Raw genomic sequence first — 57,671 nt, 5'->3', positions numbered from 1 at the left:
CGGAATACCGCCACCCTTACATGATTGCAAGAGAGCCAAAGCGTATCGGTATCATTGTGGTTGCAACCGACCGCGGTCTTTGTGGTGGATTAAACGTTAATAACTTTCGGCATTTGATTGGTCAATTGCAAGATTGGCAACAAGAAGGCAAGGAAGTGTCGCTATGTGCCATGGGCACCAAATCAGAAGTGTTTTTGCGACGTCTTGGCCTGAAGATGTTAGCTTCTGCAAGCCACTTGGGCGATACCCCATCGGTTTCAGATGTGATTGGTCCTGTAAGCGTTATGCTGAATGCTTATAACGACGGCTTACTTGATGCGCTTTATATTAGCTATAACCGTTTTGTAAACACGATGAGCCAGCAACCAGTTGTCGAGAAGTTATTGCCGATTAAGCAAGATGAAATTGGGGGCGATGAGCCACTTCCAAAGCGTGGGGATTATATCTACGAGCCTGATGCTAAAGAATTATTAGATCTATTACTAACGCGATACATTGAATCACAAGTGTATCACGGTGTTGTTGAGAATTTTGCCTGTGAACAAGCTGCGCGAATGCTTGCGATGAGAAGTGCATCGGATAACGCAGGAGAATTAATTGATAGTTTGCAGTTAGCGTATAACAAAGCAAGACAAGCTTCTATTACGCGTGAATTGGCGGAAATTGTGGGGGGAGCTGCCGCAGTGTAGCTTCTTTTTTAGAGAATATAGGGTAATAAAGTTATGAGTACAACGAGCGCTCAATCGGTTAAACAAGCATCTGGTAAAGTCGTTGAGATTATTGGTGCAGTTGTTGACGTGGAATTTCCACGAGGTGCTGTTCCTAAGGTATATGATGCGTTGTTGGTTGAGGGTGGAGAAATTACCCTTGAAGTTCAACAACAGCTAGGTGATGGTATCGTTCGTTCGATTGCGATGGGAACAACCGAAGGGTTGCGTCGTGGTTTGCAAGTTACCAATACTGGTGAAGCAATCCAGGTGCCAGTTGGTACAAAAACATTAGGGCGCATCATGGACGTTTTGGGACGTCCTATCGATGAAAAAGGCCCGATTGGTGAAGAAGCGCGTTTACCTATTCACCGAGCTGCTCCTTCTTTTAAAGAACAAGCAGCAAGCCAAGAATTGCTTGAAACCGGTATTAAAGTTATTGACTTGATTTGCCCCTTCGCAAAAGGTGGTAAAGTCGGTTTGTTCGGTGGTGCGGGTGTTGGTAAAACCGTAAACATGATGGAACTCATTCGTAATATTGCGATTGAGCATAGTGGTTATTCTGTATTTGCGGGCGTTGGTGAACGTACTCGTGAAGGTAATGACTTCTACCATGAAATGAAAGACTCCAATGTATTAGATAAAGTATCCCTGGTTTATGGTCAGATGAACGAACCCCCAGGAAACCGTCTACGCGTTGCTTTAACCGGATTAACGATTGCAGAAAGTTTTAGAGATGAAGGCCGAGATGTCTTGTTATTCGTTGATAATATTTATCGTTATACCTTGGCAGGGGTAGAAGTATCCGCATTATTAGGACGGATGCCTTCAGCTGTAGGTTACCAACCAACCTTGGCAGAAGAAATGGGACGTTTGCAAGAACGTATTACCTCCACTAAGACAGGATCGATCACCTCGATTCAAGCGGTTTACGTACCAGCGGACGATTTAACCGATCCGTCACCTGCAACCACCTTCTCGCACTTAGACGCAACGGTCGTATTGTCACGTCAAATTGCGGAGCTTGGTATTTATCCTGCAGTTGATCCGCTCGATTCAACCAGCCGCCAGTTGGATCCATTAGTGGTTGGTCAAGAACATTATGATGTTGCCAGAAAAGTACAAGGTACCCTGCAACGTTATAAAGAATTGAAAGATATTATTGCTATTTTGGGTATGGACGAACTTTCTGAAGAAGATAAGTTAATCGTTGCTAGAGCCCGAAAAATTCAACGCTTCTTATCGCAACCTTTCTTCGTTGCTGAAGTCTTTACCGGATCACCTGGTAAGTATGTTTCCTTAAAAGATACCATCAAAGGCTTTAAAGGCATTATCGAAGGTGAGTATGACGATTTGCCTGAACAAGCATTCTACATGGTAGGTGGCATTGAAGAAGCAATTGAAAAAGCTAAGACAATGCAAGGTTAAGCAAAGTAAGAGTAAGAGAGTAAAATAATGGCTGTGGCTACACTGCATTTAGATATTGTTAGCGCTGAAGCGGAAATTTTCTCAGGGGAAGCGTTGCGTGTGTATGCGACAGGTACAATGGGTGAACTTGAAGTAGCACCAGGGCATACGCCTTTACTAACGGGATTATTACCGGGCTTTATTCGTATTCGCGATAAAGAAGATAAAGAAGATGTTGTGTATGTGACAGGTGGTATTTTAGAGGTTCAGCCTTTTGTGGTGACTATTCTGGCAGATACGGTTGTCAGAGCGCGTGACTTTAATGAAGCAGAAGCTATCAAGGCACAGCAGCAAGCAGAGCGCGCCCTCAAAGATCATCGTTCAAATGTTGATTTTGCAAAAGCGAGAGCAGAACTTGCCAGAGCAGCTGGTATGTTGCGGGCTATTCGTGAAGCGAAGAAGAAAACGCATATTAAGTAATACCAAGCTGTGCTGTCGACATTGATCCGAAAGGTATAAGGGTGGCGAGAGCCACCCTTTTTGTTAAAAAGGTTAGATAAAAAATGAGTGAGCATAGCGACAGCCCACTTTGCGTTCTCATACTGGCTGCCGGTAAAGGCACCAGAATGAAGTCATCTTTAGCGAAGGTTTTGCATCCTTTGGGAGCCAAGCCGCTATTATGGCATGTGATAGAAAGTGCAAAAACACTTAACCCTGCGCAAATCATTGTTGTTTATGGACATGAAGGGCAAGCGTTACAAGCGGCTTTCAATAATGAAAACATTACTTGGGTTCATCAAGTAGCTCAACAAGGCACGGGTGATGCCGTAAAAAGCGCATTACCTTTTATTAAAGACGAACATCAGGTTTGCATTTTGTACGGTGATGTTCCTTTAATCCAGCCGCAAACACTTGCAAGACTCATTGCAAAAACCTCACAAAATACCATGGGCCTATTAACAGCCAACGTAGATAACCCTAAAGGTTTGGGGCGTATCATCAGAAATGCCAAGCAACAAGTTTTGCGGATAGTCGAAGAAAAAGATGCGGATGAACTGGAAAGAGCAATTACAGAAATTAATACCGGCATTTTCCTGTTGCAGGCAACTTCATTAAAACGCTGGATTGCAAAATTAACCAATCATAATGCGCAGCAAGAATATTATTTGACCGATATCGTTCAATTTGCGGTCGAAGAAAACGTCATTGTAAACACGATTTATCCACAAGATCTTCATGAAATAATGGGGATTAATGATAAGTCCCAGCTTGCACAATTAGAAAGATATTATCAACGTCAACAAGCTGAAAAGTTAATGCAAGCAGGCGTGACCATGGCTGACCCAAACCGCTTTGATTTACGTGGTTCTTTGCAGATTGAGCGTGATGTCTTTATCGACGTTAATAGCGTTTTTGAAGGCGAGAATCAATTGGGTGAAGGGTGTCATATTGGTCCTAATTGTATGTTGATCAATTGCAAATTGGGCAAAGGCGTTGTGATATTAGCGAATAGCCATTTAGAAGACGCTGTTGTGGGAGATTTCTCAAGAATAGGTCCTTTTGCTCGTTTAAGACCTGGCGCACAGTTAGGTCAAAATACCCACATTGGAAACTATGTCGAAATTAAGAACGCAACAATCGGCGAAGGCTCTAAGATTAACCATTTGAGTTATATTGGCGACACCTTAATGGGTAAAGATGTCAATATAGGGGCTGGTACGATTACTTGTAATTATGATGGTGCGAATAAACATCAAACCATTATTGAAGATGAAGTACATATAGGGTCAGACACCCAATTGATCGCTCCTATTCGTGTTGGTAAAGGAGCAACCATTGGCGCAGGCTCTACCTTGAATAAAGATGTACCATCATATCAATTAACGTTAACACATCGTTTAGAGCCAAGAAGTAGTGATTGGCAGAGGCCACGAAAGCATAAACCATTAGAGGATGGAAAATAACATGTGTGGGATAACTGCGGGAATTGCGCAAAGAGATATTGCTCCCATTTTGCTTGAGGGATTAAAGAAGCTGGAATATCGGGGTTATGATTCAGCGGGATTGGCCATTTTAAATGAAGGTGGACAATTAGAACGTTTACGAGTGTGCGGTAAAGTTAATCAATTATTACAAGCCCATGATAAAGAGCCGCTCTTAGGCAAAGTGGGGATTGCGCATACTCGTTGGGCAACGCATGGCAAACCCAGTGAGACGAATGCCCATCCTCATTTATTTGAGAATCAAATTGCCTTGGTTCACAACGGTATTATTGAAAACTATTTGACGCTGCGCCAGGCTTTAGAAGCGAAAAAGATTCGTTTTAGCTCTGAAACAGATTCTGAAGTGATTGTGCAATGGATTGGTGAAGAATTTAAAAAATCAAACAATTTGTTACAAGCCGTGCAAGCCACCGTCAAAGAACTAGAAGGCGCTTATGCTCTGGCGGTTGTCTCACAAAGCGCTCCCGATAGAATTATTGCAACACGCCATGGTAGCCCTCTTGTCATAGGGATTGGGATTGGCGAGCATTTCATTGCTTCTGATAGCTTGGCGTTGTTATCGTTCACACAAGATTTCGTTATTTTAGAAGACGGTGATGTTGCAGAAATTTTTCGCGATCATTTCGTTATTTACGATCGCTCAGGAAACCCTGTCGAGCGCAAGGTGAGAAAGGTTGCATTAACAGCACAAAGCACCGATCGCGGCAAATATCGCCACTATATGCAAAAAGAAATATTTGAGCAGCCCGAAGCCATTCGCTCTGCTTTTTCTGGGAGGTTGAATAGTAATGATGTGCCAGATGGTATTTTTGGAGCAAATGCCACTGACATTTTTAATCAAACCAAGGCGATTCAAATCGTTGCCTGTGGAACGAGTTATCATGCAGGACTCGTTGCCAAGCATTGGCTTGAGGGAATTGCCAATATTCCTTGCCAGGTAGAAGTGGCCAGTGAAGCACGTTACAGACCGCAAGTTGTATTACCAGGAACGCTTTTTGTCAGTTTGTCGCAATCAGGCGAAACAGCAGATACCTTAGCGGCTATGCGTAATCTGAAAAATAGCAACTATTGCGGCAAGTTAACGATTTGTAATGTGCCAGAAAGTTCCATGGTGCGAGAATCAGAACTCGTGTTGTTAACACACGCAGGGCCAGAAATCGGAGTGGCCTCGACTAAAGCTTTTACCACACAATTGGTTGCCATGTTGATGTTAACTCAGTGCTTAGGGCGGCGTAATAACGCAAAACTCACTGAACAAAAGCAAATTGCCGAAGCGATTCGTGCTTTGCCGCAAATAGTAGAGCAGCTTTTACAACTGGATGATGAGATTGCCAAATTAGCACATCGCTTTGATGACAAAGATAACGCATTGTTTGTTGGGCGTGGTATTTACTACCCGATTGTGCAAGAGGGCTCCTTAAAGTTAAAGGAAATTTCTTATATTCATGCGACAGCGCACCCAGCCGGTGAATTAAAACATGGACCTTTAGCACTGGTCGATAAATATATGCCTGTTGTTGCATTAGCAGCTCATGATCATCTGTTAGATAAGCTCGTTTCTAATTTACAAGAAATTCGTGCCCGTCAAGGAGAACTGATCATTTTTGCTGAAAGAGGAACAGGGTTAGTCAATAGCAAAGAGATGACAGTCATTGAGATCCCACAAGTAGGCGAGTTAATTGCACCTTTGGCCTTTACCGTACTGCTACAATTGTTGGCTTATCATGTTGCTGTGCTGAAAGGGACTGATGTTGATCAGCCACGAAATTTAGCTAAATCCGTTACAGTTGAATAACCCATCTTTATCCATGCAATGCAAGGCATCTTCGTGTCTTGCATTGCAAATCTGCTATTTAACCTTTTAAAAAGAGTAATACCATGTGCGGGCGATTTGCATTAAATGCTACCGAGCAAGAAATTGTTTCTCATTTTCAACTCAAGCGCGGCTTTTATATGCGACCGCGTTATAACATTGCACCCACTCAACAAATTCCTGTCATCCTGAATCAAGGACAACAAGTTGATTTTTGTCGTTGGGGATTCATTCCTGCATGGCAAAACAAGCAAGAAGAGATCCCGGCGGGCCATATCAATGCCAGATTTGAATCACTTGCAGAAAAACCAACATTCAAGAAAGCATTTTTTACACAGCGCTGCTTAATTCCTGCCTCTGGATATTATGAGTGGAAGACGATTAATGCGAAAAAGCAACCTTTTTTGGTGCAACAGTTGGCAAAACCCTTATTTGCATTTGCAGGGCTGTGGTCCGCTTGGATCTCGGCGAAAGGCGAAATGATAATGAGTTGCGCTATCATTACCATTCCTGCGCCGTCGTTTTTAAGCAAATTACATGAGCGTATGCCACTGATTATTTCGCCTGAAAAATATTCTTTTTGGTTAGCAAAAGAAAACATACCAGATCAGTATTTGTCGCTGAATTCTGAAATTTCTCCTGAAAATTTCAGAATATTTCCAGTATCGTCTCGCATGAATCATCCACAATTTGAAGGGAGAGAGTGCATTCAGTCTCTGTAAGTAATTTAAAGTTTAAGGGATAGGGGTTTACTTGCCGAAGTGCCGTTGGCATAATCGCCTGCGCGCTGTTAAATTAGCTTATATTTTGGGGTAGTTTAGGCGCAATCAATTAAAAAAATAATGGAGAATTAAATGGCATTAACAAGGCAAAATACGAAAATCCCTTCTGGCCGTAAGAAAGCTGAAGAAAATGCGGAATCTAAGTTGCTATCTTCTCGCACTAGAGCAATTAAAGAGAAGCAAACTCGTATTGAAATTTTTCAAACCATCTCTGATGAAACAGGTTTGAAACGAGTAGATGTGGAAAAAGTATTCGCTGAGATGGCTAAATTGGTCAAGGCCCATATGAAAAAACAAGGATCAGGCGAAATTATGATCCCTAAAATGGGCATCAAGATCCGTAAGGTTCGTCGTAAACCAACGAAGAAGCGCGTTATGGTAAGTCCTTTAACCGGTAAAGAAGTTGTTATTCCTCCTAAACCCGCTCGTGACGATATCAAATTGGTTGCATTAAAAGGCTTAAAAGAATCTCTTTTAGGTTAATTTCTATGTGCCTCTCCCGTTTGGGAGAGGCTACTCGATCATTCTTCTTTATTTCACCGTTCGTTTGCATTAAATAAAATAGGGATCTCCTGCCAGCAATCGTGATAATTAGATTGTAGAAGGTTGGGGTCAAATGCGAACGCAGTCGTTGCCCACGGTAGGCAACTTTCGAGCATAAAAGCGAGTGTATTCGTTTGTTTTTGCGGTATGAGTTTTGCATTTATCGCTTGTAGTGTCGTCTCTTTATCAGGGCCATGACCTGACATCATATTATGTAAGCTACCGCCGCCTGGAACAAAACCATCCGCTTTTGCATCATAATGACCTTGAATCAGACCCATGAATTCACTCATGACATTGCGATGATAATAGGGAGGTCTGAAAGTATGTTCGGCGACCATCCAGCGTTCTGGAAAAATCACAAAATCAATGTTAGCAACACCTGGATAAGCGCTTTGAGAGGTTAAGACGGTAAAAATAGAAGGATCGCAATGATCATAGCTGACCGTATTGATGGTATTAAAGTGGGAGAGATTATATTTATAGGGTGCATAATTACCATGCCAAGCAACAACGTTCAAAGGAGAGTAGTTGAGATAGGCTTGCCACAGCTGATGATTAAATTTTCCCAGCAATACATAGTCACCTTGTTTTTCTTCATAAGCAGCATGGGGAATTAAAAAATCTTTTGGATTGGCAAGCCCATTGCTGCCAATAGGGCCAAGATCGGGTAGCGTCAAAGGGGAGCCAAAATTTTCGCAAATATAGCCTTTGATAGTTGGGCTTAAGAGGTTGACTTGAAAGCGCACTCCGCGAGGGATCACCGCAATTTCACCAACCGAAAGTGTCAGCTTGCCAAATTCGGTACTTAACTCACAATCACCTTCATAAGGCACGATCAGCCATTCGCCATCTGCACTATAAAAATAACGGTTCCCCATATCGGTATTGGCTGCATATAAATGGATTGCAGCTCCTTGATGTTGAGAAGGTGCACCATTAAATAACAGTGTTTTTAAGCCATCGATAAAATCCGTTGGTTTGTGGGGGGAAGCCATAGCATGCCAGCGCATTTGAGTGGGTCTAGGTGCGTTTTGGGTTTCTAACGTGATCCCTTCATGTGCAATTGCCTGAAAGGGAGAATGCACAACCGAAGGTAATATGCGGTAAAGCCAGCTACGGTAATTAAGATGGCGAGCACGAGTAAAGGCGCTGCCGCTTAATTGCTCAGCATATAATCCAAACGGGGGTTTTTGTGGGGAATTTTGTCCTTGTGGGAGTGCGCCCGGTAATGCTTCACTTTGCCAGTAGCTGCCAAAACCGGTTTGGTATGTGTATTCCTTAGTCATTCGATTATCCTAAAATTTACCAGCTATTTTAAATGATACTCTCAACCTCATATATTGCTATCCCCTCTCAACTTGGATTAGACTCAGGCCAAACAATGAAAATGAGACGGTTATCCTACTTCTTAATTTAGCGAGAAAAGAGCAGTTTATGGCCCATCATCGTATGAATCCGGTCGTGCTACCGGTCATTATGTTTAGCGTAGCAACGATATTCTACTTATATGAGTTCTTGCTACGAGTATCACCCAATGTTTTAGAAAAAGAACTTTCATTAGCCTTTATTATGGACGCTAATGCCTTCGGTTTTTTCTCTTCCTGTTGGTATTGGGCTTATGCCCCCCTACAGCTGCCTGTTGGTGCATTAACAGATAAATATGGCCCTCGTCGTTTGCTGACGGGTGCTATTTTGTTATGTGGCTTAAGTACCTTAGCCTTGGCTCATACGCAAAGTTTTTATGTAGGATGCCTGATGCGTGCCTTAATTGGTACTGGTTCTGCTTTTGCTTTTATTAGTTGCTTGAAGATCGTCAATATTTGGTTTGAACCGCGCTGGTTCCCATTTATGACCGGTATTACGCTGACGATTGGAACCTTGGGAGCTGCGGTGGGTGGAACGCCCTTATCGATAGGCCTTAATTACCTGTCTTGGCGAGAATTGATGATTTATTTAGGGCTATTTGGTTTGTTTCTAACCATTTTTGCCTGGATTTTTATTCGTGATCATAATCCGGATCATCCAGAGTTTGAGTTACAAACAAAAAATTCACCACCTTTTTGGCGTTGCTTAAAAGAGGTGGTAAGACAACCTCAGAGCTGGATTGTGGGAATTTATGCCTTTTTCGTTACAGCACCAACGGATGCTTTTGGTGGCGCTTGGGGGGTGAAGTTTCTGGTTGATGCACATGGGATCTCTCGTGATGCAGCTTCCATGCCTGCAGTCACTATGACATTTATTGGTATGGCTGTTGGTAGTCCGTTATTAGGATGGATCTCAGGGGTTTTTAATAATCGTAAAATACCCATGGCGATATCAGGATTGATTGCAGCACTTGCCCTCACCATTATTGTTTATTGGCCACAATTAACAGAGTTTTGGGCTTGTATTCTCTTTTTTAGCTTTGGCGCATCGGGCACCTACGTTTTGGCATTTGTGATGACGCGGCGTTTTAGCTCGTCGCTTTATGTCGCAACGGCGGTTGGGTTTGTTAATATGGTTTCTATGTTTGGTAGCGCTATCCTCACTTATTTAATTGGTTGGATTTTAGATAAAGTACGTTCTGGGGAAATATTGCCAAATGGTGAGCCCGTTTACACCGTGGCCGATTATCATTTTAGCTTGGTGTTACTACCCATATTTTATGCAATAAGCGCACTGCTTATTGTTCCTCTTATTCGTGATAAACGGGATTAACGTTGGACGCTATTTTAGATGAATTAAATAACGCGCAATATCAGGCGGTTAGTTCAAAGGCAAAACATTTATTGGTTTTAGCGGGTGCCGGTAGTGGTAAAACACGAGTACTGGTGCACCGCATTGCATGGCTGATGTCCCAAGGTCATGTCTCAGCACAGCGAATTCTAGCGGTGACGTTTACTAATAAAGCGGCTCAAGAAATGCGCAACCGTATCGAGAAAATGATTGGGGTGCCAACGTCTCACTTATGGGTCGGCACTTTTCATGGCTTGTGTCATCGTATGCTCAGGCAGCATTATCAAGAAGCCAATTTACCTAATAATTTTCAAATCATTGACGCTGATGATCAATTAAGACTTATTAAGCGATTAATTCGTGAAAGAGGGTGGGATGAACAAGATTGCGATCCCAAACGCGCAGTAGGATTTATTAATCGTCAGAAAGATGAAGGGAAAAGAGCAACTCAGGTGATCCCTTCTACTATCCATGAAATTACCTTATTCACAGAGCTATATCGTCTCTATGAGCAACATTGTCAACGCTTTGCCATTATTGATTTTGCAGAAATCTTATTACGAGCGTATGAACTGTGGAGAGACAATCGGGATATTTTGGCGCACTATCAACAGCGATTTAGTCATGTACTAGTTGATGAGTTTCAAGATACTAATACGATTCAATATGCATGGTTAAAGCTCATTTTTTCTCCTGAAACCAACATGATGATAGTGGGTGATGATGATCAATCCATTTATGGATGGCGTGGTGCGAAGATTGAAAATATTCATCGCTTGAATAAAGATTTTAAAGACATTGTCACGATTCGTTTAGAACAAAATTATCGTTCAACTAGCACCATTTTAGCCGCAGCAAATGCCTTGATTGCTCATAATGAATCTCGTTTAGGTAAAGAATTATGGACACAAGGCATTCAAGGCGAGCGGATTACGCTATATGGTGCTTTTAATGAAATTGATGAAGCTCGGTTTATGGTTGAACGGATTCGTCAGTGGATACGTGGGGGCGGCAACTATGAAGATGTTGCCGTGCTATATCGCTCAAATGCGCAATCTCGAGTGATTGAACAAGCCTTGCGACAAATGAATATGCCGTATCGCATTTATGGTGGATTACGATTCTTTGATCGCGCCGAAATCAAAGATGTTTTGGCTTATTTACGCATGTTAGCCAATCATAACGATGATACTGCCTTTGAGCGAGTTGTTAATCTACCCCCCAGAGGTATTGGCGAACGTACCCTAGAAAATATTCGAGAATTAGCAAAAGCCCAGCAAAGTTCATTATGGGAGGCTGCAAAGGCTTATCTTCCCAGTCTGCCTTCGGGGCGCATCAGCAATGGGTTAAGGCAGTTCATCGAGTGTATAGAAGAACTATTGACCCAACTTGCCTATCTTGATTTGGGGCAATTAGTACAAACCACGTTGCAACGAAGTGGTTTATTACAATATGTGAAAACCAAGCCCGGCGAGCGTACGCAAGCACAAGTTGAAAACTTGCATGAGCTTGTGCAGGCGACCAAGCAGTTTCATCAAAGTTATGAAGAACAAGAAACGCAAGAACAAGTCTATGCCATTCAAAGTTTACCGGATTTTCTGTCTGAAGTGGCTTTAGATGCTGGAGAGAGAGAGCAAGACCAAGAGGCTACTATCAAATTGATGACTTTGCATTCAGCAAAGGGTCTAGAATTTCCGCTGGTTTTTTTATCGGGTCTAGAAGAGGGGTTGTTTCCACATCATCGCAGTTTGCAAGAAAGGACATTGCTAGAAGAAGAGCGACGACTCTGTTATGTCGGCGTTACCCGAGCCATGCGTAAACTCTACCTCACTTATGCGCAAAAGCGTGCTTTTGCTGGACTTTCAGGGATGAATAGGCCATCGCGCTTTATTGAAGAGATCCCAGGATCTCTGTTGGAAACCGCCAACCTGAATACCAAAGTTGAGACAGCTAGCACCGTATCGATGAGCAAGATTCCTAGCAAAGACTTTCCTTTTGCATTAGGGCAGCGAGTGCGTCATCAGCGATTTGGTGAGGGTGTCATCGTCAATGGGGACGGCCAAGGAGAAACGGCACGGGTTCAAGTGAACTTTGTTCATGAAGGAAAAAAATGGTTAGTGCTAACCTATGCTAAACTTGAAGTCGTTGACAATTAAAATAGTCGTTCAATGAAGAACTGTATAAACAAATAGGGCTTATTTAGCTGATTGCACCTTTGTAAAAATATTTGTCATACTGTCTTCGTTTTATTTTTATTGAATGTAGTATTTTTTGAAGTTACTGACTTTTGTTCATCATAAAGGAGAGCTCTCATGAAGAAAGTAGGTGCGATTTTAGCTGCTGCGGTCGGTGTTATGTTTTCTGCTGCTAGCTTTGCCGATACTACGGCGGGTGCGGCCGAAGGCACAGTGAAATGTGCAGGTGCGAACTCCTGTAAAGGAACCAGCGCGTGCAAAACAGCAACGAACGCTTGTAAAGGCCAAAATAGCTGCAAAGGTTCTGGCTACATCATGACCAAAGACGAAAAAGAATGCACAGATAAAGGCGGTAAAGTCGAAAAAGAAGAAAAGAAATAATTTCTTCTGAATAACGACTGGCCCTCTATTCATATGGGGGGCCGCCCCTCTCAAGACTCAATCAACTAACTAATAATTCACTCTAGACAGCCCATAAAGACGAGCGTAATGTGTCGCTTCGCGTTATTAAGCTTGTTTATCAGAATGAATCAATCTTCTAAAGAATCCTTAAAATTACTTGGCAAAGTAACAAAAATTGTCTTTAATCGGCCAGACAATGGTTATACGGTGATGCAAGTCGAAAGGCAGGATACTCATAAGAATAAGGTGACCGTTGTTGGGTATTTTCAAGCTGTAATGCTGGGAGAGCGAGTTCATTTTGAGGGCATCTGGCAAGAACACCCCACCCATGGTCAACAATTTTTTGCCAAATCCTTTACTAAAGAGCAAGAGAATACAACAGAAGAAAAATTCTTTATCCATCATATTGATGGCGTTGGCCCAAGTTTTGCGCAGAAATTACAACAGACTTTTGGTGATGATCTTAAAGAGATCCTCAATAAATCACCTCAGCGTTTAAAAGAGGTTTCCGGTATCGGTCAAGAGCGCTACAAGCGCATTATGGAAAGTTGGGGAAAGCATCAAGCATCACATGATACGTTATTATTTTTAACTAACTGTGAAATAGGATTTTCAACGGCAAATAAAATCTATAAGCATTATGCAGAGCACACGTTAGAAAAAATCAGTTCAAACCCTTATCGTTTATTAGATGAAATAGAGGGGGTTGGATTTCATACGGCAGAGTTATTAGCAAAGCATTTACAGATTGCCAATGATGATCCAAGACGTTTACGAGCAGGACTCATGCACGTGATGCAACAAGAAACGCGTTTTGGTCATTGTGGTATGGCTTATGAGAAGTGTTTAACGCAAACAGCGAATCTATTAAAAATTGCCAAAGCCGAGCTCGTTAACGAAGTCGATTTCTTAGTTAACGAAAAAAAGTTGATGCCAGAGACACTTAAAGAACAACTTTGTTTGTTTATGCCAACGTTGTGGTTGCAAGAGCAGCTTATTTCTCAAAAAATAAAAAATTTGTTAGCAGGAAAAGGCAGTGAAGATACGCAAGATCTTATTTTAACTTTAAAAGAACTTGAGAAATCGCTCACCTTATCGCAGGAGCAATATCATGCTTTAGAACAAGCACTTCAATCCCCGGTTTTTGTTTTGACAGGGGGGCCTGGGGTGGGGAAAACAACGTCGGTTAATACGTTGGTTGAAATTTTCAAGATAAATCATTTAAAAATTGCATTGGCAGCGCCAACCGGACGAGCTGCAAAACGCCTGCAAGAAGCAACAAAATCACCCGCCAAAACCATTCACCGGTTGCTAGAATTTGATTCATTTACAGAAAAATTTAATTTTGGAAAATATCACCCATTGCCGATTGATGTATTAATTGTCGATGAAGCATCAATGCTTGATGTGCCACTTTGTGCTCAACTGTTAGAAGCGCTCCCGGCCCATGCAAGGTTAATTTTTGTTGGAGATGTTGATCAGCTTTCTTCCGTGGGTCCTGGAGAAGTATTACGTTCATTGATAGTTTCGGGCCAAGTCCCTTATTTTGCATTAAAAACCATTTTTCGTCAGGAACATACAAGCCAAATTGTTATTAATGCGCATCGTGTTAATCAAGGGATGCTACCTGATATCAATAACGAAGCGGGTGTTGATTTTTACCAAGTCAAAGCAAATGAACCAGCAGATTTTTTAAGAAAAATTGCTATTATTGTCGGTGAAAGATTACCTGCGCGCTTTAGCTTTTCTTCAGAAGAAATTCAAGTTATCTCTCCCATGAATATTGGTCCATTGGGAGTGAATAATTTAAATAAAATATTACAAGAAACCCTCAATCCTGGAACGGCTCATAAAGCCAAGATCAAGCAATATGATGGATTTTTGCGCGAAGGTGACAAAGTAATTCAAGTTGTAAACAATTATGAAAAAAATGTTTTTAATGGTGATATTGGGAAAATTATTAGCATTGATGAAGAGCACGCTAAAGTAAAAGTCGAATTTGAGCAGCATAATATTATTGAATATCTAGCCAAAGAGTTAGATCAATTGCAATTGGCTTATGCAATCACGGTGCACAAATCACAAGGTTCTGAATATCCTGCGGTAGTTGTGGTCTTGTCAATGGCGCAAAAAACAATGTTAAAGAGAAATTTATTGTATACCGCAATAACCCGTGGTAAAAAATGCGTTGTATTGTTGTGCGAAGAACAAGCTTTACGCTTGGCAGTGAATACCCATGAAGTGGCGACAAGAATTAATAAATTAGAGGAATGGTTGCATGAATATTGATGACAAGAAAAATAAAAAATTGGTATTGGTAGATGGGTCATCATATTTATTCAGAGCATATCATGCCTTGCCACCCTTAACCAATAGCAAGGGGATGCCAACAGGCGCCGTGTATGGTGTGCTCAATATGTTGCGTCGTTTAATGCAAGATGAAAAACCAGATTTTGTTGCGGTTATTTTTGATACCAAAGCGAAAAATTTCCGTCATCAATTATATGAAGCGTATAAAGCAAATCGAACCGTTATGCCGGATGAATTGCAAGTACAAATCGCCCCCTTACATAAAGCCATTCGTGCAATGGGGTTACCTTTAATTGCGATTGAAGGCTATGAAGCAGATGATATTATCGGCACATTAGCGCTGCATGCCACTAATGCAAAGTGGCGCACGGTTATTTCAACGGGCGATAAAGACATGGCCCAGCTTGTCAATGAATCTGTTGTTCTGGTTAACACGATGACATCCAGTGTGTTAGATGAAAAAAATGTATTAGCAAAATTTGGTGTTGCTCCCAAACAGATAGTCGACTATTTAACCTTGGTGGGAGATCCTGTCGATAATGTGCCAGGGATCCCAAAAGTTGGTCCCAAAACCGCTGCAAAATGGCTACAGGAATATGAAACGCTCGATAATTTGGTCAATCGTGCGCAAGAGATAAAAGGTAAAGTGGGTGAATATTTGCGGGAAAATTTAAGCACCTTACCGTTATCAAAACAGCTTGTCACTATTGTTTGTGATGTACCACTTGATGTCACCATTGAGTCTTTGGTTGCCAAGCAACCAGAGAAGTCGCAATTGCGTGAAGTATTCGAAGAGTTAGAGCTTAAATCTTGGTTGAAAGAATTAGATAAAGAAGGTGAAGGGACCGCAAAATCAGCCGAAACAGAAAATAAAGTGATTAAACAAAAATCGCAATATCAATGTGTAACGCAAACAGAAGTCTTTTTAGAATGGATAGACTTATTAGCAAAAGCTGCTCACTTTGTTATTGATACTGAAACGACCAGCTTAGATCCCATGCAAGCAGAACTCGTTGGTATCGCTTTAGCAATTAACGAAGGACAAGCAATCTATATTCCTTTGGCACATGATTTTCCAGAAGAAGAGCAGCTTTCTCGAGATTGGGTATTAAACCAATTAAAGCCTATTTTAGAGAACCCAGCTATTGGCAAGATAGGCCAACATTTAAAATATGATATGCATATTTTTGCACGATACGATATTTACCTAACCCCTGTTGTTCAAGATACCATGTTAGAGTCTTATGTCTACAATAGCGTTGCAACAAGACATGATATGGATAGCTTGGCACAAAAATATTTGAATGTTAAAACGATTAGTTACGAAGAGGTTGCTGGCAAAGGAGCAAAACAAGTAACCTTCGATAAAGTAGGGATCCAAGCGGCAACCGAATATGCAGCAGAAGATGCCGATATTACTTTGGCATTACATCATTGTCTTTATCCCAAATTAGAACAAGAATCTTCGTTGCTTAAAGTCTATCAAGAGATTGAATTGCCACTTGTGCCCGTGTTGTTCCAGATGGAGGAATATGGGGTCCGTGTCGATGCTGATAAACTCAATACTCAAAGTGAACAGATTGCAAAAGAGTTGCAGGCTTTAGAAGAACAAGCAACGCTTTTAGCGGGAGAAACATTTAATTTAGGCTCACCCAAACAGTTGCAAACCATTTTCTACGAAAAATTGCAATTGCCTATCTTAGAGAGAACCCCCACCGGTGCTCCTTCTACGGCTGAAAGCGTATTGCAGGAATTAAGCCATGATTATGAACTGCCCAAAGTCATTTTGGCTCATCGCACCTTAAGTAAATTAAAATCAACCTATACTGATAAATTACCACTATTGATTAATCCCAACACGAGCCGCATCCATACTTCATATCATCAAGCGGTAACGGCAACAGGACGTTTGTCATCCTCTGATCCCAACTTGCAAAATATTCCTATTAGAACACAAGAAGGGCGAAAAATCCGCCAAGCCTTTATTCCTGCGCCAGGCTATGATTTTATCGCGGCAGACTATTCACAAATTGAGCTTAGAATTATGGCACACCTATCACAAGATGAAGGCTTGTTAAAAGCCTTTTGTGATGGACAGGATATTCATCGTTTTACGGCAGCAGAAATTTTTGCGGTGTCTTTAGAGGAAGTCACATTTGAACAGCGACGAGGGGCAAAAGCGATTAACTTTGGATTGATTTATGGAATGTCCGCATTTGGTCTTGCTAAGCAACTCGATATTGATCGCAGTGCAGCTGCAGAATATATGGAAAAATATTTTCAGCGATATCCTGGTGTTAAGAATTATATGGATAATATTCGAAAACAAGCTGAGCAATCAGGTTATGTAGAAACGCTTTTTGGCCGAAGACTTTATTTGCCCGATATTCGAGCAAAAAATATAGGTCGAAAACGCGCTGCTGAACGAACTGCCATTAATGCCCCCATGCAAGGGACCGCTGCCGATATTATCAAAAAAGCGATGATAGCACTACATCAACGTTTAGGCCGACAAGATGAAATCAAAATGCTGATGCAAGTACATGACGAATTGGTTTTTGAAGTAAAACAAGATTGCATCGAAAAAGCGCAAGAGATCATTCGTGATTGTATGCAACATACCGTCACGCTTTCTGTGCCGTTGATTGTTGATGTCGGTGTGGGACAAAACTGGGATGAAGCACATTAAAGTAAAGTTACGCCTAGCACTGTCAGAAAGTGCAGCAAAAAAAGGCTAATGGAACTCATGACTTTGGCAGATGTCATATTAACGACAACAACGTATTTTTAGTTGTTGTTAGCTGTGAATTTAAACACCACAGCTCGTGCTCGACTCTTCCCCCAGAGTCGAGTTATCGTTACGCCCCGGGTAACCCCAAGCCGGGGCCTTTTTTCATTCCTCTTCTCAATTTGTTTTAAGGCGTTGTTGCCCTCGAGGCTCACAATCCTCATGTATCTTGCATACACTCCGGTTGCTCGCCTCTTGGCGCCTAGCCTTAAAACAAATTGGATTGAGGAATGAAATCACGCCGAAGCGTTTAGCGAAGGCGGATAGATTGAGAAATGAAGTCAGCAACAGCCCCATAGGGGCGCAGGATAATAGCCCCGCGTAAGATTTAAGCGCATAGCGATTAAATCGTAGCGTGGGGTACATGTAGCGTAGGCGAATTAAAAGCGCTTCTTAACCACCGAACTCACATCATCAAAGTTAAACCACTCATCCAGCTTGCGGTAAATTTCTTCGAGGCCAATACGATGCGTTGCGGAGAAAGTTTGTGCCGTTACATTGGGGTAAGCACTTAGCTCTTTGCGAGTTTCAATTAAGGTGAGGTTACTTTTGCCTCGACTTAATTTATCGCACTTGGTGAGTAAAATATGAATAGGTAAATCATATTGCTGTGCAAAATCTAAAAAACGTTTGTCCGCTTCCATTAAGGGGTGACGGATATCCATTAAGAGAATCACGCCTTGCAAGCATTGCCGTTGGCTTAAATAGCTGCTTAGCAATTCTTCTATTTCGCGTTGCACACGTTCTGGGACTTTGGCATAGCCATAGCCAGGTAAATCGACTAGACGGCGATTCTCGTCGATATAGAAGTAATTCATGAGCTGGGTGCGGCCTGGGGTTTTGCTGGTTCGCGCTAAACCATCTCGGCCAGTAATGGTATTGATGGCGCTGGATTTCCCTGCATTAGAGCGTCCGACGAAAGCAATCTCAATGCCGGTATCCATAGGGCTTTGCGCAAGTGTTGGCGCGCTTTTTATAAAGCTGACATTCGAGAATGAAAAATTGCTAGGAGGGGGGACGTTGGGATCGACCATTATTACCACCAAGGACGTTGCAAGAAGCGTTTGCTATTTAATTAACTCTAATAGTGCCAGAAAGATGCGTTATTGACCACCCATTGGGTTGTTGGTATAAGTTGGCAATCTTTTTTATCATAGAAGCATCTTAGCATGAGGCAGTTAGCAGGCACTAGTGTTTGCGCTCTCCCTTGCCGCCTAATCAATTGAAAAATTGGATAAATACTGATGAAACGTTATTTAAGACTGATTTCTTGCTTCACTTTGGTGTTTGTTGCCACCGCTTTAGGAGCGCAAGGTAACGTTGAGGCTGGAAAATCGAAAACGCAGACCTGCGTTGCCTGCCACGGCCCAGATGGAAATAGTACGGTACCGAATTGGCCTAAAATTGCAGGACAATACGATAACTACTTAGAAAAACAACTCAAAGATTTCCGCATGGGTGAAAAGGGACCTCGTTTTGAGGCGTCCATGTTTGCCATGGTTGCGGCGCTTTCCGATCAAGATATCGCTGATTTGGCAGCTTACTATGCTGCGCAAAAGCAGACGATGGGTAAAGCCAAGAGCGAATATGTTGCTTTGGGCGAAAAGATCTATCGCGGGGGCAATTTGCAAACAGGCGTTAGTGCTTGTATCGCATGCCATGGTCCCGCAGGTGAAGGTAACCATGCTGCGCGGTTTCCAAAATTAGCAGGCCAACATGCGACCTATATTGAAAATCAATTAAATGCTTTTCGAGATGGCAAGCGCAAAAACAGTCCTAATGGTATGATGGAAAGTATCAGCCATCGTATGAGTGCTGAAGAAATAAAAGCAGTGAGTAGTTATATTGAGGGTCTTCACTAAGACATATCCGTCGCTTAAGGATAGAAAGACAGGGAACAACTTGCATGAATAGAATGACTATTGTTTTCATTGCGCTCATGACTTTTTGGATACCGATGAATGCGGTTGCTGATCTTTTAGTAGCAGAAGGTCAGCAATATCAAAGAGCACCTCAAGAAATTGCTGAGAACACACTGGTAACAGAGCTTGGTAAACAGTACTCAACGCCCATCGTGGTGATTGAGTTCTTTAGTTATGGTTGTGTAGGATGTTTCAAGCTTGATCCCCTCATTGAAGCATGGCGCAGTAAGCTACCTGCTAATGTCAGCTTTTTGCGCATTCCGGTTGAATTTCATGCCGAATGGCGTAATTTGACTAAAGCTTATTATACCGCTTTAAATCTCAATGCTTTTGATAAAATTCACGTGCAATTATTTGATGCGATTCATAGCAATAAACTCACCAGTGCCTCTGATGATGCGATAAGAGAATTCTTTACCAATCATGGCGTTGATGGGAAAGATTTTGAGAAAGAGTTTGATTCTTTTAACACCAACCGTAAACAGAAATGGGCAAAGAGCGTAACGCGTGCTTATCGCATTACCGCAATACCTGCTTTTATTGTACAAGGGCCTCAAGGTATTTTTGTGACAACGGCACGAGCTGCTGGTTCTCAGGAAAATATTATTACCGTGCTTGATCATCTCATTAAGTTAGAACTAGGTGAAACGGCTGAAGTAGCACAGGTGCCAGCACCGGACTCTTCTGTTCCTGCGACGCCTGAATCGAGCACACCGCCCAAAAAAGAAGATTAGAATTTTTTTAACGAGGTTTAAAGCAGGCAATAAGCTCAGGCACTTTGGTGCGCTTATTTGCCTGGCAACTAATGGTTCGAGAAACTTCAATTCGTTTTAATTTTGCTCCGCGATAGAGGCTTCGCGTGAAAGGGGTGTCATGATTGCTAATCAGAACCACCGCTCCTTTTTTCGCAAGTTCTCTTGCCATCTCGGCTAAGATTTTTTGATCGTCTAAGGTAAATTTTGCCGCAGCATAGCCTGTAAAATTAGCGGTTTTACTCAAGGGAGCATAAGGCGGATCGCAATAGATCACCATTTGTGACAGATCATGCTCGAATAAGTTGTGTAAAAATGAAGTAAAATTTTCACAATGGAGTTTCACCTGTTGCAGGCGAGCATGAGATATCAATAGTTCTTCATGAGGAAAATAAGGCGCTTGATAATCTCCAAAAGGGACATTGTAATGCCCTTGCAAATTGTAACGACAGAGCCCGTTATAGCCGTGCCGATTAAGATATAAAAATAATAAAGCACGTTCTAATGGTTTTTTGCTGCGATTAAAGCGTGTCCGAAGTGAATAATACATTTTTGAACGATTATATTTTTTTTGGAAAAATGTTTTTGCTTCTAAAATGAAATCGCAGCCTTTTTGTTGCAGTTGTCGGTAGATATTAATGAGATCAGGATTAATATCGTTAATCATGATTTCTGGGTGGGACGTGTTTAAAAATAATGCACCAGCGCCAGCAAAGGGTTCTACCAGATACCGATTCTCGACTAAATGGGTTTTGAGTGTTGGAACCAAACGGAATTTACCACCTGGCCATTTTAAAAAAGGTCTTACCAACGTAGAGGAATTCATCAATGTTCCTTAATTCAAATCGATGATGGGACCTTTAGGCACAATTCGAGAGGGGTTGATGGTATTTTGGCTATAGTAATAATGCTCTTTAATATGATCAAAATAGACAGTCTCTTCGATTTTGGGTACATGATATAACGCTTTAAGATAACGATTTAAATTAGGAAAATCGCGGATCATGCGTAAGTTACATTTAAAATGACTGTAGTAAACAACATCAAAACGCAACAAGGTCGTAAACAGCCGCCAATCTGCTTCGGTTAAGGTATTCTGAACTAAAAAGTCTTGGTTTTCCAGACGCTTTTCAAGCGACTCAAGCGCACTAAACAAAGAATCGAACGCTTTATTGTACGCGGTTTGTTCTGTGGCAAATCCACAGCGATAAACACCATTATTAATGTTGTCATAAATAAATTGGTTGATTAAATCAATTTCTGTGCGAAGAGGGGTTGGATAATAATCGACATCGCAATGGCTAATATTGGCAAATGCACTGTTAAACATACGAATAATCTCAGAAGATTCGTTACTTACAATCTCATGTTGTTTTTTATCCCATAAGACGGGAACTGTCACCCGACCGGTATAAAAAGGATCGGTTAATAAATAAACTTCATAAAGGCTACGACAATAATTTAAAGGATCGCGAAAGGAAGGGTGTGTTGGGATAAACTCCCAGCCTCGCTGTAGCATGCGAGGATGAACCAAACTCATCGAAATATGATCCGATAAATTTTTTAAAGCACGAAAGATAATCGTGCGATGTGCCCAAGGGCAAGCATAAGAAACATACAGATGATAACGCCCGCTTTCTGCCGCGAAGCCGCCTTTTCCGGTGGGGCCGGGTTTGCCATCAGGCGTTACCCAGTTTCTGAACTGGCTGCTTTCGCGAATAAATTCGCCTTTGGTTTTATGCGTATCATACCATTGGTCGTGCCACTGTCCGTTGATTAAAAGTCCCATGCTATACTTTGCTTCCTATTTGAGTGTGATGCGCACGAATTTTCAGAACTAACTTATTTAAAATGCCTTTTATTCAATTCGATCATAAACCACTTTTCTTTACTCTGCGACGCAGTGAGCGTGCAAAACGTCTTCATATTATTGCCAGAGCATCGGTATTTGAGGTTGTTGCCCCTTGGCACATTAAAAATCGGGCGATACTTCAATTTATCAGTCAGCAACGTCGCTGGATGAGTAAGCAACTGCAACGTCAAACCAAGAAAGCGTTGGAGCCAAAAACGGTATGGCCATCGCAATGGTTGGCCGGAGAAAGGATCTCTTATCGTGGCACAACCTTATTATTGTTGGTGGAGTATGGTAGGGAATATGGGATTTGCCAGCAAGAAGAAAAATTAATGGTTACACTACCTTGGCAAACAAAGTGTACCGAGATGGAAAATGTAGTGCAAAAGGGCATAGAGCGCTGGTATCAAAGCCAAGCCATGCAAGTGATTGAGGCAAGCCTTGAACGGTTTTGCCCCATTTTAGGAAGATGGCCTAAAGCGGTTCAGTTAAAGCAACAAAAGAGCCGTTGGGGTAGCTGTGGTATTACAGAAAGGATCTATTTGAATTGGTTATTGATCCTTGCGCCACCGGGTACTTTAGAATATGTGGTGGCGCATGAACTTGCCCATTTACTGTATCGCAACCATGGGCCGCGTTTTTGGCACAAGGTTTCACAGCTGATGCCAGATTTTGCACAATACGATCAATGGCTAAATCGTTTTGGTTGCTATTTAAAGCCGAGCTGAGAAGCAAACTCTTTTCTAAGCATCTCATCATCCTCAGGGACGTTATCAAAATCCAACTGTCTTTTAATCGACGTCTTATAAGCGGTAAGAAGCTTATTGCTGTCATAAAAAACTTCATCATCTCCCAGGCTAGGAAATGGAATCGCACGAACAACAGTATTTTGCTGTGGTGAAACCGTTGGCTTTTGAGGACTGGTGTAGGCAACCACACCATTGTATTTTTCTATCTGGCTTCGAGAAGAAGGAGATAATAACGTGTTGGAAGTTGAATCAACAGAAAGACTGCGAGGACGCTTTACGGGAGAAGGTATTTTAAATGTAAAGGGTATTTCGGGATGCAATAAGCAATTTGCCAAAATGTCTTCTTTTTTTTCTTTTGCATCATTAAATAATTTAGTTACGTAATCAATCCATTCTTGCTTTTTAAGTTCGAGATCAGCAAGCGGATATTCTACGGGTTCAGGATCAAGTTTCCCGCAATCCAGCCAATGATTAGGGTGTTGCGCAAAATAAGCCAGCATGGCGAAAGGCGTTGTTATCTTTGAATCCAAAGGGAGCACGAATTTTTCATCACTCAAATACCTACTGATAAAATTTTCGATAGGGCCATAATAATTGTACCGCCAAGCGGCAATGGAGGGTAAAAAGGGGCCATCTGATCCGCGTTGTGAATTGGAAGGGAGTTCACCAAAAGGATATTCATTTTCAGCCTGAAGTCCTGCCTGATAAGCAAGATATTGTGCTGAGGGCTGTTGTGAAGAGGGAGCCTTGCTAGCCCAAGCTTTTATATACGAGCTATCAATGCGATCGCTTATCCAATCAATTTCCATTTCAGCCAAAGATTTAACGGCGTTCATTTGTTTTAAGGTTTCGACATTAAGTGCCGCCGTAATAGCCTCACTACAAAACATGCCTTCTAATGGCTTATCTTGATGCGGAAATTCGGGCATTTGGGGGTGAGCTGCGTATTCAATATAACGATAAAAATGAGAAGCAAAAGAGGATGCAGCAAGGTTTGCTTGTTCTGTTCCACCGGTTTTGGGGTGGCATAATTTAGGCAGATCCATCAAGGTGAGATGGAGATCATGTTTTTCAATACTAAATGGGATTTGATGTTCTGCCCAAATACGCATACGCGTGGCGGTTTGTAGTGCAAGCGAAGTGTCTTTACAGCGATAGACTTGGTAAGGGCGTATATCAGGCTTAAGGCGAGTGGTCATAATGGAAAAGTAGGGGTCGCTAACGGCGTGAGTGATAAAATGCGTATCATCACGAAGCCCGGCATAAATCGCGACATGATCGGGAAAGCCAGAAGCATTCATAAAAAATAAAATATCGCCTATCTGTAATTCACTTTCATGCATGGGCTTACCTCACTCGCTTCATTTAACAAAGTGGCGTTATAGTAGCATGTAATGTCAGAAAGATCACTTCTTGTGAGTTGTTCAACTTTAATTGACGGACGTTTGGCGCATGAAAAAAGAGTGGGTATACTATGGGCCAAAGTTTGAGACCCCACACCGGAGCAAAGGGTGAAAGAAAATATTCGCATACAATTGAGCACCATTTTATTGTTTTTGGCCATTCCATCGATGGCTGTTGCATCTTGTGGGCGGTTAACAGAACCCATGACGCCAGAGGCAATTGCCAAACGAATTACTCCTGTGGGTAAGGTAGAGGCAGAAGGTGGTAGTGGGGCGCCTGTTGCACTAGTGAGTGAAGCGCTTGGGCCCAATGCCGGTGAAGATCGCTATAAATCGACTTGTGCGGTTTGCCATGAGACGGGTGTGGGTGGCGCACCTAAATTCCGTAACGCTGGAGACTGGAAGCCACGCATGGCAGATGGGATGGACACCATGTTAGCGATTGCCATTAAGGGTAAAGGCGCGATGCCGCCCAAGGGCACCTGTATGCAGTGCTCAGATCAGGAATTGAAGATGGCGATTGAATATATGTTGCCAAAATAGTCTTCTGAGAATTTTATTGAGAAAAAAATGACAAACACTCCTCCTTTATTAGTAGCTGTTGTCATGGGCTCAAAATCAGATTGGGAAACCATGCAACATTGTGTTGAAACACTGAAGATATTAAACATATCTTATCATTGCCAAGTTGTTTCAGCGCATCGTACACCGGATCTACTTTTTTCATTTGCTGAACAGGCAAGAGATAAGGGTTTTGAAATCATTATCGCAGGAGCAGGGGGTGCGGCTCATTTACCTGGCATGCTAGCAGCAAAATGTTCCTTACCGATTTTGGGCGTTCCCATTCAATCAAGAACGCTCAATGGCCTGGATTCGCTACTTTCCATCGTACAAATGCCAAGTGGTATTCCGGTTGGCACACTCGCCATTGGCAAAGCAGGAGCTGTGAATGCGGCTTTGCTTGCAGCTTCTATTCTAGGTAACAAGTATCCTGACGTTTTGCGACAATTAGAACAATATCGCCAACAACAAACCGATAATGTCTTGCAAGCGACATCAGTGGAGAATTCGTTTTGAAAATAGGCATCTTAGGTGGTGGACAATTAAGTCGGATGTTAGCGCTTGCAGGATCTCCGCTTGGACTTCAGTTTGTCTTTTTAGAACCTAGTATCCCTTGCTCTGCTCAAAATCTCGGAGAGCTAATTACAGCAGATTACACCGATGAAAAAGCGTTATTAAAGCTTGCTAAGCAAAGCGATATTATTACTTATGAAAATGAAAATATCCCCACCAATGTTCTTGAAATACTGATGAACCATCAAACAGTTCATCCTAATCTTGAGGCACTGCAAATTAGCCAAGATAGGTTTTTGGAAAAAACTTTTTTTCAAGAATTAGGTATTCCTACTACTCCCTTTGCTCAAATTGATTCTTATGATGATTTATTCAAAGCCACCCAGGAATGGTCATTTCCTTTTTATTTGAAAAAAAGAAAAGGTGGGTATGATGGTAAAGGACAAATAAAAATTTCAAATAAAGCGGAATTAACGGCACTGGAAGAAAATGCCGATTTTTGTCAAAACATTATCGTTGAACAAAATATTCATTTTGACCGAGAAGTTTCAATGATTGCAGTGAGAAATCCTGCCAATCAAATAAAATTTTATGATATCAATGAAAATATTCATCAAAATGGTGTTTTATTCCAAACCCAAAATAAGCCCAATGATCCTATCTTTGCTCTAGCCAAAAATTATCTTACTCAAATATTGCAAAAGCTTTCTTATGTTGGGATCTTGTGTGTGGAATTCTTTCAAGTTGGCGATCAATTAATTGCGAATGAAATGGCACCCCGTGTTCATAATAGCGGCCATTGGACCATCGAAGGAGCAGTAACATCACAATTTGAAAATCATTTGCGTGCTATTCTAAATTGGCCATTAGGCGAAACACAAAGTATTGCTCTGACGACAATGACTAATTTACTAGGAACAATACCTAATAAAAAAGATCTTTTAAGCCAACCGGCTTTGCATTTACACGATTACAATAAAGAGCCAAGAAATGGTCGCAAAGTAGGGCATTATACCAAAGTTGAATATCAATCTATTGGTTAGTCTCTTGTAATAGCGCTTTTAAAGCGGCTAAGTGATTTTGCCCACTCGCGCGTTGCTCTTCTTCCGTCGCTTCAATATGCCCTTCTCGCACAACGTAGTCTTCTGGCAGCTCATCTAAAAAGCGACTGGGGGTGATGGTTTGCATTTCCCCATAGCGTTTGCGTTGTTTTGGATAAGTAAGGGTGAGTGTTTTTTGTGCGCGGGTCATGCCCACATACGCTAAACGCCGCTCCTCGTTCACCATATCTTGGGCAATGCTGGTTTTATGTGGTAAACATTCTTCTTCCCAGCCAATGATATAAACATGGGGAAATTCTAAGCCCTTTGCCGCATGCAAGGTCATTAATTGAACCATATTGGTCGTTTGATCACCCTGGCGCTCTAGCATATCAATGAGCGTCATTTTATGAATCGCTTCTTCAAAGCGAAGTGGTGAGTCTTGATCAGGGCCTGTCAGACGTTTTAACCAGCCAATGAGTTCTTTAATATGTTCAATGCGTTTTTGCGCATTGGTTGGATTAGGGGCGGTGTCAGTGAGATATTCATAATAACGAATATCTTCAATAAAGGTTTCAACTTGTGAAGCAGGATCGTCAGATTCAAAAAGCGCATTTTTTGCTTCTAATATAAAATCAGCAAAAGATTTGATACGGTGGCAGGCTTTTTCTTCTAGCCATTGCGTTAACCCCATTTCCAATGAAGCATCAAAAAGGCTATTTTGCCTTTCTTGGGCGTAACGTCCCAGTTTTTCAATGGTCGCAGGACCGATATCACGTTTAGGAATATTCACGCAGCGCAAATAAGCGGCATCATCTTGTGGATTAACCATCAAGCGAAAATACGCGAAGAGATCTTTGATTTCGGTTCGTGAGAAGAAAGAAACGCCGCCGCTGACATGATAAGGGATCCCTTGTTCACGTAGGGCTTGTTCAAGATTTCGTGCTTGATGATTACTGCGGTATAAAATGGCATAATCATGATAAGCCAAGCGATGACGGAATTGGTGAGCGACAATTTCATGAATAACGCGTTCGGCTTCAGCCGCTTCATTGGCGCAAGCAATGATCCGAATGGGATCGCCACTGCCATGCGCGCTCCACAATTTTTTATCAAAAATATGAGGATTATGGCTAATTAAATGATTTGCTGAAAACAAAATGTTACTTGTTGAGCGATAATTTTGTTCTAATTTAATTACCTGCAAGCGTGGATAGTCTTGTTGTAAACGTTGAATGTTTTCAGGATGTGCGCCGCGCCATGCATAAATAGATTGATCATCATCACCAACCACCGTGAGAGCTTGTCTTACACCACAAAGGCATTTAATGAGTTCATATTGTGCTGTATTAGTATCTTGATATTCATCAACCAGTAGGTAACGAATTTTATTTTGCCATTTATCAAGTACTTCACGGTTATCACGAAATAGTTTAAACGGTAGAGAAATGAGATCATCAAAATCAACCGCATTATAAGCACGCAGAGCATTATCATAATGGACAAAAAAGCGTGCGGCCAAATGCTCTGTTTCTTGCTTTGCGCCATTGAGCGCTTCTTCAGGTGATTTTAATTCATTTTTCCAATTGGAAATTTGTTGAGAGATGGATTTTAAACTGTCATCACTGACGGCAGAAATTCGCTCTCCTAATTCTTTGAGCAAATGCTGTGCATCATAAGAATCAAAGAGGGTAAAATTATCATGTAAAGCCAGATGAGAGGCTTCTTTTTTAATAATCGCTAACCCTAAGGAATGAAAAGTCGATACCTGAATTTTTTGCTTGGCCTGATTTTTATGGGTTGTTTTTTTTAATAATTTATGCGTGCGTTCAGCCATCTCACTTGCTGCTTTATTAGTGAAAGTGACGGCATAAATGTGTTGTGGCTGTAAACCACAGTGCTCTATTAAATAGGCAATCTTTTGTGTAATAACCCGTGTTTTGCCACTGCCCGCTCCCGCGATAACAAGGAGGGGGCCATCGACAAAGTGAATGGCGGCTTTTTGCTCTGCATTTAACTCAGACATGGGTATCGTTTTATATATTTAAGGGCCGTGGAGTTTAAATCATCTGGGCCTGTTCAATCAAGTTACCAACGAATAATTGGCAAAAGATAATTAAAATCATCTGTCCAAACATCGTTCATTCGCACATTTCTAAATGATAAGGCATTCTTATTATACAAAAACAGTCCGATTTCAGATTGTCGACTAATTAATAACCATTCTGAATGCGCTATCCAAGGATCATCTGAAGGCGGCTGGTAGGATAAATAGGAGAACAACCCCATCTGCGCGGCTAGTGCTTGCAAAGGCGGATAAAGATCAACATAACGACTGGAAATATGAAAAGCCAAAATACCATTTTGTTTGAGGTGGCCAAGATAAATATCAAGTGCCTCTTTCGTTAATAGATGCAAAGGAATGGCATCACCATTAAAAGCATCTACCACAATAAGATCATATTGCTGTGAACCTTGGTGTAATTCTTTCGCCAGCGCAAGTCGTCCGTCATTAATATCGATTTCAATTTTTGCTGCGCTATCTCGCAGATAATAAAAATATTCATTAGCCACTTTTTCAATATCGGGATCGATTTCATAAAAACGAATAAAATCGCCTTTATGACCCAAAGCAGCGATAGTGCCTGTACCAAGACCAATGGCGCCGATGCGTAAGTGTTGCGAGGTATTAATGATATTATACCGCAGAAAATCTATCGCTACGCCAAGACCGCTTTTCTGACTGTAATAAGTTGTGGGTAAACTACGCTTTTGCGCTTCTAAATATTGTTGTCCATGTAAAATGTTGCCATTTCGTAAAATCAATAGATGCCGATTTTCATTTTTATAGCGTTCAACAATCTCAAATTTTCCTAAAAAATTGCGATGGACAAAAATAAATTCGCGATGTGCCTCTTTTATATTAACGATCAGCAAAGTCGCTATACCAAAAAAAGCTAATAAGGATAAAGGCATGACGATACGGTTGGATAGAATGTTGAGATCTTGGCGCATTGGAACAAAAATAGCATAAAGTAAAATAAGCAATAATGCGCCATAGAAATCCCACCATTCATTGAAGATGAGTGGCGAGACCAAATTAACGAAGAGGCCTCCTAAGACGCCACCCAAGGCAACCATGAGATAATAAAAGGTCAAATGCTGTTTATCGGGTTTCAAACGATAAAGTTCACCATGACAAATCATGCAGCCTGAGAAAAGTAATAACGTATAAGCAAGTACTTGAATTGCGAGTGTTAACTGATGATGAGTGGGTAAATAAATAATACCGGCGGTTAACAAAAAGAAAAGTGAGATCCATGCCCAAGAAACATACAAGCGGGGTTGATAGAAAACAATGATAAAGCTAATGAGATAGAGCGCTAAAGGAATAACCCATAATAACGGTAGACCAATCACATTTTGCATCATGACTTGCGTTGTTGTTAATAATAAAGCGCTGCTTAATGCGGTTAGCAATAACCATGAAAAGATATTAAGCCGGGGAACCTTGGTTTTGTTGTTAGTTCTCTCTTTCGAAATAACTTGATGCTGTTTAAAGGTAATGAAAGCGCATAGTGCACAGGCTGTTGTAAATAGCGTATAGCCAATAGACCATGTGGTCAGTTGAATTTTTAATCCTAAAAAAGGCTCGAGTAAAAGCGGAAAGGCAAATAAGCCCAGTAACGATCCCAAATTGGATAAGGCATAATAGCGATAAGGAAAATCGCTATGATAGCTATGGTAATACCAGTATTGCAGTAATGGACTGGTTGCCGATAAAACAATGACAGGAATTAATAAAGTAGAACCAAGGACGGCAAAAATAGTTAATGGTTGCCACCAAGTTAATAGCGAAAGTTCGGTTGCGGGTGTAATGGGTAATAATAAGAGTGAGAATGCTAATAAAGTAAAATGCACGGTCGCTTGCCATGATAGACGAGAAAGCTTAGTAACAAAATAGGCATAAGCATAACCGATTAATAAGGCGGTTTGATAAAAAACCAGGTTTGATAACCATACGGCGGGTGAGCCACCAAATAAGGGTAATAATGTTTTTGCTAACAAGGGTTGGATAATAAAAAGTAAAAACGCACTTAAAAAAATAGAAGCGCTAAACGCTATCACAAAAGAATCCTTTCTTATCTATTGAGAATACCCACAGCTGCGAAGGGTATATTCTAACCTATAATTAATGTCTATCATATTTTCGAAATTGAATCGCTTCAGCAATGTGCATACTTTGGATGCTTTCTGAATTATTCAGGTCAGCAATCGTGCGAGCAACCTTTAGAATGCGATGATAAGCTCTGGCTGATATTCCTAATTTTTCCATGGCAGTTGTTAATAACTGTTCGGCTTGATTATCTAACTTGCAAAAAGCAACGATATCACGGTTGGTTAATTTTGCATTCGGTAAGGAACAACGTTGTTGTTGTAAAGCACGTGCTTGAAGTACACGTGTTTGAATGATTTCGCTACTTTCTTCTTGTTGAGGTTCAAAGGCCGCGAGTTGTTTTGCAGCGAGGGCTGGCACTTCAATATGCATATCAATTCTGTCAAGTAAAGGTCCTGATATTTTATTTCGATAACGTTGAATTTGTTCACTGGTGCAGTGACAGTGATGCTGCGTACTTGATAAATAACCACAAGGACAAGGATTCATCGCTGCAATCAACTGACAACTTGCCGGGTATTCTGCTTGACCTTGGGCGCGAGATAAATGAACTCGACCCGATTCCAGCGGTTCACGCAGCACTTCTAGTACATGTCGACTAAATTCAGGTAATTCATCTAAAAAAAGCACCCCATGATGCGCTAATGAAATTTCACCCGGTAAAGGATAGCGCCCGCCACCGACAAGTGAGACCGCTGAAGCGGTATGATGAGGACGACGAAAAGGGCGCCTTCGTAAAGAGCGCGCTTCAAATCCTTGATGGCTAATCGAATAGATAGCGGCTATTTCTAACGCTTCATTTAATGAAAGTGGTGGTAAGATAGAACTCAATCGACTGGCGAGCATGGTTTTGCCAGTACCAGGAGGCCCTACCATCAGTAAACTATGAGCACCTGCGGCGGCTATTTCTAACGCCCTTTTGGCATGAGGTTGGCCGCAAACTTCGGAAAGGCAAGTATCACTTGATAGTGAAAATTGCAGCGCTTCACTTGTACGTAAGGGAAGATAGGGGTGAAGCCCACTAAGATGCGCACAAACACGACTAAAAGTGGGCATTGCATAAGTGATCATCGGAGAAACCCAACTGGCTTCATCTTGATTATCCAGGGGAATAATCAGTTGTCGTTTTATTTTTTGGGTTGCTAAAGCAAGTGGCAAGACGCCTTTTATGCGTCTTAATTCACCACTTAATGATAACTCACCCGCAAATTCATATTCACTAATATTAGCGCAGCTTAATTGTTCTGAGGCGAGTAAAATGCTGATCGCGATAGGTAAATCGTATCGTCCCCCTTCTTTGGGGATATCTGCTGGTGCTAAGTTAACGGTAATTCGCTTTTTAGGAAATTCATAGCCACTTTGCAAGAGTGCACTACGAACCCTGTCTTTACTTTCTTTCACCGCCGCTTCAGGTAAACCAACAATCGTAAATTGCGGCAAACCGCGTGATAAATGCGTTTCAACCACTACTTGAGGCGCTTCAATACCAAAACAGGCACGACTATAAACAATAGCGAGCGACATCTTTCTGCTCCCAGCCAAAAAACGGCGGGAATATAGCAAACCCCTAATCACCTAGCCAACCGCCTATCTTCTCCTTTTTGCTTTATACTGTGTTGGCTGCGTTATTTCGCAACAGTCATGTATCAGAATACATTCCTGTCACTCAATAACTTGCCGCCTTGTCTAAAGCAAAAAGGCTCGATAGGCCCTAATCTTCGTCTTTTTTGTTCCCCATGTGGCGTTAGACGAGCAACGCTCGTCAAATTTACACGGGACTATTATCGTTCACCCCTACGGGGTTATTTGTATTAGGGTGGACTCTGAGAGTTCCGTCATTGCGAGCGCAAGCGAAGCAATCTATTTTAAGGCTGGCTCAAATGGTGCAATAAGAAAGATTTCAAGATGGATTGCTGCTCAAAAGCTCGCAAAGACGAACGGTGGGAATTTCTCCGGGGCGGACCTCTGCTTACTTTAGCGTAGACAGGTGTCCGCCTGGGGAACGATGTTTAACCTTGAAGTAGTTTTTCTTCAACGTTAAAGATTTCTTGATTGGTACCGGCAATCACTAAGACGTCACCTGCTTGTAAAATAGTATGAGCTGCAGGTTCTTGGCATTTGTAGCCAGCGCGCGAAAATGACGATAGTGAAATCGGAATATTTTTTGCAATCAGCTCTTCTAAGGTTTTGCCAACCGCATAAGCCCCTTCAGTTAATTCAACTGCATGTAAGTGTGTACGTTCAGTTGAAACATTTTCCAAGTGGCCAATTTTTTCACCTTCATAAAAGCCGCGAAGGAATTTATAGCGATTGGCTTTGACTTCCTTCACTTGCTGCTGTGCTTTTGCGGGTGATTGTCCAAGCAAAATCAGCATATGAGAAGCTAGCATTAAGCTAGATTCTAACTTATCTGGAATGACTTCTGTTGCGCCAGCGATTTGCAAAGCTTCTAGGTCGCTATCATCAGTTGTACGTACGAGCACGGGAATATCTTTGTTTAAATGCCGTACATTGCGTAATATTTTGAGTGCTTGCTTAGGATTCGAAAAAGCGATAATGAGCATTTTCGCATCTTTAATGCCGGCGGCAACGAGTACACTTTCTTGGGCGGGATCGCCAAAGAATACGGGCTCTGCAGCAGCCCTTGCTTCGCGTAAACGGACCGGATCCACATCAAGTCCCACATAAGGAATGCCTTCATATTCTAAAAAGCGTGCTAGTGTTTGGCCAACACGACCATAACCACAGATGATCACATGATCTTCTTGATTTTTAGGAGCGTTTGATAAATCTTCAGTTTGTTCGTTAGTGCTCCCTTTACCCAGGCACTTCAAGATAAAAGTGGCTATCATCTCGCTTTTGCGGATGAGTAAAGGTGAAACTGCCATGCTAATGACAATCGCAGCAATCACAATTTGATTGGAATGCAGATCTATCACATTTTTATCAAGCGCTACGGCTAGAAGGAACAAACCAAATTCACCACCTTGAGCCAAAATAAGCCCGGTACGTAATGCACTGATAGGTGAGACATTGGCAAATTTTGCCAACCAAGTGATAACAATCGTTTTAAAGATAATTAATGAAACTAAAATACTTAATATCCATGGCCAGTCCGAGACGACCACACGAGGGTCAAGGACAAGCCCAACTGAGATAAAGAATAACCCGAGCAAAATATCACGAAAAGGCTGGATGTCGGATTCGATTTGATGTGCATATTCTGTTTCTGCGAGCATCACACCTGCAAGAAAGGCACCTAAAGCAGCAGAGAGTCCATAATGCTCAGTTAAGAATGCAGAAGCTAAAACGACTAACAAAGCCGTGAGCATGAATAGTTCGGACGATCTTGCCTGAGCAATATGATGAAATAGAGGACGTAGTAACCAACGGCCTGCAGCAAGCATGATAAGGAAGATAAGGGTGCCCACGCCAATACGAACGAGGAGCACGGTCATAACCGAATCTTGCCCACTACCTGCTAAGGCAGGAACCACAATCAAAAAGGGTACAGCAGCTAAATCTTGAAAAAGCAAAATAGCTAAAGCGAGCTTGCCATGTGTTTGATGCAGTTCATCCTGTTCAACCAGCTGCTTGGTTGCAACGGCGGTCGATGATAAAGCCAATGCGCCAGAGACGGCGATTGCAGCTGGCCAACCAAGGCCTGCAAATTTAGCAACCACTAAAGCGAGTGCTGTACAAAGCAGTACTTGCATCCCACCAAGGCCCAAAAGCGCTCGGCGCATCGAAACCAGTTTTGGCAACGATAACTCAAGACCAATTGAAAATAACAAGAAAACCACGCCGAATTCAGCTATGTAACGGATCTCTTCCTTACTTTCCAGTAAACCCAATCCATAAGGACCCACTAGGGCGCCAGCAATCAGGTAGCCTAAAATAGGAGGCAGGTGCATGCGTCGTAAAATGGAGACAATTACGACAGCAAGCCCGAGAATGATTAAGAGAATTTTAAAGCTGGACACTGGGCGCCTCTAAATATTGTTTCATGAAATCATAAAAGATGTTGTTACATTTATCTAGTTGTTGATAATTTTCCCTTATATTGAACACCAATTGGTGTCAATTGTCTCGTCGGATCTAAACTGCGTGAAATCGTGCGTAATACCGCGGCATTACGCAAGGTTTTTGTGTGTATTTCGTAAATATGTTGACGCATTTCCTTTTGCTGACGTCGTAGCTCTTCATTAATTGTCTGTAATCTTTCAGTATATTTTGGCCATTGTGAGGGGGTTATCTGCCCCGTTTTGCCTTCAGCAACAATCCATTCAATATCATTGATGGGTAAGTTAGAAAGCTTTTTCTCTAGCCAATCCAATCCTTGGAACAATGGTAACAGTGTTTCTTCAAATTCTTGATATAAATCTTGTCTCGCCTGGGACATCCCTTCACGATAAGCCATGGTAGTGTCATGAACCAGTTGATTATGTTGACGAGCCATAAAATGCGTAATAGCGATGTTGAGTTGACCCATATCGCTTTCGGGGTTGACAGCTAAGTTTGGCGGTGTCCACTTTTTATCGGTTAGCTGTATCTCGTTAATCAATTGATTGGCTGGTACCACTAAGAAATGACGAATTAGGTAAAACAACAGTATCAAAAACAAAATTTGCATGGCGAAAAAGATAGCAACATTTTCTAACAGTACAATATTGACAAAGCTTTTGAGAATTCTGTTTTTAAAAATAGAAATCAAAAGATTGGGCTTGCCACTCAGATCGGGCAGCGACATATAACCATGTAACGTATTATGATCGCGCACAATGAGAGAATTAGCCCCTGTTTTTTGAATGCGTTGAATAATACTAAGATGCTTATCACTTAACGTGGCTCCTTCAAGCGGCCATATTTTCATATTGGTATAGGTGAGATGCTCCAAAAATTGAATAACTTCAGGGGTAATCAAGCGACCAACGATAAGGATCCCTCTGACTAATTGTGGATCTTTGTTGTCAGCAATAGGCGTTGAAACAAGATACATAGGGCCTAATGAGCTGTTATAAATACCGGCTTGCAAGCTCATCATCGAAGGATGTTCTAAAAATCCTGGATAATTTTCCCACAAAGAGGTTAAAAAACCTTGATGTGGATAAGATTGTTCGTTACTCAGATCAATGATTTCTTCCCAAATCACTTTTTTATCAGTGCTGAGGATGTACATGAGATTGATTTCATATTGCACCATCTTTTCCAAGAGGGGATCTCGGGGGATGTTTTGGGGAATCGTTTCACTATTAGCCAGTTCCCAGATGTTAGGCTGTAAAGTGAGCAATTGTGTATTTTGTTCTAGAGTATAAAGTTGTCGTTGAAAAGTTTCCAAACTCCGATGAAGATCTTTCTCAACTGCCGTTTTTTCCAGCCCTTCAATGTCTGGATAAATAGAAAAATAATAGAGGCTTGCTATGCCAATCATTTGCACAAGCAAAACAAAGCATCCTATCATTAGCAGACGAGAGCGTAGATTCACGGTATTTCCTTTACCGACATGCACCTTATTTAAAGATAGTTGATTAACAAAGGCGTAGGAAAGCAGTGAGGCCAATTTATGTTAGAAAATTATTTGCGTCCTGTATTTTCAAGATACTGCGTTGATGGTATAGCTACGCATCTTGCCGCGAAAACTATTTTGCAGCCAAAGCAAATTACCTTATTAGCAGGGTTAAGTGGTGTTGGGGCCGGTGTTGCGTTAATCAGTCAATCTCCCCTCCTGGCTTGTATCTTGTTATTATTTTCAGGGTATTGTGACATTTTAGATGGTGCTGTGGCGCGCAAAATGGATAGTGTGACTTCATCAGGCGTTGTCTTAGATATTGTGACAGATCGCTTGGTCGAGTTTGCTATTATTTTAGGACTCTATTGGATCTCCCCTCAAACACGTGGTTTTCTATCGATTTTGATGTTAGGTAGCATTTTATGCTGTGTCACTTCATTTCTTGTGATAGGCATTTTTTCAGTTAATAATACTGAAAAGCACTTTCATTACAGCAAAGGATTAGTAGAGCGTTTTGAAGCCTTTCTTTTCTTTATTGCAATGATACTTTGTCCTGAACAATTTAGATTGTTGGGTTCGGTATTTGTGATATTAGTGCTATTAACGACAATGATTCGTGTAAGCGAGTTTTTGCAACAAGGTCATTATGATCAGGATGATTGATCAGATAATTTACTTTCTAGTGTTTTTACCGTTTCCTCAAGTGTCGTTAATTTAGCACGTGTTTTTGCTAACACTTGGGTTTGAATATCAAACTCTTCTCGCGTCACCAGATCCATTTTATTGAAAGATTGTTGTAAAAACTGACGCAACTGATTTTCAATTTCTTGTTGGATTGCTTTAACGCCAGAAGGAAGAGAGTCGACAAACTGCTTTGCCATATCTTGCGCAAGCTTGGGATCGAACATCATTTTCTCCTATGATTAAGGGTAGTAAGCGGGATGGTTGTGACCGTATCATAGGATGCTAAGAAGGAGCAAGGAATGAAACTGATTTGCGCCATCGTTAAACCGTTTAAATTAGACGATGTTCGTGAAGCATTGTCAGAGCTCAATGTGCAAGGCATCACGGTGACAGAGGTGAAAGGCTTTGGCCGACAAAAAGGACATACAGAATTGTACCGCGGAGCTGAATATGTGGTTGATTTTTTGCCTAAAGCCAAAATTGAAATTGCAGTCAAAGATAGTGAAGTTTCTCTCATTATTGATACCATCATAAAAGCCGCACATACGGGCAAAATTGGTGATGGTAAAATTTTTGTCACGTCTTTAGATGAGGTGATTAGGATACGCACTGGCGAAAAAGGCGAAGATGCATTGTAGAGGCGGACCACCGTGTCCGCCTTATTTAAGGGAGGGTACGGTGGCCATCCTCTACAACGCTATCTATTTATTATTGAGTCCCAACACATCCTTTAACATGGGGATTGGCGTTAAAGCCGCTTCATGAATCGCAAACTGATAATATTTGGTTGCTAATTGATTGAAGGTTGCCTCATCTTTACGAAAAAGAGGTAATTGCTTTTTGCCTGCAATTGTCGCGCTCCACCAACCTGAAGGATAAACTGGTTGTGGGAAAGTGATGGTTAACAAATCGGTAAAATCCGCTTTTTTCATCGCATGGCGCATATCTTTTAACAATTGCTGATGAATTAATGGAGATTCACTTTGTTGAACCAGTAAACCATCTTCTCTTAAAACACGATAACATTGTTCATAGAAGGCTTGATTAAAGAGCCCTTCAGCGGGGCCGATGGGATCGGTTGAATCAACAATAATAATATCGATGCTACCGGTTTTTGCTTCTTGCATCCAACGAATACCATCTTGGAAAAGTAAGGTTGCTCGAGGATCATTGTTCGAACTGCAAAGTTCAGGAAAATATTTCTCAGCAAGTTGGGTTACTTTTTCATCGATGTCAATTTGCACAACCGAATCAACAGGGTGTTTCAGCACTTCTTTCAATGTACCGCAATCTCCGCCCCCAATAATAACCACATTTTTGGGATTGGGATGGGTGAATAAAACAGGATGCGACATCATTTCATGATAAAGAAAATTATCGCAAGTGCTGAGCATAATGATGTCATCAATGGTCATTAAGTAGCCGAAATGAGTGGTCTCGTAAATAGCTACTTTTTGATAAGGCGATTGTTCTTCGCAGATTTTTGCCTTAATTTGTAGACTAAAACCGGTTCCCCAGCTGGTATTGGCTTCAGTAAACCATGATGGATTGTTAAACATGATAAGAGCATCCTCTTTAACGGCCAGAAAGAAGGGTGCAAAGATACCCTAGAAAAGACTTGCATGCCAGAATAAAGCTAGCTAACATGTCGGCTATCAAACATGAGGTAGCCTATCCAGATGAAAAAGACGACGCACAATGATTGGACAATTGAGGATGCACGGGATGTTTATAATGTCGATCATTGGAGCGATGGTTATTTCGATATTAATCAGCAAGGCGAATTGATAGCTAAATTATCGGATGGTCAAAAAGAAGTTTCTTTTCCCTCTTTAGTACAATCATTAAAACGAGCGGGTTTAACATTACCCGTATTAGTGCGTTTTTCAGATATTTTAAAAGACAGAGTACAAAGACTTTGCCAAGCGTTCGACCAAGCTCGCGCAAAATTGAATTACCCAGGTGAATACACTTGCGTCTATCCCATTAAAGTGAATCAACATCGACGTGTGGTTGAACAGCTTTTGCGATCAGGTAAAGATAATGTTGGTTTAGAAGCAGGCAGTAAACCAGAACTAATGGCAGTGATGGCGTTAAGCCAAAAGCCTAATAGCGTCATTATTTGTAATGGTTATAAAGATCGCGAATATATTCGTTTGGCCTTGATAGGCCGCGTCTTAGGCCATCGTATTTTTCTGATTGTTGAAAAGCCCTCGGAACTTGAACTCATTTTAGAAGAATCTGAGCGCATGGGCGTGACACCGTTATTAGGTATGAGAATACGTTTATCTTCGATAGGTAAAGGGAAATGGCAAAATACCGGTGGTGAGAAATCAAAATTTGGTTTAACAGCCGGTCAAATTCTAACGCTAATCGATAGACTAAAGGAAGCCAAATTATTAAGTGCTTTGCAATTAATTCATTTTCATTTAGGCTCACAAATAGCCAATTTGCATGATATTAAACGCGGCTTTGAAGAGTGCGCTCAGTATTATGCCAAATTACATGAAATGGGAATTGCCATCTCAACGGTCGATGTGGGCGGTGGACTGGGTATTGATTACGATGGTACTCAATCACGAAATGATTGCTCAATGAATTATAGCGTTAATGATTATGCAGATGCCGTCGTTGGTGCTTTTCATAAGGTATGTGAAAAAAATAATCTGACCACACCTAACATTATCACAGAATCAGGGCGAGCGCTGACAGCGCATCATGCGGTACTCATTACACAGGTCATCGATACCGATAATCTGTTTCGTCCCCATGAGTTGCTCCCACCCGATGAGCAAGCACCATCATTGATTCAACATTTATGGCAATTGCAGCAGTCTTTGGATAAAGCACCCCTTATTGAAAGTTACCACGATAGTGTAGGGTTGCTAACGAAAGTTCATGAAGCCTTTAATGATGGCAAAATTGAGATTGCACAAAAAGCGCTTGCAGAAGATATCTATTATCGCATTTGCTATCAGGTTCGCGGTAGATTATCGGCACAAAACCGTTCGCAGCGTGAGTTATTAGATGAGTTAAATGAGAAGCTTGCAGATAAATTGTTTTGTAATTTTTCATTATTTCAATCTATTCCAGATGCCTGGGCTATTCAGCAAATTTTTCCCATTATGCCACTAGAAGGGTTATTGGAAAAACCGACACAGCGTGTTGTTTTGCAAGATTTAACTTGTGATTCGGATGGTCGGATCAATTATTATGTGGATGGCCAGGGGATTGAAAGTAGCTTGCCTTTACCACCTTGCCGTGCGGGCAAAAGCCATTGCTTAGGGATTTTTTTGGTGGGTGCTTACCAAGAGATTTTAGGGGATATGCACAATTTATTTGGGGATACAGACTCGGTTCATGTTGAATTGGATGCACAAGGAAATGTGGCATTAGTAGAGCCTGTGCTTGGCGACCGTGTGGATAGTGTTTTACGCATGGTTCATTATGAGCCCCAGCAACTGATGTATAGCTATAAACAACAGTTAGAAAATGCCGCTATTTTACCCGAAGCGCGCCGTATGTATCTGGATATGCTTGCTTCCGGATTAATTGGCTATACCTATTTGGAAGAAGAGCATTAGCCGGTTTGCGCAATCGACGAACCTGTCATACAATTAAGAGACCATCGATGAAAGGATTGTCATCATTATAAAACCGAAATGATTCGGTCTAAGGGAAGTGTGCCATGGTTGGTCTCATCTTTACGATTAGTCTTCTGTCCATTTTGACTGCGGTGGGCTTTCTCTTTGCTTGGGTAGTGCGTTTAGCAAGTGAGCCTGACGCCAACAGCGCACAAAAAAGTAATTCAGCTATATTCTCATCTGAATTGTCAGAAGAGAAAATCTACATTAAAAAACCCTAATTCTGATCCCCCTTACGGCAAAAGTTCTATAAGGGCTTGTTTTGCTGGGCAATATTTCATAAGGTTTGCCTCGCTTAACAAGAGGGAGAAGAAAAGTGAAAGGGGTATTCCTAGATTATCAGACACTCGATCAAAACGATCTGGATTTTAGTGCCTTAACTTCTACGCTTGAGCGTTGGGAGTTCTTCGGCTTAACACCTCGCAATGAGATACAAGAACGCATCAAGGGTGCGCAGGTTGTTGTTTCAAATAAAGTACCCCTTGACGCATCTTTGTTGAAAAACACATCAACGTTGCAATGTATTCTTGTTGCCGCAACAGGCTGTGACCATATTGATTTGGTGCAAGCAAAGGCTCAAGGGATCACGGTTTGTAACGTTGCAGGCTATTCTACCGCATCAGTTATCCAGCAAACGATAGGGTTTTTAATTAATATGGCAACCCGAATGATTGACTATCATACCTTGGTACAGCAAGGGGTTTGGAGCCAATCCCAACAGTTTTGCTTGCAGAATTACCAAACGCATGAACTATCAGGCAAAATCCTTGGGATTGTAGGCTATGGTACTATCGGTCAAGGCGTTGCTAAAGTAGCAAAAGCATTGGGGATGGAAGTGTTAATTGCAGGGAAAGAAAATGATCCCCGGCCAGGGCGCTTATCGTTGAAAGCATTATTACCACAAGTTGATGTGCTTAGTTTGCATTGTCCTTTGACAATACAAACCAAACATTTGATTGATGAAGCCGCATTGAAGCAAATGAAACCGGGTGCCTTTTTAATTAATGTGGCAAGAGGTGGATTAGTTGATGAGAGTGCGTTGGCAAAAGCGTTATTGTCCGGCCATTTAGGTGGAGCTGCGGTTGATGTGTTATCAACAGAGCCGCCACCCCCCACGCATCCACTGTTAGTACAACCGATCCCAAGATTAATTATGACACCCCATGTTGCTTGGTCGACTCGTGAAGCAAGACAACGCTTGTTAGATGAAGTCGTTGAGAATATGAAGGCTTTTTTAGCTCATCAACCACGAAACAAAGTGGCATAAACGACAATATTAAGAGGGATAACAAAGACAATGTTTAGGTGGTGGTATGCAATTAAAATGGGATGGCAACAGCGAAAGGCGCTAAAGCGTTTTCTAGTTGAGGCAGAGCAACGAGTCAATGGATTATCTGAATTAACGCCAGAAAGGTTAGAGGCAGACAATATTGCGGTATTAATTCTGGATTTTGATGGGGTGTTAGCCTGGCATGATGCCAACACACCCTTGCCAGAAGCAGAACGTTGGTTAAAGCATCTGTGCCAAACCATCGGTGAGCAACGCATTGCTTTATTTACCAATAAGCCAAAACCTGAGCGAATTGCGTATTTTCAAAAGCATTTTCCTTTAATTTTCATTGTCCATAGCGTTAGAAGAAAGCCGTATCCACAAGGTATTTTGCAGGTAGCAGAATATAAAGGAATTTCTGCACATCGCGTTGCTTTACTGGATGATAGATTGTTAACAGGGATGTTATCTGTGTGTCTTGCTTACAGCCAAGGGTACTACTTTACCAAGCCCTATCAGCATTATTTGCGTCATCCTTGTAAAGAATTATTTTTCAGTAGCCTGCGAGTATTAGAGCGGTGTTTGATTAGGATCTTGGGGTAGCAGAGGTACACTTCAAATCCATTTTGTTGCTTGAAGTGTACCAGGTCTTTGTATCAGAAATGGCGATTAGTTAGCGTAATCTTCAGAATCTTCGTCAAAGAAGTCTTCTTCTGGAAAGAATGCTGCAGAATCATCTGCAAATTCTAGCTCAGATGCTGCTTCATCATCATATTCATTAGCTAGTTCATCGTCGATGTCTTCAAGTAAAGCGTCTTCTTCAAGATCAATTTCAGTTGCTAAGTTGGATGCTTCTGTGGCTGGCATCACAGCAGGGGTAAGCTCGTTTTTAGCTTTCTTTTCGGTTTTCATGGTATTGGCAAGCACGGTTTGGCTGGTCCAATCTTGTTCGAATTCAATGATCATGTCTTGCAATGCGGAGTATTTATTGGCTTGATTAATAGCGTCATCAAGATCCTCACGAATCATTTGAATATCTGCGCTATCTGGGAAAAGCTTGGCATGTTCAGCTTGTTTTTTTAAGTTGTCTACTTTGCTGTGCCAATATTTTTCTAACTGCTCAAGGCTCTGTATAAAATGTTGTTGCAGTTGTTCTTCGGTCATAGGAAGTTGTGTCTTCGGTGCTAATGCGGCTTTAGTGAATGCTTTTTTAGCCGTGGGTGTTTTTATCGCGGGTGCCTTTTTCATAGCGGGTGTTTTCTTCGCGGCAGGCGCTTTTTTCATGGAAGGTGCTTTTGCAGCAGGCGCTTTCTTAGTAGCGGGTGCTTTTTTAGCAACGGGTGCTTTCTTAGTTGCAGGCATTGGTTTTTTAGCAGCGGGCGCTTTCTTCGCGGCAGGTGCCTTTTTCACTGCAGGAGCTTTTGCCATGGGAGCCTTTTTAGCATTAGGTGCTTTCTTCGCGGCTGGGGCTTTCTTGGCTGCAGGTGCTTTTTTGGCGGGCGCTTTCTTAGTTGCAGGCATTGGTTTTTTAGCCTTTTTCATTTTGGTCATGATGTGCTCCACTGATGGTTAAATGCTGAAAAGTAGTATAGCGTAGAAAAAAGTTACATTTTAAGCTTTTTTCACTTAAAAAAGCTTATGGTATAATCCCCCCCTTTTGGGAAAACGAGGGCAAAATGACCTTTGTCGTAACAGATAACTGTATTAAGTGTAAATATACCGATTGTGTAGAAGTTTGTCCTGTTGATTGCTTTCATGAAGGGCCTAACTTCATGGTTATCGATCCAGATGAGTGCATTGATTGTGCCTTGTGTGAGCCAGAGTGTCCTGCTGAAGCAATTTCATCGGAAGATGATTTGCCGCCTGAAATGGCTCAATTTCTTGAAATTAATGCAAAAAAAGCAAAGGAATGGCCTAGTATTACTGCGCACAAAGAGGCATTACCAGAGGCCGATAAGTGGAATGGGGTTAAAGACAAATTGCAATACTTAGAAGAGTGACATAATTAAGCTGTTTTCGTCATGAAGACAGGTTGTTGTTTTGCTTGCGAATGTAGTGCAATCATTCTGTCTTCAAACTCTAAGCGTTGTGCCAATTGTAAAGCAAGCTTTGAAAGATCTGTTTCAAGTTGGCCAAGATGAGTTGTTAACTCATATTTGTCATTAAAGTCTAAACAAGTGCCAGTTGTGACAAGTAATTTTGTAAGCCAATCGGCTGGCATTTTATTTGCAATATCAATTTGTATTTCATTCGCACATTGAAGTTTTTCATAAATCTCAAAATGACCTCTAGAGACATAATCCATTAATAGTTCGCAAAACTCGTTCAGCATGGGAAGGATGCAGGCTGCCTTTGCGGAGGTAAATGGACGATAGCTACACAGATGATGCAAAGTCACAATACATTCTTGGCGTTCTTGTAGCCATGTAGAAATGGTAGAAGACAGCATAACGACCCCTCCTTGGGTTTTGAAACCTTTATTCTTATTAAAGACGTTAAGATTGCTACGTCAAGTTTTGTTGGCAAGTTGCCTTCTTTACAATTCTGCTTGTAAGCAATATCTCAAATCTTTGTAGCTGCTTGGCCATATTTGCTGCAGAGCAAAGCTGAATTCAGCGTGTCAGAAATACATAATTGATTGAAAAATATGAAATTAATAAAGAAAGTGCGCAAGAGGCCAGAAAAAAAACTAAGAAGAGACACCCTTGTTCTTCCAAGCTGGTTTGATAGATTGTGAGGTATCCCATGCTAACGGATTAGTGTGGGTGCCAGCGTGGCAACAAGGAATGTTGCCATCACATCTCGGCAAAGGACTGCCAACCTCATTAAGCATAAAGGGAACACGATTGCCTTGTGGGTAAGGATACCACCCTCATCAAAGGATTGTTGAGGTCACAAGCGCAAAGGAGTAGTGCTGGATTGCAAGGAACGCAATGAATTAGGGTGGCTCTTCTACAGCTGCCCTTATTTTCTTGAATTCCAGAAACAAGGAACCCAGCTCGCTACCGCTAGCAAGATGAATGCTATCATTGTCCATAAGGGTAAGGAAAGCCCAAAAAAGTATGGAATGTCTTTGGCGCATTCTCCAGAGCCCGCAAAAACGGTCATCAACGCTTCTTTAAGTGGCATTGTCTCAATCAAATAGTTCAAACCAGGTCCGCATTCTGGCACTTTGTCTGGTGGTAAATGCATTAGCCACAGATGTCGGCCTGTGACGGCAATTCCAGCAATGGCAATGAGAAAGCCCAATAGACCATAAATAAGCTTTCCAACTTTTTTGGGGTTGTGTATAGCGGCTATCAAAAATAGCAAGGCTAAGGCCATCACAAGTACCCTATCAATAATACAGAGACTACAAGGCTGAAGCTTAAATCCGTATTGTAAAATGAATGAGCCAATCACCAGCAAAGCAGCAAGCATACCTAGACAGAAATAGAGTTTGCGTGTGCTTATCATTGCGCGAGTTGTTAGCATAGAGAGCGTCCTTGTATGCCCGTTGACTTAAAAAATTTCTTCATTAATGGATAAGTAAAATTCCCCTTGAAAAACACTCTTAGCGGGGCCGCTGAGGTAGACTGGCATTTCAGGTCGCCATGAAACCGTCAAACTGCCTCCTGGCATATCTACTTTGACTTCAGAGTTAAGTTCTTCTTGCAAGATCCCCGCAATAACGCACGCACAAGCGGCAGAGCCACAAGCCAGTGTTTCACCTACGCCTCTTTCATAAACGCGGCATTTTACATGATTGCGAGCAAGTACTTGGATAAAACTGACATTAACCCCTTTAGGAAAAGCGGGATGTTCTTGTAATGCTTTTCCCACTTCATTCACAGCGGCTTCACTAGTAGCTGGAACTGAAATGATACAATGGGGGTTGCCTATAGAAAGAATCGTCACTTCTCGTTCATTGCCCAGTAAATTGATTCTATAACGACCTGTATTGGCTAGTTTATGAAAGTATTTATGATTTAGTGGAACTGCTTTAGGTGAAAACTGCGGGATCCCCATATCAACACGTATGTGAGTCAGATCAGAAACGTCAATTTCCATGGTGCCGGAATAAGTACCAATCTGGATGTGCTTTTTATCTGTAAGGCCCTTTTCGTAAACATAGCGGCCAAAGCATCTTGCGCCATTACCACATTGAGAAACTTCTTTACCATCGGCATTGAAAATTCGGTAGTTAAAATCTAGCTCAGGAGAATTGGGGGGCTCAACCATGAGCACTTGATCACAGCCGATACCAAAATGACGGTCAGCAATTTTGCGAATAAGTGAGGAATCAACTTTTATTCCTTGGCTAATATTGTCCAAGATGACAAAATCATTACCTAAGCCATGCATCTTGGTAAAGCGAATTAACGTTCCCATGGGTAACCTTTTTGAACATTTTTAGAAAGTATAGCTGAGAGTGACCTTCGTTGTCGCATCTGTTTTTTGCGAATATTCACTGAGATCTGGCAGATTAACATAATGCTCCAACTCGAAAGAGACTTTGGTTGCGACGGGGCCAAATAATGCAGTTTTAAGTTCGTTAAGCAGATGTGATTTTGTGTTGAGGGGACTGGCATCAATCGATAGACTTTGCCTAAATGAAGTATATTGCGTAATTTCATAGTAAAGTTCATTTGCTAAATGCGCAATGAATTCATCTTGATGAAAACCTTTGGCGGTTTTGTTATGACGACCACCGGGCCCCCCAGAGAGCTGCCATACCAGATTATCTCTTTTAAAGAAATGATATCCATAGCCAATAGATTCGGTAAATTCGTAGGCATAAGGTGAAAAATGATCTTTTACACCTTCTCCTCTAATATAGCTAAAATGCTTGGGAGAAAAGATATAATAGATAGTATCGGTAAAGGTATATTTTTCTGCATTGCGTTCTTTAAAACTGGTTTGAGAATTTTTATTAATGGCAAGCAAACCTGTAATACGAAATGTGTTTTCGAGCATATGATGTTGGTATTCGCTAAGTAAACTACCATTCACATGCTTAGCATTATTGTTCCCATTATAAAAAAGCATGCCAACATCAATTTCATTTTGCCAATATTTATCTCCCGCTGGGAGAAATGGCCCAAAGAGCAGTAGCATTATTGCAAGAACAAGTCTTAACATATCACTTCCGATTCCCATAAAGACGTAATACTTTCACGAGGTCGAATGATATTAAAACCGTCTTTCTTCACCATCACTTCAGCGGCTCTTGGTCTGGAATTGTAATTTGAACTCATCACAAAGCCATAAGCGCCAGCATCATGAATGGCGAGAAAATCCTGTTGTTTAATAGAGAGATAACGATTTTTCCCTAGGAAATCACCGCTTTCACAAACGGGACCAACAATATCATAGAGAATTTCATTTTTATGGGCGGGTTGCACTATCTCAGAAATCGTTTGCCATGCATCATAAAGAGCGGGCCTCATGAAGTCATTCATACCGCAATCAACGATGCAAAAGTTTTTTTTCCCTGATTGCTTTAAGTAAAGTACTTGGGTCGCTAAAATACCTGCTTTGGCGACAATGGCGCGCCCCGGCTCAATTAAGAGCTTTAATCCGGTTGATTTTAATGACGAGATTAGTGCGTTGACATATTCTGATGCGCTGGGTGGTGTTTCTTGATCGTAACGTACTCCCAAGCCTCCACCGATATCGATGTGTTCGAGCAAAATACCTTGCATCTTTAATTGCTCGTAGAGAGCGAGCAAACGCTCTAATGCGGCAATAAATGGGGATAATTGTGTCAATTGTGAGCCAATATGACAGGCGATCCCTTTGATAGTGATATGAGATAATTGTTTGGCTTTTTCATAAAGTGATAATGCCTCATCAATATCAATACCAAATTTACTTTCTTTCAGTCCGGTTGAAATATAAGGATGACTCATTGCATCAATGTCAGGATTAACACGAAGTGCAATCGGTGCCGATTGATTATGTTGTTTGGCAATTTGATTGAGCAGTAAGAGTTCTGCTTCAGATTCCACATTAAAACAATAGATGTTGTGATTTAATGCAGCTTGAATTTCATCATGCGTTTTGCCAACACCAGAAAAAACAACTTGTTGTGCATTCCCACCTGCGGCGATGACTCTAGCAAGTTCTCCACCAGAGACAATATCAAACCCTGAGCCGACGGTTGCAAGTGCATTAAGAATCGCTAAATGGCTATTTGCTTTTACGGCATAGCAAATTTGATGCGGATAGTTCCCTAACGCATCGCGAAAAGCTTGCCAGGCACCCAGCAGCGCTGAATGTGAGTAGATGTAGCAAGGTGTTCCAAGCGTGGCAATAATTTGTTGGACGGGAACCTCTTCAACCCAAAGTTCGCCCGCGCGGTAATTAAAGTAATTCATTGTACTGATTTTTCTCAGGTTGTGGTATATAGAGAGGGCCCGTTTGACCGCAGCCACTAAAAAGTAAACATAGGCAGCTGAGTAAAAGCAGGGGATAGGCATGTCGTGCGCTAGTATTCTTCATTCGTGTGCTCCTATCAACTTGCTTAAGATGATTTTTTGCATGTTATAAAAAAATGCTATTCTCTCGCAAGTAATAAAGTTTTTTTTCTTACTTGTATCACAAAACGATTTTTAGAGAGCACTAGCTTATAATGAGATTGATTATGAATGAACACCAATACCATCAAATGGTTGATGCACTCTTCCTCAAAATTGAAGCCTGGTTAGAAACGAGTGAGCAAGATATCGATTTTGATTCCCAAGAAGGTATTTTAACCATTTCCTTTGCCATGGGTGGCACCGTGATTCTCAGCAGACAAGCGCCATTACAAGAGGTATGGCTAGCTTGTGTGCAAGGGGCGTTTCATTTTCAATACCACCAAGGGGAATGGGTAACGCTGCGTCAAGAAAAATTGGCAGAGATCTTAGTAGCATGTGCTAAACAGGCAAATGTGGTATTGGATATCAATGAATTCACTATTTAGGGGTTAAGCATGACAATAGGGCAGTTGGCAGCGGAAATAATTGAACCTGCAGAACCTGCAAAAGCAAGCGTTATTTGGTTGCATGGGTTGGGCGCGAATGGTTTTGATTTTATCGATGTTGTACCTAGCCTTGAGTTGCCGGTGGGGCATGGCATTCGATTCATTTTTCCCCATGCGCCCGAAATGCCCATTACGATGAATGGGGGGATGATCATGCCTGCCTGGTATGACATTGGTGCAATTGATTTGCATGCAGTGCAAGATGAAAAAGGCATTAGGCAATCTGAACAGGCCATTCTTGCTTTGATTAATGCCGAAATGAAAAAAGGCATCCCTAGCGAGCGCATTATTCTGATTGGGTTTTCTCAAGGCGGCGCAATGGCTTTGCATACAGCACTTCGTTTTGCAGAGCCTTTAGGGGGCGCTGTGGTATTATCAGCCTATCTACCTTTGCAGCAGATGTTGCCAAATGAAAAGCATACAGCGAATGAACACCTGCCTATTTTTATGGGGCATGGTTTTATGGATACTATCGTTTCATATTGGGTAGGCCAACAATCTTGTGCAGTATTGCAGGGGGCGGGATATAAAGTAGATTGGCATAGCTACTCCATGGCGCACACGGTTACTTTAAAGGAATTACACGATATTGGGGCATGGATTAAAAATGCCCTAAACTTAACATCATATGGATCCTAAAAAACAAACACAGGCACCTGGTGCGACCGTTGAAGAAGAAGATTTCTTCTTGCCGAATTTTTGTGCGGTTAAAACCATCTTTATCCTCTGTATAGGTGCGGAGCTAGTTGCTTTGGTACTGATATTAGCAACAGGGGATATCTTGCATGAATCTTGGGATGAGTTAGGTTTGCTCTCAGTCTTTGTGCAATGGATAGCATTTGCCAGTGCAGGCGTTCTTTGCACAGCAAGACGGTTTTTAGCAAAACTTTCTCTAGTATGGGCAGCCATTACAGCTTATTTGTTGGTTGTTTTAGTGACAGGCTGTATTGCAGGAGCCGGTCAGTACTTATTACTTAAAATTAATTACCAGTGGGGAAGTAATCCCGAGACCATCGGACAGTTTGTTTCACGATGTGTCATGATAAGCGCTATCATGACCTTTGTTGCATTGAGATATTTTTATATCCAGCACCAATGGAAACGACGAATCGAGCTGGAAAGCCAGGCTCGAGTAGAAGCATTGCAAGCGCGCATTAGACCTCATTTTTTATTTAATAGTATGAATATTATCGCAAGCCTGATTCATACGCAGCCCAATGCCGCTGAACAGGCCGTTGAGGATTTATCAGAATTATTTCGCGCCACGTTACATACCGGTGCAATGATTCCATTGTCTGAAGAATGGAATCTATGTCGCAACTATATGCGAATTGAGGGGTTACGTCTTGATGAGCGTTTAACCATTGACGCTGATCTTTCAAAAGTGCCAGAAGATGCTGCCATTCCTATGTTAACTTTGCAGCCTTTAGTCGAGAATGCAATTTATCATGGTATCCAACCGTTAGAACAAGGCGGGACGATTACTATTCGAGGAGAAATGCAGGGAAATATGGTTTGTATACACTTATCCAACCCAATTCCTGCTGAATCAAAACCTCGTGCGCCTCAAGGAAATCGTATAGCGATGGTCAATATTGGGCATAGACTTAACCTCTTATTCGGCAGTCATGCTAAGATGAAAGTAAATAAATTGCCAGAACGGTATGAAGTGACAGTCACATTCCCCTATCTAAAAAGTGGAAAGTAACCGATAAAGACAACAGAAGAAGGAAAAGGATTAGGGCAATCCTATGCGAATATTAATAGTAGATGATGAAAGCTTAGCGAGAGAGCGGATCAAGCGAATTTTGCAAGAGCAAAATGAGCATGAAGTTTTAGGCGAAGCTGCTAATGGGCAAGAAGCTTTACAGAAGATCGATGTGCTGCATCCTGATGTTGTATTGCTTGATATTCGTATGCCAGGTATCGATGGCTTGGAAGTTGCTCGCCATTTGGTCAGCATGGATGAGCCGCCAGCCATTATTTTCACTACTGCTTATGATGAATATGCACTAGAAGCATTTAAAGTGCATGCTGTTGATTATTTATTGAAGCCTGTACGTCCTGAACGTTTAAGCGAAGCGCTGCACAAGGCATTAAAACCCAATAAAGTTCAATGGAAATCATTAAATCGCAAAGAAGATGGTACCCCTAAGGCGCGTACCCATATTAGCTCACGCACCCGACGCGGCATTGTGTTGGTACCTGTGGGAGATATCTACTATTTTCGAGCAGAACATAAGTATGTTACGGTTCGCCATAAAGAAGGAGAGGTGTTAATAGAAGACACCCTGAAAGAATTAGAAACAGAATTTGGTGAACGTTTTCTTCGAGTACATCGTAATTGTTTAGTTTCGATGGAATACATCCAAGCGCTTGAAAAAAATGCAAGCGGACAGCCTTGTATTCGGTTGCGCGGCGTGTCAGAAACGCTTGATGTGAGCCGTCGTCATGTTGCGAAGGTGCGTCAAGTGATGAGTGGGACGTAATCATTTCCTTTTGAGGCTAAAACGCGTAAGATGCCATTTTTGTGCAATTTATAGTATTTTTTCATGAGCACAGCTTCTATTCGTATTGTAACCCGTACCAGTCGTCTAGCTATGTGGCAAGCGGAACATATTCGCTCTCGTTTAATGGCTCATCACCCAACCCTCGATATCAGTATTATTGGCATCAAAACCAAAGGTGACTTATGGTTACAGACGCCATTACAAAAAATAGGCGGCAAAGGGTTATTTGTTAAAGAATTAGAAGAAGCACTTTTGGCAAATGAAGCGGATATCGCTGTTCATTCACTTAAAGATTTGCCATCCAGTTTTCCAGAATCATTAGGTCTTGCTGCCATTTGTGAGCGTGAAAATCCATTAGATGCATGGATTTGTCCCCAAGGATATACATTGGCAACCCTGCCTTCAGGTAGCATCGTTGGCACCTCAAGTTTACGGCGCACGGTTCAGCTGCGCTATTTTCGCCCCGATTTAGAATATCGTCCTTTGCGTGGCAATGTGGATACGCGCTTGCGCAAGTGCTTTGATGGTGAATGGGACGCGATTGTGCTGGCAGCTGCAGGATTAAAACGATTAGATCTTTTTGCACATGTAACAGAAGTTTTCTCTGCCGAGCAGGTTTTGCCTGCAGTAGGGCAAGGCGCATTGGCTATTGAAACGCGCCTAGATGATGAGCGTACGCGTGCATGGCTTTCTGTCTTAGACGATAAAAATACGCGAGCTTGTGTCAATGCTGAACGCGCAATGAATGCGGCATTGGGTGGAAATTGCCAAGTGCCCGTCGCGGGTTTTGCTGTTATAAAGAATGGACAACTTCATTTAACGGGACGTGTGGGACATCCAAATCAGCATGCGCTTTTGGAAGCGGCTGCAAGCGGTGATATCGAGCAAGCCGTTACGGTGGGTCATCATGTTGCAGATAATCTCATCGAACAAGGTGCCAAAAAGCTTATCGCTGACATTTTAAATCATGATTCCTAACGTAAGTGATTTAAGTGCTTGGCAGGTCGTTTTAATGCGCCCAGCACACCAAGTGCAACCTTTAGCGGATGCTATTCAGCAAATGGGAGCATCAACTATCTTATTGCCGACATTGAGCATTGTCCCTTTATTGCCTTCATTATCATTACAAACAAGCTGGATAAACCAAATCCGTGAAGCAGACTGGGTTATGATTTCTAGCCAAAATGGTGTGCATTGTGCGCCGCCTCTTCTTTTGCAAGCATTGGCGTTAACAAAAACCTGCAAGGTTGTGACCATGGGGGCGGCGACAACACGAGCATTAGTCGCAAAAGGCGTGTCAGTTTTTTTTACATCTCCTCCTGGTGCCGATAGTGAACAATTACTGACAGAGCCATTTTTTCAAGAAAATGAGATAGCTAACAAAAAAATAATGTTAATCGCTGGAGAAGGGGGTAGAACGCTGATTGCAGATACCTTAACAGCGCGTGGTGCTTTAGTGACATGGATGAAAGTTTATCGTCAAGAGAAGCCAAAATTGGCTTTAAAACCGCTATTAGCAGACTGGGCTTCGTTAAATCATCCTTTTTGCTTCATGGTAACCAGTTTAAATTGCTTACATCATTTTCTCGATAACGTGTCGATTGAGCACTATGCTTGGATAAATCAGCAAGCCTTTATTGTCGTGAGTGAGCGTATTGCACAAGCCGCAAGAAAGTGGGGAATCCAACATACTTTTGTGGCAAAAAGCGCTGAAAAAGAACAACTTTGCACAGCATTGCTGCACGTTTCGCAATTTTGTCATACTATGACATGAGGGTTATTACGATTACCAAGAGGAACTCATGGAAAGAGTATCAACATTTTCAATTGGTCTCATTGCTTTATTATTTTCAACCATAGCCAGCGCAAGTCTATGGGAGCAGTGGGAATTCAAACCCTATGTCGGGGTCGATGCTGGTTTGCGCAATGTTTCTTTTGAGCCTAGCTTTGGGCGAGAACATTTTCGTCATGATTACCCTGAAACCAATTTCTATATTGGTACTTATATGCATAAGTATCTCGGTATCGAAGGTGGTTACCAACATATGTACCGCCAAGAAAAGCGACAATTCTATAATACAACCCAAAGCGTACTTGGGTTTACCGGTAATTTAGGATTAGGCGATCAACTGTACATATCAGATGCCACGTTAAGTGGTTGGAACCTTAATCTGCTTGCTTTTTGGCCCGTATTAGCCAGCACTGAAATTACAGGTATTTTAGGCGTCTCCTGGACCAAAATGTATTTTGATACAGTATTTATGCAAGATAGCGTTATTCCGACTCCAGCCCATCGCCCTACTCAATGGCAAACTGATGGCCGTGCGATGCTGCGAGTGGGGGTTGGTCTTCGCCACATGATCACCGATAATTTTGGCGCCCGTTTACAATGGCTGTGGGAAAATACTTCACAACTTGAGGCAACGATCCCTGTCGGCGTTGATAATAATGGTGTCGCTTTACCGACTATCTTGCCCAATAATTTCACGGTTTATCCTAGAAATTCACAACTGTTTACTTTGGGTTTCTTTTTACAAATGGTTTAAATTTCAAAGGAAAATGAATAATCATGTCCGATACGCAGGATGATGATGCGAAGAAAGGTAAAAACCCACCGCCTTCTAATAAGGTGGTGGTGACCTATTCTGCTAATCCCCAAAAAACGGGCGATATTCCTGCAGAAATTTTACCCAGCACACCGGCAAAGGTTGTGAGTAACCCTATTGATAGTGGCGTCAATCCTGCAAAGGAATTTATCCACAAACCATCCACACAGTCCAAGAAAGGCCGTTTGCACGCGCAGATCCCAGATGAAATTGCACCACGAGTCGCGCAGCCACAATCCCATGCTAAACCGCAAGAAGACGCGGTCGAGGAACCTTCGATGGGTTATCATGAGGCGCCACCTCCTGTGCCACCTCATCAGACTCCGCCACCCCCTCCTCCTTCACCCCCCAGTGCAGGAAATGCGACTTCAAGTATGGCGTTATTCTTGAGTTTGATGACTATGATCGCGGTGGTTGCATTAGTGTTTTATACCTATTATTCACAAAAGAATATCAGTGCATTGCAAAGTCAATCGCGCGATGAGCAAGTTTCTGTGCAGGTATTATTAAGCAAAGCAAAGCAATCTTTGGCTCAGGTTGAAACGCTACAACAAGAAGGGCAAGCGCAACAAAAAGCCTTTCATGAATTAAAAACCGATTTACAAAACGCGCAAATGCGACTGGTCACGTTAAGTGGTAGTAAAAACTGGGTGATTTCCGAAGTTAATTATTTAATATTCATGGCAAATGAACGTCTGCGTGTTGCGCATGATATTCCAACCGCGATTACGCAATTACAGGCAGCGCAAGAGAAAGTGACCATGCTAGGCGATCCTGCTTTATGGGGGCTTAAAGAAGCGTTGGCGAAAGATATTGCAGTGCTCAGCACTTTGCCGCGAGTGAATAAGCAAGGGCTATGGGAGCAGCTGAATATATTAAAGCCATTAATTGAGAAATTACCTTTTAAAACATTAAATAACCAAACAAACGGTATCCATGAAACCAAAAGTGAAGCGGTAGATGAATCACTGCCTGCTTGGCGAAAAGGGTTATGGCGTTCATGGCAAGAATTAAAAAGTTTAATTCGGATTACCAAAGAAGTTGATAACCCAATTCCGCAAGCGCTCTCTTTCCAAGAAAAAGCAGAAATTGTACGTACGATGCAATTAATGCTCGATCAAGCGCAATGGGCTGTATTGGAAGGGAATAGCAAAATCTATTTGAGCAGTTTAGACTCTCTTCAAAAATGGATGCAAAATTATTTTGCCAATAGTCCTGAACAACAAACGATAATAGCACTGCTTATGCAGCTCAAAACACAATCTGTTGATAGTCCTTTGGCCGATATCTCAACGACTCTCAAAGCACTATCGAATATGAGATAAACACGGAGAAAACATGATTCGATTGTTTATCATGATTGCAGCATTAGCATTGGCCGTATGGGTTGGTCTTCATGTTGAGCAATTTCCAGGGTTGATGGTACTCACCTTTGCGGGATGGCGAATCGATATTCCATTGTGGCTGGGTATTATTTTCCTCGCTTTGGGTCTTATTATTATCCATTATGTCGCTGCAATTTTTGCTGGCGTGATTAAAACACCCGCATATTTACATAAACTATCAAAACGTTTTCGTTCAACACGCTCTAAAAAGTTAATTCATAAAGGCTTTATTGCTTTTGTTGAAGGAAATTATGCAAAAGCGGAAACGTGGTTAGCAAAAGGCGCGCCAGCGAGTGATAATCCTTGGTTAGGCTATTTATTTGCAGCGAAAGCCGCTCAAGAACAAGGCCATAATAATCGGCGAGATCGTTATATTGAATTAGCGCAAAAAAATGAAGTTAAAGAACATACGGAAACGGCAATTGCTTTAACGCAAGCGCAACTTGCATTTGAACAAGGGCAACATGAGCAAAGCGTTGAAAAATTAAAAGCACTGAGCCAGAAAGAACCGAATCATCCACAGGTATTACGCTTATTGCAACAAAACTATTTGCAAACGAAGGCATGGCAGCCTTTATTGGAATTGCTTCCGATCTTAAAGCAACAGCGTGTCTTAGCTGCAGATGCGCTGTTAGCATTGCAAAGAACCATTGTGAAAGAGCAATTTGCAGCGCTTGATAATGTGCCAAAACCGCTATTGATTTCGCAGTGGCAACAATTGCCACGCTGGGTACAATTAGATAGCGAAGTTGCATTAATTTATGCTAAAGCCTTACAGCGTGTACAGGGTGCGATAGAAGCAGAAGAAGTATTGCGGGACTCATTAAAAGCGCAATGGAATGAGAGAGTGATTGAATACTATGGTCATCTTCAATATCCTGATCTGAATAAATTACTCAATAGAGCGGAATCGTGGCTTAAAACCCATCCACAAAGCCCAGGTTTGCCACTTGCTTTGGGGCTGATATGTGAGCGTCATCAGTTATGGGGAAAGGCACAGCGCTACTATGAGGCCAGTTTAAGCTTGAAACCCATGCCGCAAACCTATGCTTGTTTAGGCAAGCTATTAGAGAAAATGGATAGGCCAGAACTCAGCGCGCAAATTTTCAAAAAAGGCTTATTACTCATCACGCCGATAGAAAATATGGCGAGCGATGTTTGAATTCAAAAATTGCTGAACGATTTATTTTAGGTAAAGTCATTGCGCAAAAAGAATGGCGCTTAGGATTAAACTCCCTTTATGTTGATGCGGCCATAGAGCCATTTGTTGCAGGGCAATTTACACAATTAGCATTAGATGAAGATTGTCATGTATTGCGACCTTATTCCTTTGTTAACCCACCTTCCGAGTCGCCGTTTGAATTTTATTATTCATTGGTTCCAGGCGGCTATTTTTCATCACGATTAGTCAAACTTAAGCCACATGATCCGATTTATATTGCAAAACGGCCATCGGGTCGGTTTGTTTTATCCAGTGTCCCCGATGCAACTATCTTATGGTTGTTTGCGACAGGCACCGGATTTGGGGTGTTTTTATCTATTTTACAAACCCAACAACCTTGGTTGCGGTTTCAAAAGATTGTGCTGGTGCATAGCGTACAAAATACGCTCTCTCTCACTCATCAGCATCTTGTGCAACTTTGGCAACATCAATACCCAGAGCGATTTTATTGGATGCCCGTTGTCACAGGTGAAAATCTATCTGACGGTCAACGAGGAGCCGTGTCAAAGCGGATAACGCACTTATTGGCTAGCGGAGAACTTGAAAACCAGACGGGCTTATCTTTATCAGCTCAAACATCGCAAACCATGCTTTGTGGAAATCCAGCAATGATTCATGATTTGAGCGAGCTACTCAAGTTACGAGGATTATTGGTGAATCACGTGAAGCAGCCTGGCCAGATCACCATAGAGAATTATTGGAAGTTAGATAATAAAAACAACGCCTGACATTTGAATAAGCTATAATTTAAATCATACTTGACATTAACGTGAGTAATCAGTATGTTCGCGGCTCTAAGAAAATGGCTTAATTTGTTGTGAGATATTCGCCATGCTAGGTGAAAAATTGACTGGTTGGCTCAGCGAAGTAACTGAGCAATTATTTTTTACGTTGGGTAATGATTCCGCAGATTACATGGTTGAAAGTCCTCCAGGTGAAGAGGTTTTGCGCCCAGTTGATACCGCTAGTTGGCGTGGCATGTCTATGTATCAAGAAAATAACAAGATGGCGATTTATTACAATGGATATTTTCCTAGCAACGATTTATTAGAATCTTATTATAACGAAATACAGCAAAGGGATTCCATGTACGGTCAGGAAATGGCGAGTCGTTTAATGGAGCCATTTCAGGCGCACAAATCACCGGAGCGGCGCGCTGACTGGTTAAATTCAGATGTGATTAACGCCTTTTTTAAAA

Annotated in this window: 55 protein-coding genes (2 of these 55 only partly in view); 36 read left to right on the top strand and 19 right to left on the bottom strand. The window is 41.8% G+C overall.

Annotation, left to right across the window (positions count from 1 at the left end; translation table 11 throughout):
- The 7 genes from atpG to HT99x_RS14990 all read left to right on the top strand — a co-directional run.
- Positions 1–689, top strand: the 3' portion of a protein-coding gene (gene atpG / locus HT99x_RS15020; RefSeq protein ID WP_075065118.1) for a F0F1 ATP synthase subunit gamma. The gene continues 184 nt to the left of window position 1, outside the view; the window shows 689 of its 873 coding nt (coding positions 185–873); the start codon falls outside the window, past its left edge; the stop codon is at positions 687–689.
- A gap of 33 nt (positions 690–722) precedes the next feature.
- On the top strand, positions 723–2,135 hold the full coding sequence (gene atpD, locus HT99x_RS15015) for a F0F1 ATP synthase subunit beta (protein ID WP_259566967.1): 1,413 nt from the start codon (positions 723–725) through the stop codon (positions 2,133–2,135).
- A gap of 27 nt (positions 2,136–2,162) precedes the next feature.
- Positions 2,163–2,594, top strand: coding sequence for a F0F1 ATP synthase subunit epsilon (locus HT99x_RS15010; RefSeq protein WP_075065119.1), 432 nt, complete (start codon positions 2,163–2,165; stop codon positions 2,592–2,594).
- 83 nt (positions 2,595–2,677) lie between these two features.
- Positions 2,678–4,078, top strand: coding sequence for a bifunctional UDP-N-acetylglucosamine diphosphorylase/glucosamine-1-phosphate N-acetyltransferase GlmU (gene glmU / locus HT99x_RS15005; protein ID WP_075065120.1), 1,401 nt, complete (start codon positions 2,678–2,680; stop codon positions 4,076–4,078).
- A gap of 1 nt (position 4,079) precedes the next feature.
- On the top strand, positions 4,080–5,912 hold the full coding sequence (gene glmS / locus HT99x_RS15000) for a glutamine--fructose-6-phosphate transaminase (isomerizing) (RefSeq protein WP_075065121.1): 1,833 nt from the start codon (positions 4,080–4,082) through the stop codon (positions 5,910–5,912).
- A gap of 83 nt (positions 5,913–5,995) precedes the next feature.
- Positions 5,996–6,652 carry an SOS response-associated peptidase family protein gene (locus tag HT99x_RS14995; protein ID WP_075065122.1) on the top strand — a complete coding sequence of 219 codons (657 nt, stop codon included), beginning with the start codon at positions 5,996–5,998 and terminating at the stop codon, positions 6,650–6,652.
- 132 nt (positions 6,653–6,784) lie between these two features.
- A complete protein-coding gene (locus HT99x_RS14990; protein WP_075065123.1) occupies positions 6,785–7,195 on the top strand; it encodes an HU family DNA-binding protein in 411 nt (136 codons plus the stop codon).
- A 53-nt stretch (positions 7,196–7,248) separates the two neighbouring features.
- On the opposite strand, the gene hmgA is transcribed toward HT99x_RS14990, so the two are convergent.
- Positions 7,249–8,544, bottom strand: coding sequence for a homogentisate 1,2-dioxygenase (gene hmgA / locus HT99x_RS14985; protein ID WP_075065124.1), 1,296 nt, complete (start codon positions 8,542–8,544; stop codon positions 7,249–7,251).
- A 148-nt stretch (positions 8,545–8,692) separates the two neighbouring features.
- Between hmgA and HT99x_RS14980 the strand changes: the two genes are divergently transcribed.
- The 5 genes from HT99x_RS14980 to polA all read left to right on the top strand — a co-directional run bounded on the left by HT99x_RS14980 (position 8,693) and on the right by polA (position 17,569).
- Complete coding sequence (locus tag HT99x_RS14980) at positions 8,693–9,955, top strand: MFS transporter (protein WP_259566950.1); 1,263 nt, start codon at positions 8,693–8,695, stop codon at positions 9,953–9,955.
- Positions 9,956–9,957: 2 nt separating this feature from the next.
- Entirely contained in the window at positions 9,958–12,129 is a 2,172-nt protein-coding gene (gene uvrD / locus HT99x_RS14975) for a DNA helicase II (protein ID WP_075065126.1), read from the top strand.
- A gap of 156 nt (positions 12,130–12,285) precedes the next feature.
- Entirely contained in the window at positions 12,286–12,549 is a 264-nt protein-coding gene (bufA2, locus tag HT99x_RS14970) for a BufA2 family periplasmic bufferin-type metallophore (RefSeq protein WP_075065127.1), read from the top strand.
- A gap of 144 nt (positions 12,550–12,693) precedes the next feature.
- A complete protein-coding gene (gene recD2 / locus HT99x_RS14965) occupies positions 12,694–14,859 on the top strand; it encodes an SF1B family DNA helicase RecD2 (protein WP_075065128.1) in 2,166 nt (721 codons plus the stop codon).
- The gene (gene polA, locus HT99x_RS14960; RefSeq protein WP_075065129.1) at positions 14,849–17,569 is read left to right on the top strand and encodes a DNA polymerase I; all 2,721 of its coding nucleotides are present in this window, start codon (positions 14,849–14,851) and stop codon (positions 17,567–17,569) included. Before recD2 ends, polA begins: the two co-directional genes overlap by 11 nt.
- 479 nt (positions 17,570–18,048) lie before the next feature.
- Here the strand turns inward: polA and yihA are convergent, their stop codons facing one another.
- On the bottom strand, positions 18,049–18,702 hold the full coding sequence (yihA, locus tag HT99x_RS14955) for a ribosome biogenesis GTP-binding protein YihA/YsxC (RefSeq protein WP_075065130.1): 654 nt from the start codon (positions 18,700–18,702) through the stop codon (positions 18,049–18,051).
- Positions 18,703–18,912: 210 nt separating this feature from the next.
- Here yihA and HT99x_RS14950 point away from each other — a divergent pair, with 210 nt between their 5' ends.
- The gene (locus HT99x_RS14950) at positions 18,913–19,530 is read left to right on the top strand and encodes a c-type cytochrome (protein WP_075065131.1); all 618 of its coding nucleotides are present in this window, start codon (positions 18,913–18,915) and stop codon (positions 19,528–19,530) included.
- A gap of 44 nt (positions 19,531–19,574) precedes the next feature.
- Positions 19,575–20,324, top strand: coding sequence for a DsbA family protein (locus tag HT99x_RS14945; RefSeq protein WP_075065132.1), 750 nt, complete (start codon positions 19,575–19,577; stop codon positions 20,322–20,324).
- Between the two features lie 7 nt (positions 20,325–20,331).
- Here the strand turns inward: HT99x_RS14945 and HT99x_RS14940 are convergent, their stop codons facing one another.
- Positions 20,332–21,168, bottom strand: coding sequence for a Dam family site-specific DNA-(adenine-N6)-methyltransferase (locus tag HT99x_RS14940; protein ID WP_075065133.1), 837 nt, complete (start codon positions 21,166–21,168; stop codon positions 20,332–20,334).
- Between the two features lie 9 nt (positions 21,169–21,177).
- On the bottom strand, positions 21,178–22,131 hold the full coding sequence (locus HT99x_RS14935; RefSeq protein WP_075065134.1) for a glutathione S-transferase C-terminal domain-containing protein: 954 nt from the start codon (positions 22,129–22,131) through the stop codon (positions 21,178–21,180).
- Positions 22,132–22,193: 62 nt separating this feature from the next.
- Between HT99x_RS14935 and HT99x_RS14930 the strand changes: the two genes are divergently transcribed.
- A complete protein-coding gene (locus HT99x_RS14930; RefSeq protein WP_075065135.1) occupies positions 22,194–22,922 on the top strand; it encodes a YgjP-like metallopeptidase domain-containing protein in 729 nt (242 codons plus the stop codon).
- On the opposite strand, the gene HT99x_RS14925 is transcribed toward HT99x_RS14930, so the two are convergent.
- A complete protein-coding gene (locus HT99x_RS14925) occupies positions 22,904–24,286 on the bottom strand; it encodes an NlpC/P60 family protein (protein ID WP_075065136.1) in 1,383 nt (460 codons plus the stop codon). The genes HT99x_RS14930 and HT99x_RS14925 overlap by 19 nt on opposite strands.
- A gap of 168 nt (positions 24,287–24,454) precedes the next feature.
- Here HT99x_RS14925 and HT99x_RS14920 point away from each other — a divergent pair, with 168 nt between their 5' ends.
- Genes HT99x_RS14920 through HT99x_RS14910 form a run of 3 tightly spaced genes read left to right on the top strand, consistent with a single transcriptional unit; the run spans position 24,455 to position 26,463 of the window.
- The gene (locus HT99x_RS14920; RefSeq protein WP_102134621.1) at positions 24,455–24,889 is read left to right on the top strand and encodes a c-type cytochrome; all 435 of its coding nucleotides are present in this window, start codon (positions 24,455–24,457) and stop codon (positions 24,887–24,889) included.
- A gap of 27 nt (positions 24,890–24,916) precedes the next feature.
- A complete protein-coding gene (purE, locus tag HT99x_RS14915) occupies positions 24,917–25,423 on the top strand; it encodes a 5-(carboxyamino)imidazole ribonucleotide mutase (RefSeq protein WP_075065137.1) in 507 nt (168 codons plus the stop codon).
- Entirely contained in the window at positions 25,420–26,463 is a 1,044-nt protein-coding gene (locus tag HT99x_RS14910; protein ID WP_075065138.1) for a 5-(carboxyamino)imidazole ribonucleotide synthase, read from the top strand. The genes purE and HT99x_RS14910 overlap by 4 nt, the downstream gene beginning before the upstream one ends.
- On the opposite strand, the gene HT99x_RS14905 is transcribed toward HT99x_RS14910, so the two are convergent.
- From HT99x_RS14905 to HT99x_RS14885, 5 genes are all read right to left on the bottom strand, one after another.
- Positions 26,453–28,486, bottom strand: a complete 2,034-nt coding sequence (locus HT99x_RS14905; RefSeq protein ID WP_075065139.1) for a UvrD-helicase domain-containing protein — start codon at positions 28,484–28,486, stop codon at positions 26,453–26,455. The two genes, HT99x_RS14910 and HT99x_RS14905, sit on opposite strands and share 11 nt — an antisense overlap.
- Positions 28,487–28,548: 62 nt before the next feature.
- The gene (locus HT99x_RS14900; protein ID WP_075065140.1) at positions 28,549–30,588 is read right to left on the bottom strand and encodes a fused MFS/spermidine synthase; all 2,040 of its coding nucleotides are present in this window, start codon (positions 30,586–30,588) and stop codon (positions 28,549–28,551) included.
- Between the two features lie 64 nt (positions 30,589–30,652).
- Complete coding sequence (locus tag HT99x_RS14895) at positions 30,653–32,161, bottom strand: YifB family Mg chelatase-like AAA ATPase (protein WP_075065141.1); 1,509 nt, start codon at positions 32,159–32,161, stop codon at positions 30,653–30,655.
- 485 nt (positions 32,162–32,646) lie between these two features.
- On the bottom strand, positions 32,647–34,620 hold the full coding sequence (locus tag HT99x_RS14890; RefSeq protein ID WP_075065142.1) for a monovalent cation:proton antiporter-2 (CPA2) family protein: 1,974 nt from the start codon (positions 34,618–34,620) through the stop codon (positions 32,647–32,649).
- 50 nt (positions 34,621–34,670) lie between these two features.
- Positions 34,671–36,122, bottom strand: a complete 1,452-nt coding sequence (locus HT99x_RS14885; protein WP_139016552.1) for a CHASE4 domain-containing protein — start codon at positions 36,120–36,122, stop codon at positions 34,671–34,673.
- Positions 36,123–36,200: 78 nt separating this feature from the next.
- On the opposite strand from HT99x_RS14885, the gene HT99x_RS14880 reads away from it, so the two are divergent.
- Positions 36,201–36,809 carry a CDP-alcohol phosphatidyltransferase family protein gene (locus tag HT99x_RS14880; protein ID WP_075065144.1) on the top strand — a complete coding sequence of 203 codons (609 nt, stop codon included), beginning with the start codon at positions 36,201–36,203 and terminating at the stop codon, positions 36,807–36,809.
- Here HT99x_RS14880 and HT99x_RS14875 read toward each other — a convergent pair.
- Positions 36,797–37,057: an accessory factor UbiK family protein gene (locus HT99x_RS14875; protein WP_235528406.1), complete on the bottom strand. Its 261-nt coding sequence runs from the start codon at positions 37,055–37,057 to the stop codon at positions 36,797–36,799. The genes HT99x_RS14880 and HT99x_RS14875 overlap by 13 nt on opposite strands.
- A gap of 72 nt (positions 37,058–37,129) precedes the next feature.
- Here HT99x_RS14875 and HT99x_RS14870 point away from each other — a divergent pair, with 72 nt between their 5' ends.
- Complete coding sequence (locus tag HT99x_RS14870; RefSeq protein ID WP_075065146.1) at positions 37,130–37,468, top strand: P-II family nitrogen regulator; 339 nt, start codon at positions 37,130–37,132, stop codon at positions 37,466–37,468.
- Between the two features lie 63 nt (positions 37,469–37,531).
- Here the strand turns inward: HT99x_RS14870 and speE are convergent, their stop codons facing one another.
- Positions 37,532–38,389 (bottom strand): polyamine aminopropyltransferase, encoded by an 858-nt coding sequence (gene speE, locus HT99x_RS14865; protein WP_075065147.1) that lies wholly within the window; start codon positions 38,387–38,389, stop codon positions 37,532–37,534.
- Positions 38,390–38,509: 120 nt separating this feature from the next.
- Between speE and speA the strand changes: the two genes are divergently transcribed.
- The 4 genes from speA to HT99x_RS14845 all read left to right on the top strand — a co-directional run bounded on the left by speA (position 38,510) and on the right by HT99x_RS14845 (position 42,347).
- Positions 38,510–40,414, top strand: coding sequence for a biosynthetic arginine decarboxylase (gene speA / locus HT99x_RS14860; protein WP_075065148.1), 1,905 nt, complete (start codon positions 38,510–38,512; stop codon positions 40,412–40,414).
- 104 nt (positions 40,415–40,518) lie between these two features.
- Entirely contained in the window at positions 40,519–40,695 is a 177-nt protein-coding gene (locus HT99x_RS14855; protein ID WP_158003346.1) for a hypothetical protein, read from the top strand.
- 95 nt (positions 40,696–40,790) lie between these two features.
- Complete coding sequence (locus HT99x_RS14850; protein WP_083482771.1) at positions 40,791–41,741, top strand: NAD(P)-dependent oxidoreductase; 951 nt, start codon at positions 40,791–40,793, stop codon at positions 41,739–41,741.
- A gap of 30 nt (positions 41,742–41,771) precedes the next feature.
- Positions 41,772–42,347: an HAD family hydrolase gene (locus HT99x_RS14845; RefSeq protein ID WP_139016553.1), complete on the top strand. Its 576-nt coding sequence runs from the start codon at positions 41,772–41,774 to the stop codon at positions 42,345–42,347.
- Between the two features lie 66 nt (positions 42,348–42,413).
- Here the strand turns inward: HT99x_RS14845 and HT99x_RS14840 are convergent, their stop codons facing one another.
- The gene (locus HT99x_RS14840; RefSeq protein ID WP_075065150.1) at positions 42,414–43,295 is read right to left on the bottom strand and encodes a hypothetical protein; all 882 of its coding nucleotides are present in this window, start codon (positions 43,293–43,295) and stop codon (positions 42,414–42,416) included.
- A gap of 125 nt (positions 43,296–43,420) precedes the next feature.
- Between HT99x_RS14840 and fdxA the strand changes: the two genes are divergently transcribed.
- Positions 43,421–43,744 (top strand): ferredoxin FdxA, encoded by a 324-nt coding sequence (gene fdxA, locus HT99x_RS14835; RefSeq protein WP_075065151.1) that lies wholly within the window; start codon positions 43,421–43,423, stop codon positions 43,742–43,744.
- Positions 43,745–43,749: 5 nt separating this feature from the next.
- On the opposite strand, the gene HT99x_RS14830 is transcribed toward fdxA, so the two are convergent.
- The 6 genes from HT99x_RS14830 to lptM all read right to left on the bottom strand — a co-directional run bounded on the left by HT99x_RS14830 (position 43,750) and on the right by lptM (position 48,227).
- Positions 43,750–44,193, bottom strand: coding sequence for an Rsd/AlgQ family anti-sigma factor (locus tag HT99x_RS14830; protein WP_075065152.1), 444 nt, complete (start codon positions 44,191–44,193; stop codon positions 43,750–43,752).
- A 515-nt stretch (positions 44,194–44,708) separates the two neighbouring features.
- On the bottom strand, positions 44,709–45,218 hold the full coding sequence (locus HT99x_RS14825; RefSeq protein WP_083482773.1) for a disulfide bond formation protein B: 510 nt from the start codon (positions 45,216–45,218) through the stop codon (positions 44,709–44,711).
- Between the two features lie 27 nt (positions 45,219–45,245).
- Positions 45,246–46,115 (bottom strand): diaminopimelate epimerase, encoded by an 870-nt coding sequence (gene dapF, locus HT99x_RS14820; protein ID WP_075065153.1) that lies wholly within the window; start codon positions 46,113–46,115, stop codon positions 45,246–45,248.
- A 21-nt stretch (positions 46,116–46,136) separates the two neighbouring features.
- Positions 46,137–46,865, bottom strand: a complete 729-nt coding sequence (locus HT99x_RS14815) for a DUF481 domain-containing protein (RefSeq protein WP_075065154.1) — start codon at positions 46,863–46,865, stop codon at positions 46,137–46,139.
- The gene (gene lysA, locus HT99x_RS14810) at positions 46,859–48,103 is read right to left on the bottom strand and encodes a diaminopimelate decarboxylase (RefSeq protein ID WP_075065155.1); all 1,245 of its coding nucleotides are present in this window, start codon (positions 48,101–48,103) and stop codon (positions 46,859–46,861) included. The genes HT99x_RS14815 and lysA overlap by 7 nt, the downstream gene beginning before the upstream one ends.
- Complete coding sequence (gene lptM, locus HT99x_RS14805; RefSeq protein WP_083482775.1) at positions 48,090–48,227, bottom strand: LPS translocon maturation chaperone LptM; 138 nt, start codon at positions 48,225–48,227, stop codon at positions 48,090–48,092. Before lptM ends, lysA begins: the two co-directional genes overlap by 14 nt.
- Positions 48,228–48,369: 142 nt before the next feature.
- Here lptM and cyaY point away from each other — a divergent pair, with 142 nt between their 5' ends.
- From cyaY to HT99x_RS14750, 11 genes are all read left to right on the top strand, one after another.
- Positions 48,370–48,690: an iron donor protein CyaY gene (gene cyaY, locus HT99x_RS14800; protein WP_075065156.1), complete on the top strand. Its 321-nt coding sequence runs from the start codon at positions 48,370–48,372 to the stop codon at positions 48,688–48,690.
- 9 nt (positions 48,691–48,699) lie between these two features.
- Entirely contained in the window at positions 48,700–49,389 is a 690-nt protein-coding gene (locus HT99x_RS14795) for an alpha/beta fold hydrolase (RefSeq protein WP_075065157.1), read from the top strand.
- Entirely contained in the window at positions 49,379–50,458 is a 1,080-nt protein-coding gene (locus HT99x_RS14790) for a sensor histidine kinase (RefSeq protein ID WP_075065158.1), read from the top strand. Before HT99x_RS14795 ends, HT99x_RS14790 begins: the two co-directional genes overlap by 11 nt.
- A 43-nt stretch (positions 50,459–50,501) precedes the next feature.
- Positions 50,502–51,239 carry a response regulator gene (locus HT99x_RS14785; RefSeq protein ID WP_075065159.1) on the top strand — a complete coding sequence of 246 codons (738 nt, stop codon included), beginning with the start codon at positions 50,502–50,504 and terminating at the stop codon, positions 51,237–51,239.
- 63 nt (positions 51,240–51,302) lie between these two features.
- Positions 51,303–52,238, top strand: a complete 936-nt coding sequence (gene hemC, locus HT99x_RS14780) for a hydroxymethylbilane synthase (RefSeq protein ID WP_075065160.1) — start codon at positions 51,303–51,305, stop codon at positions 52,236–52,238.
- 34 nt (positions 52,239–52,272) lie between these two features.
- Positions 52,273–53,034 (top strand): uroporphyrinogen-III synthase, encoded by a 762-nt coding sequence (locus HT99x_RS14775; protein ID WP_158003347.1) that lies wholly within the window; start codon positions 52,273–52,275, stop codon positions 53,032–53,034.
- 28 nt (positions 53,035–53,062) lie between these two features.
- Entirely contained in the window at positions 53,063–53,806 is a 744-nt protein-coding gene (locus HT99x_RS14770) for an outer membrane beta-barrel protein (protein ID WP_075065162.1), read from the top strand.
- 23 nt (positions 53,807–53,829) lie between these two features.
- Entirely contained in the window at positions 53,830–55,191 is a 1,362-nt protein-coding gene (locus tag HT99x_RS14765) for a uroporphyrinogen-III C-methyltransferase (RefSeq protein ID WP_075065163.1), read from the top strand.
- A 13-nt stretch (positions 55,192–55,204) separates the two neighbouring features.
- Entirely contained in the window at positions 55,205–56,413 is a 1,209-nt protein-coding gene (locus tag HT99x_RS14760) for a heme biosynthesis HemY N-terminal domain-containing protein (protein WP_075065164.1), read from the top strand.
- A complete protein-coding gene (locus HT99x_RS14755) occupies positions 56,410–57,201 on the top strand; it encodes a ferredoxin reductase domain-containing protein (protein ID WP_158003348.1) in 792 nt (263 codons plus the stop codon). The genes HT99x_RS14760 and HT99x_RS14755 overlap by 4 nt, the downstream gene beginning before the upstream one ends.
- Before the next feature lie 103 nt (positions 57,202–57,304).
- Positions 57,305–57,671 carry the start of a Ulp1 family isopeptidase gene (locus HT99x_RS14750; RefSeq protein ID WP_075065165.1) on the top strand. It continues 629 nt past the right edge of the window, so the window shows 367 of its 996 coding nt (coding positions 1–367); it begins with the start codon at positions 57,305–57,307; the stop codon falls past the right edge of the window.

The sequence above is a fragment of the Candidatus Berkiella aquae genome, assembly GCF_001431295.2.
GTDB lineage: Bacteria > Pseudomonadota > Gammaproteobacteria > Berkiellales > Berkiellaceae > Berkiella > Berkiella aquae.
Note: the sequence above shows the minus strand (reverse complement) of the source record. Positions and strands in the feature narration are given on the sequence as shown.

What these genes read in the sequence shown, in the direction of transcription:
- atpD (WP_259566967.1), top strand. Translation starts at nt 723, where the DNA reads ATGAGTACAACGAGCGCTCAATCGGTTAAACAAGCATCTGGTAAAGTC.
- HT99x_RS15010 (WP_075065119.1), top strand. Translation starts at nt 2,163, where the DNA reads ATGGCTGTGGCTACACTGCATTTAGATATTGTTAGCGCTGAAGCGGAA.
- glmU (WP_075065120.1), top strand. Translation starts at nt 2,678, where the DNA reads ATGAGTGAGCATAGCGACAGCCCACTTTGCGTTCTCATACTGGCTGCC.
- glmS (WP_075065121.1), top strand. Translation starts at nt 4,080, where the DNA reads ATGTGTGGGATAACTGCGGGAATTGCGCAAAGAGATATTGCTCCCATT.
- HT99x_RS14995 (WP_075065122.1), top strand. Translation starts at nt 5,996, where the DNA reads ATGTGCGGGCGATTTGCATTAAATGCTACCGAGCAAGAAATTGTTTCT.
- HT99x_RS14990 (WP_075065123.1), top strand. Translation starts at nt 6,785, where the DNA reads ATGGCATTAACAAGGCAAAATACGAAAATCCCTTCTGGCCGTAAGAAA.
- hmgA (WP_075065124.1), bottom strand. Translation starts at nt 8,544, where the DNA reads ATGACTAAGGAATACACATACCAAACCGGTTTTGGCAGCTACTGGCAA.
- HT99x_RS14980 (WP_259566950.1), top strand. Translation starts at nt 8,693, where the DNA reads ATGGCCCATCATCGTATGAATCCGGTCGTGCTACCGGTCATTATGTTT.
- bufA2 (WP_075065127.1), top strand. Translation starts at nt 12,286, where the DNA reads ATGAAGAAAGTAGGTGCGATTTTAGCTGCTGCGGTCGGTGTTATGTTT.
- recD2 (WP_075065128.1), top strand. Translation starts at nt 12,694, where the DNA reads ATGAATCAATCTTCTAAAGAATCCTTAAAATTACTTGGCAAAGTAACA.
- polA (WP_075065129.1), top strand. Translation starts at nt 14,849, where the DNA reads ATGAATATTGATGACAAGAAAAATAAAAAATTGGTATTGGTAGATGGG.
- yihA (WP_075065130.1), bottom strand. Translation starts at nt 18,702, where the DNA reads ATGGTCGATCCCAACGTCCCCCCTCCTAGCAATTTTTCATTCTCGAAT.
- HT99x_RS14950 (WP_075065131.1), top strand. Translation starts at nt 18,913, where the DNA reads ATGAAACGTTATTTAAGACTGATTTCTTGCTTCACTTTGGTGTTTGTT.
- HT99x_RS14945 (WP_075065132.1), top strand. Translation starts at nt 19,575, where the DNA reads ATGAATAGAATGACTATTGTTTTCATTGCGCTCATGACTTTTTGGATA.
- HT99x_RS14940 (WP_075065133.1), bottom strand. Translation starts at nt 21,168, where the DNA reads ATGAATTCCTCTACGTTGGTAAGACCTTTTTTAAAATGGCCAGGTGGT.
- HT99x_RS14935 (WP_075065134.1), bottom strand. Translation starts at nt 22,131, where the DNA reads ATGGGACTTTTAATCAACGGACAGTGGCACGACCAATGGTATGATACG.
- HT99x_RS14930 (WP_075065135.1), top strand. Translation starts at nt 22,194, where the DNA reads ATGCCTTTTATTCAATTCGATCATAAACCACTTTTCTTTACTCTGCGA.
- HT99x_RS14925 (WP_075065136.1), bottom strand. Translation starts at nt 24,286, where the DNA reads ATGCATGAAAGTGAATTACAGATAGGCGATATTTTATTTTTTATGAAT.
- purE (WP_075065137.1), top strand. Translation starts at nt 24,917, where the DNA reads ATGACAAACACTCCTCCTTTATTAGTAGCTGTTGTCATGGGCTCAAAA.
- HT99x_RS14905 (WP_075065139.1), bottom strand. Translation starts at nt 28,486, where the DNA reads ATGTCTGAGTTAAATGCAGAGCAAAAAGCCGCCATTCACTTTGTCGAT.
- HT99x_RS14895 (WP_075065141.1), bottom strand. Translation starts at nt 32,161, where the DNA reads ATGTCGCTCGCTATTGTTTATAGTCGTGCCTGTTTTGGTATTGAAGCG.
- HT99x_RS14880 (WP_075065144.1), top strand. Translation starts at nt 36,201, where the DNA reads ATGTTAGAAAATTATTTGCGTCCTGTATTTTCAAGATACTGCGTTGAT.
- HT99x_RS14875 (WP_235528406.1), bottom strand. Translation starts at nt 37,057, where the DNA reads ATGATGTTCGATCCCAAGCTTGCGCAAGATATGGCAAAGCAGTTTGTC.
- HT99x_RS14870 (WP_075065146.1), top strand. Translation starts at nt 37,130, where the DNA reads ATGAAACTGATTTGCGCCATCGTTAAACCGTTTAAATTAGACGATGTT.
- speE (WP_075065147.1), bottom strand. Translation starts at nt 38,389, where the DNA reads ATGTTTAACAATCCATCATGGTTTACTGAAGCCAATACCAGCTGGGGA.
- speA (WP_075065148.1), top strand. Translation starts at nt 38,510, where the DNA reads ATGAAAAAGACGACGCACAATGATTGGACAATTGAGGATGCACGGGAT.
- HT99x_RS14855 (WP_158003346.1), top strand. Translation starts at nt 40,519, where the DNA reads ATGGTTGGTCTCATCTTTACGATTAGTCTTCTGTCCATTTTGACTGCG.
- HT99x_RS14845 (WP_139016553.1), top strand. Translation starts at nt 41,772, where the DNA reads ATGTTTAGGTGGTGGTATGCAATTAAAATGGGATGGCAACAGCGAAAG.
- HT99x_RS14840 (WP_075065150.1), bottom strand. Translation starts at nt 43,295, where the DNA reads ATGACCAAAATGAAAAAGGCTAAAAAACCAATGCCTGCAACTAAGAAA.
- fdxA (WP_075065151.1), top strand. Translation starts at nt 43,421, where the DNA reads ATGACCTTTGTCGTAACAGATAACTGTATTAAGTGTAAATATACCGAT.
- HT99x_RS14830 (WP_075065152.1), bottom strand. Translation starts at nt 44,193, where the DNA reads ATGCTGTCTTCTACCATTTCTACATGGCTACAAGAACGCCAAGAATGT.
- HT99x_RS14825 (WP_083482773.1), bottom strand. Translation starts at nt 45,218, where the DNA reads ATGCTAACAACTCGCGCAATGATAAGCACACGCAAACTCTATTTCTGT.
- dapF (WP_075065153.1), bottom strand. Translation starts at nt 46,115, where the DNA reads ATGGGAACGTTAATTCGCTTTACCAAGATGCATGGCTTAGGTAATGAT.
- HT99x_RS14815 (WP_075065154.1), bottom strand. Translation starts at nt 46,865, where the DNA reads ATGTTAAGACTTGTTCTTGCAATAATGCTACTGCTCTTTGGGCCATTT.
- lysA (WP_075065155.1), bottom strand. Translation starts at nt 48,103, where the DNA reads ATGAATTACTTTAATTACCGCGCGGGCGAACTTTGGGTTGAAGAGGTT.
- lptM (WP_083482775.1), bottom strand. Translation starts at nt 48,227, where the DNA reads ATGAAGAATACTAGCGCACGACATGCCTATCCCCTGCTTTTACTCAGC.
- cyaY (WP_075065156.1), top strand. Translation starts at nt 48,370, where the DNA reads ATGAATGAACACCAATACCATCAAATGGTTGATGCACTCTTCCTCAAA.
- HT99x_RS14795 (WP_075065157.1), top strand. Translation starts at nt 48,700, where the DNA reads ATGACAATAGGGCAGTTGGCAGCGGAAATAATTGAACCTGCAGAACCT.
- HT99x_RS14790 (WP_075065158.1), top strand. Translation starts at nt 49,379, where the DNA reads ATGGATCCTAAAAAACAAACACAGGCACCTGGTGCGACCGTTGAAGAA.
- HT99x_RS14785 (WP_075065159.1), top strand. Translation starts at nt 50,502, where the DNA reads ATGCGAATATTAATAGTAGATGATGAAAGCTTAGCGAGAGAGCGGATC.
- hemC (WP_075065160.1), top strand. Translation starts at nt 51,303, where the DNA reads ATGAGCACAGCTTCTATTCGTATTGTAACCCGTACCAGTCGTCTAGCT.
- HT99x_RS14775 (WP_158003347.1), top strand. Translation starts at nt 52,273, where the DNA reads ATGCGCCCAGCACACCAAGTGCAACCTTTAGCGGATGCTATTCAGCAA.
- HT99x_RS14770 (WP_075065162.1), top strand. Translation starts at nt 53,063, where the DNA reads ATGGAAAGAGTATCAACATTTTCAATTGGTCTCATTGCTTTATTATTT.
- HT99x_RS14765 (WP_075065163.1), top strand. Translation starts at nt 53,830, where the DNA reads ATGTCCGATACGCAGGATGATGATGCGAAGAAAGGTAAAAACCCACCG.
- HT99x_RS14760 (WP_075065164.1), top strand. Translation starts at nt 55,205, where the DNA reads ATGATTCGATTGTTTATCATGATTGCAGCATTAGCATTGGCCGTATGG.